Genomic DNA, 57133 nt, shown 5'->3' with positions numbered 1-57133 from the left:
GCGTGTACGGGTGCTCCGCGTTGCCGGGTTCACCCCGCCCCGGCGGGTGGGGGTCCGGTGCCCTCCTGTCTGCGGGGTCGTCCCACCGGGGTGCCGGCGCTGACGAGAGCTGGGTGGGGGCGTGCAGGGGAGTCCCCGCAGGGAATGGCGTACTACCCGGGTCCCTTCGCGTTCCCGGGTGAACACGCCATTTCTGAGGAGATGCCCCGGAGGGACCCCACCCCCACCCACCGGGCAACCGCGCACCCCACGGAGCACCCGCACCAAGCCCGTCCGGCGATTGAGGACAAAGACCCCGACCCCGGACCGGGGCAACCCTTGACGCACCCCCGCACCGCTCCATAACTTGTCCACGCATGTGAATGCTGTCCATGGACCAGGCAAGCGAAGCCGCCCCCGTACCAAGGAGATCCGCGATGCCCGCTCCCCGCACCGTCCTGCTCACCGGCGCCGCCGGCGGTCTCGGCACCCTGATGCGCGGACTGCTGCCCGCCCACGGTTACGAGCTCCGCCTGTTCGACATGTTCCCCATCGAGGGCGAGCCGGACGCGATCACCGCCGATCTCGGCGACAAGGAGGCGCTGCGCGAGGCCGTGCGGGGTGTCGACGCGATCATCCACCTTGCGGGCATCTCCCTGGAAGCCTCTTTCGACAAGATCCTGAAGGCGAACATCGAGGGCACCTACAACCTCTACGAGGCGGCCCTCGCGGAGGGCGTACGCCGGATCGTCTTCGCATCCTCCAACCACGCCGTCGGCTTCACCCCCCGGCCGCTCCCCGGCGACCCGTTGATCCCCATCGACACCCCGCGCCGCCCGGACACCTTCTACGGCCTCTCCAAGTCCTTCGGCGAGGACCTCGCCCAGCTCTACTGGGACCGGCACGGCCTGGAGACCGTCTCGGTGCGCATCGGCTCCTGCTTCCCCGAGCCGACGTCCGTACGGATGCTGTCCGTCTGGATGAGCCCCGCCGACGGCGCCCGGCTCTTCGACGCCGCGATCACCGCGGAGAACGTGGGACACACGGTCGTCAACGGCTCCTCGGACAACACCCGCCTGTGGTGGGACCTGACCACGGCCCGGTCTCTCGGCTACGAACCGCAGGACGACTCGGAGGAGTACGCGGCGAAGCTCATCGCCGAGCAGGGTGAACTCGACCCGGACAACCCGGATCACGCCCACCTCGGCGGCCACTTCTGCACCAACCCGCCGGTCTGGCCGTACTGAGCGGAGACGGGCGGCGGGGGTGCGGCGGCGGGGGTGCGACCGCCCGGACGGAACCGTACTGCCGCCGTACGGGCGAAGCCGCCCAAAGGTAAGGGAACGGCAAAGCCGGGTCGTTCGTTACCCGTGCATGACCGCTATGACCCCCGGCTCGAACATCCCCCTCTCCGCCGCCCGCGTGACGGTGGACGTCGCCGCTCCCGTGCGGCTCGACGTATCGGGCCTGCTGCTCACCGCCGACGGCAAGGTGCGCTCCGACGACGACTTCATCTTCTACAACCAGCCGGCGGGCCCGGGTGTGACCTACCGCTCCGGCGGCGGCACCGCTCCCGACGCGATCGTGGTGGACACGGCCGCGGTGCCGCCCGGCATCGAGAAGATCGTCGTCACGGCAAGCCCGGACGGAGCGGGTCAGACCTTCCAGGGCATCGAGCCCACCGCCACCGTGCGCAACGCGGACGACGGCAGCGCCCTCGCCACGTTCACCCCGCCGCAGCTCGGCTCCGAGACCGCCCTCGTGGTCATCGAGGTCTACCGTCGGGGCGGTGCCTGGAAGGCCCGCGCGGTCGGCCAGGGCTATGCCAACGGGCTGGCCGGTATCGCCACCGACTTCGGCGTCTCGGTCGAGGAGGAGCCCGCCGCCGCCCCGGTCACGCCCGCGGCCCCCGTCGCCCCGCCGGTGGACCCGCGGATCGCCGCTCCCCCGGCACCGCAGGCCGCGCCTCCGGTTCCGCCGGCCCCTCCGGCTCCCCCGAGCAACGGCAAGATCAACCTCGACAAGGGCCGGGTGAGCCTGCAGAAGAACCAGACGGTGTCGCTGGTCAAGGGGGGCCGCCCGCTGCTCTCCCAGGTCAAGATGGGTCTCGGCTGGGAGCCGGCGTTCCGCGGCAAGGACATCGACCTCGACGCCTCGGTGATCGCCTACGGCCCCAGCCGCAACCACCTGGACAGCTGCTACTTCGGCAAGCTCTCCATCCTGAACGGCGCGATCAAGCACTCGGGCGACAACCTCACGGGCGAAGGCGCCGGTGACGACGAGGTGATCGTCGTCGACCTGGGCCGGATCCCCCAGGAGGTGACCGGCCTGGTGTTCACGGTCAACTCGTTCACCGGCCAGAAGTTCACCGAGGTGGCGAAGGCCTACTGCCGGCTGGTCGACGCGGCCACCGGCGAGGAGCTGGTCCGCTTCGATCTGACCGGTGCCGAGCCGCAGACCGGCGTGATGATGGCGAAGCTGATCAAACAGTTCTCCGGCGAGTGGGAGATGACCGCGATGGGTGACTTCGTGAAGTCGCGCACCGTCCGGGGCATGGTCAAGCCCGCCGCCCAGTCCCTGTAGGCCCCTGTAGGCACGGAAACGGCTTCAGGGGCACCCGGCTGGCTGCGGGTGCCCCTGAAGGCGGTCGGCGAGAGATCTACGGCGTACGCGGCGCGTGCTTGTCGCTTCTCTCAGAGCTTGGTCAGCTTGGAGTACGGGCTCAGGATCCTCCCCTGTCGCCCCGAGAAGTCGATGAGCACTGCGTCGTTGTCGCCCTCGACAGCGAGGACTCGGCCGAGTCCGAACTGGTCGTGCGACACCCTGTCGCCCACATCGAACAATTCGACCGGTGGGGCCGCCTGGGCCGGGCGGTTGAAGGGACTGGATGGCAGGTGACGCCGGGATCCGGCTGACTGTTTCATTACCTTGAGTATGCGCCTTGAAAACGCCCGACGCCATGCCCGACCGCTTCTGAGGCCCCACTGATGCCGGATTCGTAATCAGCGGTTCCGGGACCGCGCGCTGCCCGTTCCCGCTTCCGGCACGGGCCCCGCGGGTGCCACGACGCCCGCGGGACCGTCGGCGATGTGGTGGTTGTCGCTTTCGCGCGGGGCGTGGACGGCCGGCTCCGGGCCGCCGCCGGGAGCCGGACCGGCCCGGTCCGGTCCGGTCCGGAGCGGGGGTCACCACCGCGCCGGACCGGGCCGGATCACCACCGGGGCTACTGCTCCCGGCGCGGCTGGCGCTTCCACGGGCCGGTGATGGCCAGCATGATGCCCGGCGTCTGGATGTTGGCGAAGAGCGTCTTGCCGTCGGGTGAGAAGGTCACGCCGGTGAACTCGCTGTACTCCGGCTCGGCCTCGGTACCCGCGTTGAGCTCGTTGCGCGCGATGGGGTAGGTGCGGCCGCTCTCGGTGGCCCCGAAGAGGTGCTGGATGCCCTCGCCGTCCTCGGCGATGACCAGGCCGCCGTAGGGCGAGACGGTGATGTTGTCCGGGCCGTCGAAAGCACCGTCCTTGGAGGGGTCCGCGTTGACGCCGAGGAGCACCTTCAGCGTCAGCGTGCGGCGCTTCGGGTCGTAGAACCAGACCTGCCCGTCGTGCTGGACGGGGCTCTCCGAGCGGGCGAACGAGGAGACGATGTAGGCGCCGCCGTCGCCCCACCACATGCCTTCGAGCTTGCGGGCGCGGGTGACGTCCTGGTCGCCGAACTGCTTGCGCACCGAGACCGTCCTGGCGTCACGGTCGGGAACGTCGACCCAGTCCACTCCGTACACGGTGCCGACCTTGGTCGCCCGCGAGAGGTCGTCGACGAACTTGCCGCTCTTGTCGAAGCACTTCGTGGCCTGCAGGACACCGGCGTCGTCGGCGAGCGTGCGGAGCTTGCCCCGGCCGTGCTTGAAGCCGTGCGGCGGGACCCAGCGGTAGAGCAGCCCGTTGGGGCCGGACGCGTCCTCGGTGAGGTAGGCGTGGCCCTGCTTGGGGTCGATGACGACGGCCTCGTGGGCGTAGCGGCCGAAGGCCTTGACCGGGCGGGGGTCGCGGTTGGCGCGCCGGTCGGACGGGTCGACCTCGAAGACGTAGCCGTGGTCCTTGAGCAGACCGTTCTTCCCGGCCTTGTCCTCGGTCTCCTCGCAGGTCAGCCAGGTGCCCCACGGGGTGGCGCCGCCCGCGCAGTTGGTGGAGGTGCCGGCGATGCCGACCCACTCGGCGGTGCGGCCGTCGCGGCGGGTCTCCACGACGGTACAGCCGCCGGCCGCGACCGGGTCGTAGACCAGGCCGTCGGTGAGCGGAACGGGGTGCTCCCAGCCGGCGCGGGTGCCGCTCAGCTCGTGGTTGTTCACCAGCAGGGTCACGCCGCGCGCCCCCTCGAAGGCGGCCGTGCCGTCGTGGTTGGAGGGGGTGTACTCGCCGGTCTCCAGCTTGGTGACACCGCTGTGGGTGATGATCTTGTACGAGAAGCCGGCGGGCAGCGCGAGTATGCCCTTCGGGTCGGGGAGCAGCGGACCGTAGCCGGGCTCGTGGCTGTGCCCGTGTCCGTCGTGACCGTGGCCGTGGTCGTCGTGGCCGTGGCCGCGCTTGGAGTCCCCGGCGGCGAGGGCGCCGGGTGCGGTGGCCAGCGCGGCGACGGTTCCGGTGAGGGCGATGCCGGCACCGGTGAGGGCGGACTGTCTGGTGAATTCCCTGCGCGTGAAGGCCATCACGTACTCCTGGTGCAGCTGGGGCGGGTTGTTGGTGCGATCACCGTCCCGCCCCTGCGCCAACATCAGTTGAACTGAGGACGACTTCGAGGGAATCCCTTCCGTGAACATCCTCGGTGGCGTGGGGCCGGATCCACCGGCCCGGCCCCACGCCCCGTCATCCGTCTCAGCTGCCCGAACCGCTTCGGGAACGGGCCTTGAAGGCGGCCTTGCGGGCGGCCTTCGCCTGCCTCTTGTCGCTGTGCAGCCGCCCCATCGCTTCCAGGACGTCCGCCGTCGCCGGGTGGTCCACCCGCCACGCCTCGTCGAAGAAGCCGCTGTGCTGGCCGGACAGTCCCTCGACCAGCCCCTGGAGCTCGTCCAGACCGCCGTCCGCCTCCAGTTGCGCGGCGATCGTGTCGATGGCGAGCCAGAAGATCATCGCCTCCGAGGGCGGCGGCACGTCGGCGGCACCCCGCTCGGCGAGCCAGACCCGGGCGAGTCCGCCCAGCTCGGGGTCGCCCAGCACCGCCCGCACCGCGGGTTCGGCCTCCGCGCCGACCAGGGCGAGCGCCTGCTGGCAGTGCAGCCGGCGCAGCGGCGCCTGCGGGTCCTCGCCGCGTGCGGCGTCCAGGAGTTCACCCGCCGCCCCTTCGGCGCCGTGCCGCGCCAGCCACAGCTCGATCTCGCTGCGGGCCGCCGCCTCGGGGTAGTACGCGATGCCGCCGAGCAGCACGTCGGCCCCCTTGTCCGCCAAGTCGCCGACGGCCGGGGCGTCCAGCCCCGCGTCCAGCATCCGGGCCCGGATGCCGTAGAGGCCGAGAGGGGTCAGCTTCACCATGCCGTACCGGGTGACGTCATCGTCGTCGGCGGGCGGCACGACCTCCTCGCCCTCCTCGGCCAGCAACGCCTCGTCCACCGGCTGGTACGCCACGAGCCCGATGGGTTCGAGGACCCGGAACTGGTCGTCGAGGCGCATCATCGCGTCGGACACCTGTTCAAGGATGTCGTCGGTGGGCTCGCCCATGTCGTCGGGGACGATCATCGAGGCGGCGAGCGCGGGCAGCGGCACCGCCTCGTCGCCCGCGCCCTCTCCGACCGTGAGCAGATAGAGGTTGCCGAGCACCCCGTCGAGGAATTCGGCCTCGGCCTCCGGGTCCCAGTCCAGGGCGTCGAAGTCGACCGAGCCGTCCTCACGGACGAGGTCGGCGAAGTCGTCGAAGACCGGTGCGATGGCGTCGGCGTGGACGGCCTCCAGGCCGTCCAGCCAGATCGCCAGCACGTCCTGCGGTGAACCGCCGGTCAGCAGGGCCAGGTTCTCCCCCGCGGTGGCGGTTCCCTCCGCGTCGTCCTCGTCGGAAGCCGTCTCGGGGTCCTCGACCTCGATCAGCCCGGTGTCGACCGCGAGGCGCCAGGCCTCGCTGGCCTCCGCCGCGCCGTCCTCGTCCGCGACGAGACCCAGGTGCTCGGCCGCAGCCGGCAGCTGCGCGTCGACGAGCTCCCCGCCCGCGCCGACCCGCGTGTCCGGCCCCGCCCAGCGGGCGAGCCGGACGGCGCGGGCGAGCAGCGGCGCGGCAAGCGCGTCCCGTGCCAGCTCCGCCTCGGTGTGCAGCCTTACCGGCGGCAGGGTGGGGCGCTCTGCGGACATCAGGGGGTTCTCCTCGAAAACGTGCGGGCGTACACATCGCCGGAGCTGCGGCTCCGGGCGCGTACGGGGTCAGGCGGCCCAAGCCTAGACGCATTTCACCCGGTGCCGCCCGGTGCTCGGAACAGAAGGCGCCCCCTCCCTCCGCCGGCCCGTGCGACGGATTCACGCACCCGCGTGTCTGCCGCTCCGCGCCGCGGCACCGTCCTCGTCCGGCCGCAGGCTGAGGGCGGGGGTGTAGCGGTGCACGCCGCCGCCGGTGACGCCCGGGTAGGTCCGTACCCGCTCCCACTGCGGCGTCCGTGAGCCGATGCCGTCCCCGGTGGCGGCGAGTGCGTCGGCGTGGGCCCGTGCGCTCTCCCATTCCGCGTAATCGAGCACCCGGGTCCCGTCGGTGCCGAGGTGGAAGTGCCCGGCGATCCCGCCCGGTGCCGGTGCCGGGTCCGTTCCCAGCGCCTCGATGACACCGTCCACCCAGTCCCGTTGCCGGGCCTCGTCGGCCCCGTCGAACTCGACGTCGACCACCACGACGCAGCCGGGCTCCCGCCCGCCGGGCGACGAGGAGCGGTAGAGCTCATAGGTGTGCAGTCCGAGCCGTTCGATGCCCGGCACCGCGGCGTCGATCTCGGCGTTGCGCTCGTCCCGGCCGTCCCGGACGAAGTCGCGGTAGCTCTCCTCGCCGGTCCACTGCGAGTAGTGGAAGAGCGTTCTGCCGTCCTCTCCCACGTGGACGCTGTACGACAGCAGCCCCGGGTGCGGCCAGGGCCTGTCCTGCCAGGCTGATCCGATGGCCTCCACCGCCCGCCGCGCGCGCTCCGGCGTGCCGGTGTCCCAGGTGCTCGCCTTGACGATCCCCGCATCCGCACGGGTGACATCGGGCCGTGACACGAACCGCACCGTCATGACTGCTCCCTTCACCGGCGCACCCTTGCGGTGCGCCCGTGACAGCAACCCTGATACGTCAACCACACGTGAGGTCAACTACGGCCCGCCGCCTTCGCGCAGGCGTCCGGACCGTGCGCCCGGAAGACCGGCCCGTACGGACAGTCCCCCGTGCTGTCCCGCCCTAGGCTGCCGAACCGGACAACGAATGGAGTACCGCATGACGCTGCGGGTCGAGGAGATCACGCGCGAACAGCATCTGGCGTTCGTCGCCGGCCGGGACGCCGCCAGCCATATGCAGGTCCCCTCGTGGGGCGGGGTGAAGCCCGACTGGCGCGCGGAGAGCATCGGCTGGTTCGGGGACGACGGGCGGATCGCCGGTGCCGGGCTGGTGCTGTACCGGCCGGTGCCCCGGCTGAAGCGGTATCTGGCCTATCTGCCGGAGGGCCCGGTCATCCCGTGGCACGAGGGCGAGCTGCGCCCCTGGCTGGATCCACTGGTGGCCCATGCCAAGGCGCGGGGCGCGTTCACCGTGCGGATGGGCCCGCCCGTGGTCGCACGCCGCTGGGAGGCTACGACGGTCAAGGACGCCATCGCGGACCCGGCCGCGGCCCGGCTGCGCGATGTCGAGGCGGATGTGACGGAGCCCCGGGCCGCGGAGGTCGTGGAGCAGCTGCGCCGGCTGGGCTGGCAGCAGGGCGCGGACGGCGACGCGGACGGCTTCAGCGCGGGGCAGCCCCGGTACGTGTTCCAGGTGCCGTTCGCCGGACGGTCGCTGGAGGAGATCCGGGGCGGGCTGAACCAGCAGTGGCGGCGCAACATCAAGAAGGCGGAGAAGGCGGGTGTGAAGGTCGTCGAGGGCGGCCCGGACGACCTTCCGGTCTTCTACGAGCTGTACCGCGAGACCGCCGAACGGGACCGTTTCATCCCCCGGCCGCTCGCGTACTTCGCGCGCATGTGGACCGCGCTGCGGGCCGAGGACCCGGACCGGATGCGGCTCTATCTCGCCCACCACGACGGGGAGGTGCTCTCCGCGGCGACGATGCTGACCGTCGGTACCCATGTCTGGTACTCGTACGGCGCGTCGACGAGCCGGCGGCGCGAGGTGCAGCCCAACAACGCGATCCAGTGGCGGATGATGAGCGACGCGCACGAGCGGGGCGCCGCCGTCTACGACCTGCGCGGCATCACCGACACCCTCGACGAGGGCAACCATCTGCTGGGCCTGCTGCGGTTCAAGGCGGGCACCGGGGGGCGGGCCGCCGAGTACATCGGCGAGTGGGACTACCCGGTGGGCAAGCTGCTGCACAAGGCGTTCGGCCTGTACATGGCGCGGCGCTGAGCAGTCCGGACGGCGCGCGCGGGGTGGTCGCCGCTCGCCCCTGCGCCGCCCGGGTCCGGACTGCCACCCACCCAATAGTTGAGCACTGCTTCACCTTCACCCGAAGAAGAACTAAGTGGACCTTCACGGTCAGGCGGCCGACACTTCAGGAATGACGCCGCCCGCACCCTCGCGCCCCCGCCCCTTCGGCCGTGCCCTCTGCGCCATGGTCACCCCGTTCACCGCCTCCGGCGCCCTCGATCCGGACGCCGCCGCCGCACACGCCGCGACGCTGGTGGCCGGCGGCTGCGACGGTCTGGTGCTCAGCGGCACCACCGGTGAGTCCCCGACCACCTCCGACGCCGAGAAGGCCGCCCTGGTGCGCGTGGTGCGGGAGGCGGTGGGCCCGGACGTGCCACTGGTCGCGGGCGTCGGAACGGCCGACACGCGGCACACCGCGGAGCTGGGCAGACAGGCGGAACAGGCGGGCGCCGACGGGCTGCTGGTCGTCACCCCGTACTACAGCCGGCCCCCGCAGGCCGCCGTCGAGGCGCACTTTCTTCGGGTCGCCGAGTCGACCGGGCTCCCGCTGATGCTGTACGACATCCCCGGCCGCACCGGCACCCGCATCGAGCCGGAGACGGTGCTGCGGCTGGCCGAGCATCCGCGCATCGTGGCGGTGAAGGACTGTTCGTACGACCTGCTGGGGGCGACGAAGGTGATCGCCGCCACCGCGCTCGCGTACTACTCGGGCTCCGAGGAGCTCAATCTGCCGCTGTACGCGGTGGGCGGTGCGGGTTACGTCAGCACGGTGGCCAATGTGGTGCCGCGTCCGCTGCGCGCCGTGCTGGACGCCTTCGACGCCGGGGACACGGCCGGGGCGGCCCGGCTGAACGGGCTGCTGGCCCCGCTCACGGAGCTGATGATGGCTTCCGGACTGCCGGGCACGGTGACGGTGAAGGCCCTGCTGGACGCGGGCCCGGTCCGCGAGCCGCTGCAGCCCGCCGGACGCGAGGCGTCCGACGGGCTGCGTCAGGCGTATGCGGAACTGCTCGCCGCCAGCTGAGGCGGCAGCCGCTCAGTCGTTGCTGTGCAGGACGTCGTTGAGGCCGTCCCAGACCGCGTTGTTCGGGCGGGCCTCGACGGCGCCGCTCACCGAGTTGCGGCGGAAGAGGATGTGCGAAGCTCCGGAGAGCTCACGTGCCTTGACGACCTGTCCGTCCGGCATGGTGACGCGGGTACCGGCGGTGACGTACAGACCGGCCTCGACGACGCACTCGTCGCCGAGCGCGATCCCGACGCCGGCCTCGGCACCGACCAGGCAGCGCTCGCCGATCACGATGCGCTCCTTGCCGCCGCCGGAGAGCGTGCCCATGGTGGAGGCGCCGCCGCCGATGTCGGAGCCGTCACCGACGACGACACCGGCGGAGATCCGGCCCTCGACCATGGAGATGCCGAGGGTGCCGGCGTTGAAGTTGACGAAGCCCTCGTGCATGACGGTGGTGCCGGAGGCGAGGTGCGCGCCGAGCCGCACCCGGTCGGCGTCGGCGATGCGGACGCCCTTCGGCGCGACGTAGTCGGTCATACGCGGGAACTTGTCGACCGAGGTGACCTGGAGGTGCAGCCCCTCCGCGCGGGCGTTGAGCCGCACCCGCTCCAGGTCGTCGACGGCGACCGGGCCGAGCGAGGTCCAGGCCACGTTGGTGAGCAGGCCGAAGAGTCCGTCGAGGTTCTGCCCGTGCGGCCGGACGAGACGGTGCGAGAGCAGGTGCAGGCGCAGATAGGCGTCGTGCGCGTCGAGCGGCTTGTCGTCGAGCGAGGCGATGACCGTGCGTACGGCGACGACCTCGACCCCGCGGCGCGCGTCCACGCCGATGGCCTTGGCGGCGCCCTCGCCCAGGAGGTTGACCGCGCTGTCGGGGGTGAGCCGCTCGGTTCCGGCCGGTCCGGGCTCGGCGGTGAGCTCGGGGGCGGGGAACCAGGTGTCGAGGACGGAACCGTCGCCGGCGATGGTGGCGAGGCCGGCGGCGACGGCGCCGGTGGTGCGGGTGGAAGTCGTGTCGGTCATGACCAGAAACCTAACCGGCCGGGGGCCGCCCGGGCCAACCGGTCTCATCGTCCGGGCGTCGCACGGACGGCGGCGGCCGGGGCCACGGTGCACGGCGTCTCCACCCGACGCCCGGACGAGCAGCCGGCGCTCGCCGAGGCGGAGCGGCCGCGCTTCCCGCTGCTGTCGGACGTGGATCGGGAACCCGCCGCAGCCCTGCGGCTGCCCACCTTCCGGGTGGCGGGGGTCAGCAGGCTGAAGCGGCTGACGCCGGTGGTGGACCGGGACCGGACGGTCCGCGAGGTGCTGTACCCGATCACGGACATCGAGGACAGCGCCGGCCGCGGTCCGGGGTGCGGACAGCCCCTGATCCGTCCGGGGGCCAGCCCCCGGACGGTGCCGGGGGCCCGCGCCAATGCGCGGGAGCACCCTGCCGCGAAAGGGTCAAGTGGCCCTGTCCGCACCGGAGTCGGAGAATTCCATGACCGCACTCGTCCCACCGCACCCTTCACGCGCCCCGCGCTCCCGCGCGATCGCGCGGGCCGTCGCGGCGGCCGCCTGCTGCGGCCTGCTGCTGAACGGCACGGCCGCCCTGGCCGCCCCCGCCCCGCCGCCGCGCACCGCCGTGACCGAGGGGCCGCCGGCCCGGGGCGCCCTGGTCTCCGCCGAGAGGCTGTACACGCTCGGTACCCCGCAGGCCGTGGCCGCCGACCTGGCCACCGCCGGATTCACCGCCGACACCGCCCGGTACGGCGTCACCGCCTACCGGCTGGTCTACCGGACCGTCGACGCACACGGCCTGCCCACCACGGCGAGCGGGCTGGTCGCCGTGCCCCTGCGCGGCACGGCCCGGCTGCACACCGTCTCCTTCGCCCACGGCACCGGCAGCCACAAGGACGACGCGCCGTCCGCCCGGCGTGCCGCGTTCGTGTCCGCGCCGGTGATCGCGCACGCCTCGGCCGGAGCCTTCGCGGTCGCGCCCGACTATCTCGGCCTCGGCAAGGGGCCGGGCCCGCATCCCTGGATGGACATCGGCTCCGAGACCACGGCGTCCCTGGACCTGCTGCGGGCCGCCCGCGCCTTCGCGCCCCGTACCGGGCACGTGCTGGCGCGCGAGGTCCTGGCCACCGGCTTCTCGCAGGGCGCTTCGGCGGCCCTGGGGCTGGGCCGGGCCCTGCAGGCGGGCCAGGACCGCTGGTTCCGGCTCGGCGCGCTGGCGCCGGTCAGCGGGGCGTACGACTTCGGCGGCACGGAACTGCGCGCGCTCGTCGCGGGTGAGCTGGACGCCAAGTCGAGCGTGATCTACGCCGCGTACACACTCGTCGCCTTCAACCGCCTCCACGACATCTACGACGACCCCGCCGAGGTGTTCCGGGAGGCGTACGCCGGCACCGTCGCGTCCCTCTTCGACGGCGCGCACACGGGCCAGGACCTGATGCGCGGCACCCCGGGGACGCTGGACGAACTGCTGACCGAGCACGGCCTCGCACTGCTGACGCATCCGGCCGGCGCCCTGGCCGAGGCCCTGCGGACCACCGACGCGGTCTGCACCGACTGGACGCCGCGCGCCCCCGTCCGCCTCTACATGGCGTCCGGCGACGAGCAGGCGACGACCGGGAACACCGAGCACTGCCGTGCGGCCCTGGCCGGGAAAGGGGTGCACGCCCCGGTCACCGATCTGGGCGCGGCCGACCACCAGGGCTCGCGCCACCTCGGGTCCAACGTGGCGGCCACCCCGCCGATCGTGCGCTGGTTCGCCGAACTGTCCCGGCACTGACCGGCCCCTGTCCGGCCGTCAGCCGGTGATCCGGCCCAGCATCTCCCGCGCGTACGCCTCGTCGTACTCGCCGCCGGTGAGCAGCACCTGGAGGCAGACCCCGTCCATCAGCGCGACCAGCGCCCGGGCCGTGGCCGGACCGGTGCGAGGGGCCAGGAGCGCGGCGGTGGCGTCGGTCCACTCGGCGGCGACCGGGCGCAGAGCGGGCCGGCGCAGGGCGGCGAGGTAGAGCTCGTACTCCAGCTCGGCCCGGCCCCGGCCTGCGGCGAAGAACTCCCCGAGCAACCGGGCGAGTTCGGCGGCGAGGTCGGCGTCCGGGTCGGCGAGGCCGCGGCTCTCGCGCATGAGGGCGGCGAAGTTCTCGTTCGACCTGCGCAACGCGGCGATCAGCAGTTCGTCCAGCGAGGCGAAGTGGTACGTGGTCGAGCCGAGCGGGACATCGGCCTCGGCCGCGACGGAGCGGTGGCTGAGCCCGGCGATCCCCTTGGCGGCGACGACCCCGATCGCCGCGTCGATGATCCGCTCACGCCGCTCGGGGTCGTAGCGGCGTGCCATCAGTGCGCGCCGCCCAGATTGAGGACCACCACACCGGCGATGACCAGGGCGATGCCCGCGGCCTTGACCAAGCTGCCGGACTCCCCCATGAACAGGATGCCTATGACGGCGACGGCGGCGGTGCCGATTCCGGCCCAGATCGCGTACGCCGTGCCCATCGACATCGTCTTGAGGGTCTGGGCGAGCAGCGAGAAGGCGAGCAGGTATCCGGCGACGGTGATGAGCGAGGGCCACAGCCTGGTGAACCCCTCGCTGTACTTCATGGCGGTCGTCCCGGCCACCTCCGCCGCGATGGCCGCCGCCAACAGTCCGTATCCCATGTGTACAAGTGTACGCAACGCTGTCGCGGGAGGTGCCCGGGGTCAGGAGGGCTCCGGGGGCGCTACCGTGGTCCGTTCAGTACATGCCAGTTCATGAATGACTGACCGACGGAGCAGCGGTGACGCAGGACGCGGGGTGGGGCAACGGCGCCTACGGGGGTACGCCGTACGGGAGACCCGGAGGGCCGCCGCACGGGTGGGGCGGCTGGGGCGGCGGCTGGATGCCGCCGAAGCCCGGGGTGATACCTCTGGGCCCGCTGCGGACCGGGGATGTGATGGGCGGCGCGTTCGCCACCGTGGGCCGTTACGGCAAGCAGTTGTTCGGTGTTGGGGCTGCCGCGTACGGCGGGGCGCTGGCCGTGGTGGCGACGGCCGCCGCGATCGCGTACTCCGCCGTGGCGGGCCATCTGGACCGGATGCTGTCGCTCGGCGCCGACGAGGACCCCAGCCCGGAGGACTGGGTGCCGATGGCCATCGCCTTCGGCTCGGTCGCGCTGGTGGGGCTGATCACCGTCGCGATCTCCACGGCCATGATGTACACGGCCGTGCCCGCGGTCCTCCAGGAGGCGGTCCTGGGCCGCCCCGCGACGTTCTCCGCCGTCTGGCGGCGGGCCTGGGCGCGGATGCCCGCCGTGATCGGAACCGTCCTGCTGACGTGGCTGATCGCGTTGGTCCCGCTGCTGCTCGCCTGGGCCGGCTTCCTGGCCTTCGTGATCGCCCTGCTCAGCATGGACGGTGGGAGCGGGCCGGCCGTCGCCCTCGTGATCGGCGCCCTGGGCACCCTGACGACGGCCCCGCTGGCGATCTGGCTCTGGGTGAAGTTCAGCCTGGCGCCCTCGGCCGTCGTCTTCGAGAACCAGGGCCCGATCGCCGCGATGCGCCGTTCGTCCCAGCTGGTGCGCGGGGACTGGTGGCGGATCTTCGGGATCACCCTGATGGCGGGCGCCCTCGCCGGGATCGCGAGCTATCTGATCCAGATACCGTTCACGTTCCTCGGCATGTTCTCCGGGGTGCTCGGCTCGGTGAGCCTGGGCAACGACCCGAATCCCGCCTCGGTGATCGTCGCGATGAGCGGCTATGTGCTGTCGCTCCTCCTCGGCCAGCTGGTCGGCCAGCTGGTCGTGGCCACGTTCCCGCCGCTGGTGGCCGGGCTGTTGTACGTCGACCGCCGGATCCGCACCGAGAATCTGGGCCCGGTCCTCGCCGAGGCGGCCGCGGAGCCGCCGCAGTACGCGGCCTGACGCGGCATCCGCGGGGCAGGAGCCAAAGGCCGGCCCGGCTCACACCCCGGCCGAGGGGGGAGTCCTCGGCGGCACGGACCGGGCGCCCGGTTCCGTCACCCGCTTTGCTCTGCGGCACCGGCCTGCGGATAGTTTGTGCGCAGCACAGGTACGCGGGCCCGTGGTGGCACAGACGCACGGGAGACGGGAGGTCGGAAAGAGTGTCGCTGCGCGGAGGTGATCCAGCCGAGATCGGCGGTTATCCGCTGGAGGCTCGGCTCGGCTCGGGTGGCATGGGCACGGTCTTTCTGGCCCGTACGAGCTCGGGAAGACCCATCGCGATCAAACTGATCCATCAGCAGTTCGCGGGGGACGACGAGTTCCGCATCCGCTTCCGGCAGGAAGTGGCGGCGGCGAGGCGGGTGAGCGGCGCGTTCACCGCGGCCGTGGTCGACGCCGCCCCCGAGGCCGAGCAGCCGTGGATGGCCACCACCTATATCGAGGGGCAGACGCTCGCCCAGCACATCACCACCAAGGGCCCGCTGAACGGGGCGGAGCTGCGCAGGCTCGCCATCGGGCTGGCGGAGGCACTGCGGGACATCCACCGGGCGGGGGTCGTCCACCGTGACCTGAAGCCCTCGAACGTCGTGCTCTCGCCCGAAGGCCCGCGCGTCATCGACTTCGGCATCTCGCGCGCGGCGGACCAGCAGACGCTGACGATGACAGGGCGGGTCATCGGTACGCCGCCCTTCATGTCGCCGGAACAGCTCCAGGCACCGCGTGGCGTGGGACCTCGCTCCGACGTCTTCTCGCTGGGGACGCTGCTGGTGTACACGGCGACGGGCCACGGGCCCTTCGACGCGGACAGCCCGTACATGACGGCGTATCAGGTGGTGCACGAGGAACCGTCGCTGGGTGCCGTGCCGACGGCGCTGCGCGCGGTCGTCGAGTCGTGCCTGGTCAAGGAGCCCGAGAGCCGCCCCTCGGCGGACGAACTCCTCGTGCTGCTGCGGGACCTGCCGGCCGACCTCGGCAAAACCGGCGCGGACGTGGCGGGCACGGCCGGCCCCGGCCGCACCCGCGACATGAGTACCCAGCACCACCTCCTGACGCCGGCCACCCCGCAGCCGGTGGCACGGGCCACCGGTCCGGCCGGATCCGCAACGGGGGGCGCCGGCCTCCCGATCGCCCGCCGTCTGCGCCGCCGGTGGCGTCCGGTGCTCGCGGCCGCGGTCGCCGTGGCGGCGATCGGCGGAGGGGTGGCCGCGCTGCGGACCGGCGGCCCCGAGGGAAACGGCGACGACGAGGGCACCACCATCGCGGCGCCGGGCGCGCCGCTTCCGGACGGCTTCGCGGCGTGGCACAGGACGGTGCCGGGCGGCCAGGCGGACATCCCGGACGAGCTGCGCTGCGTCACGCACGGCACGACGGTGTTCTGCGGGGGCGGCGGTGTGGTCGCGACCCGGGTCAGCGCGCTGGACGGTTCGCGGGTGTGGACGGTGAAGAGCCCTGGTGTCCCCGTCCAGGGCATGCATCTGGTGGGCGCCACCGACGACACGGTGCTCGGTTACCGCTTCGCCGACCAGGACGCCCCGCAGGGCCCTCCCAGCGAGGTGGTGGCGCTCGACGCGGACACCGGCCGGGAGCTGTGGTCCGTACCGTCGGGAGCCCAGTCGACGGCCGTCACCGGCCGCACTCAGGACGCCGTCGTGGTCGGCTCCGCCGTGGTGACGGTCGACGCCTCCAACTCCCGCTTCGAGGCCCGGGACGCCCACAGCGGCAAGGTCACCTGGACGACGCCGTTTCCCTCGGGCAGCCAGTGCGCTCCCGTGCTCGCCGGTCGGAAGCTCTACGCGATGTGTGCGACACAGGCGGAAATGGACGCCTCCGAGGTACGCCACCCCACCCTCTCCACGATCGACCGCGCCTCGGGGACATGGGGCAGCCCCATCGCCGTCAACGGCCCCGCCGTGCCGATGGGTGCCGCCGACGGCAGGCTCGTACTCCTTCAGGAGCACCAGGAGGGGACGGCGTCGACCGGCTACGACGGGGTGGTGCGGGTCGACCCGGCCTCGCGAAAGGTCACCTATTCCCGGCTGGCCAGGACGTACACAGGGACGCCCGGCCTGGTGAACGGCACGGTCTACGTGAGCGGGCAGACCGGTCTCGTCACGGCGCTCGATCCCGCGACCGGCCGGAAGAAGTGGGCGCGGCAGACGTCCGTGGAGGGCGCGTCAGGTCCGGTGGCGGGCAGCGGAGCGCTGTACTTCAGCTCGGCCACCGGCCGGGTCGTCGCGCTGTCGCCGCACGACGGCACCTCCCTGTGGTCGACGGATCCGCAGGCCGAGGGTCTGACCGGCGAGGTGGGCGCGAGCCCGCGCGTGACCGTCGTGGGGCGTGCGGTGGTCGTGGCCGCGGCCGGGAACACCCTCTTCGCCTTCGATACGCGGCAGCCGCCGAAGTCGGGCTGACCCCGGCGGCACCGGATACCGAAGGGCTCCCCCGCCGCGCGGACACCTCCGCGGGCACGGACGGCTGTCCCGGCCGGTGAGGGGCCTCACCCCCTGGCTTTCCGGGGGTGAGGCCCCTCATGTGCCGCGCGTGTGCGTCACCGCCGAGGGGTCAGCCGGTGGCGCCCTGACGCCTGCGGCGCATCCACCACATCAGCGCCGCCCCCGCGGCGACGACCGCCGCGGCGATACCGGAGATCATCCCGATCGGGAGGTCGGAGCCGGTGTCGGCGAGACCGCCGTCCGGGTCCGGCCTGTTCGCCGGCGGCCGGGTGTTCCCGCCCGCACCGCTCGGGTCGGGGGCAGGGGACGACGCATCGTCACCGGGTCCGCCGGACCCGGTACCGGGCTTCGTCGGAGTGGGGGTGGGAGTCGGAGTGGGCTTGGGGTCCTCGCCCTCGCCCGCCGTCACCTTGCCGCCGCCCAGGAAGAGGGTGTCGGTGTCCCGGTACGAGACGTCGTCGGACGTGAAGGACGTCTTGGTGGTGGTGTCCAGAGTGCGGTGTTCGGCATTGAACCGGGTGCGGGAGATGTTCTGTTTGGGCTGCTTGGAGAAGTCCACGCCGCCGACACCCTGGTTGTACACCTTGCCGCCGTACTCCAGCTCGAACCACTCGATCCCCTTCTTGATCGAGTCCATGTACCGCTTGTGGACGCTTTCGCGGGTCCAGTTCTCGTTGGGCGCGCGCAGCGGCCACGCGGAGACGTCGTTCGAGTCGATGATCTTGTGGAAGTCGGTCGGCGTCTTCGCGTCCTGCTGGCGGATGTACTCGGCCGCGACGCGCGCGGTGTAGACGGCGCGCAGATCGGCGTAGTCGGGGTCGGTGTTGACCCGTTCCTCCACCACCGGCATCACGTTCGTGCGGATGCTCGCCTCGATGGCGTGCTTCTGGGTGTCGGTGAGGCCCTTGCACTCGGTGGATCCGGGTGCCTGCCACTCGACGTCCAGCCACTGGGTGGACACCTTCAGGGGTGCGTCCAGGATGTAGATCCCGCCGTCCTGCTCACGCACCTGCGCGGGCTTGGGCTCGATCCACATGCGCACGCCGGGGAAGCAGGGCATGCCGTTCTGGCGGGGAGCGGTGTCCCAGTACCGCCTGGCGCCGGCGTGCTTGTCGGGGTTGAGCGCTTCGGAGAAGTCGTGCTTCATCTCCAGGTCGGATTCGAGCAGGACCCGGCCCGCGTCGGTCCTGCCGAACGTGGCCTCCATGACCCGGTCGGGCTCGTCCGGGTTGAGGTTGACCCAGAACTTCTCCGGGGTCAGGGCGAGCCAGGTGAACAGGGCGTCCGAGGAGAGCTGCATGCGCGCCTCGCCACCGAAGCCGGGGTTCTCGTCGGGGTCGGGCATCTGGTCGGCGCGCATGGAGTACTGCATGCCCTTGCCCTTGCCCAGTCCGCCGACGTAGCGCAGCTCCAGGGTGGTGAAGTCGACGCCACCCGGGCCTCCGCGCGGGAGCGTGCCCCGGGTGTCGAGCCGGCGTGCGTCGGCCTGGATCCGCCGGGCCTCGTTCAGGGTCTTCCCGGAACCGTTGATGCGGTCGTTCAGCGAACCGCGGGTTCCGCACGTGGAGGCGGCGGCGAGCCGCACCCTGCCCTGCCCGCCCTGGCAGCCCGGGGCGAACCACCTCTGGTAGTCGGAGTAGCCCTTGATGGGCTTGGTCCTCGGGACGGGGTTGTAGATCCGCTGGTTGCCGCGGACCTGGTTGGTCCGGCCCGGCCGAAGCCGGTTCACGTACCGGTTGAAGTTGTCGATCTTCTTGCGCTGGGTCGCGTTGAACGCCTTCGCACCGGTGAAACGGAACTTGTGGTCCGGCATGAGCCGGGCCACCTTCCGGTCCTTCGCGAGCTGCTTGTTCGTCAGCTCCGAGTTCGACTTGAACTCGTTGAACTCCTTGGAGCGCTGGTTGTACGCGTCATACCTGCGGGTATCGACGACGTTGCCCTGGGCGTCGATGAGCTCGACGGTCACCTCGCACAGCCAGTCGGGCCCGACCAGGCGGAAGTCGCGGACAAGCTGACGCTCGAACGACGATCCCTTGTGGTTGTTGACCTGGTTGCGGATGTACCGGTGCTCGAACCAGTGCTCGAAGCTCAGGTTCTCGTTGTTGTTGAAGAACCGGGCGTAGATCTCGAACCTGCGGTCCTCCGGGTCACCGGACTTGTCCGCGGCCTTCTGCCACGCCTTGTAGTTCTTCTCCGTGTCGCCCGGGACCTTGGACAGGGCCTTGGTCCTGTCGGCGGCCGTCGGCGCCTTCACCCCGTCGTACGCCTTGCCGGGCAGGTCGTAGTTGAAGTTCTTCGGCTTTCCCTGCCAGGCGGAGAAGTTCGATCCCGTGGGGTCGTTGGGGAACCCGGAGTTCGTCGGTGTGCTCGCTTCGGTGCGTCCCAGGTTCTTCTTGTCGCAGCGCTGGGCGCCGGGCTTGATCCTGGCCGAGACGGCGCGTGGCGCCGCGGTGGCGGTGTCGGTCTCGATGCCGGGCAGACCGGTCACGGTGACCGCCGAGGCGATCCCCAGTGCTGCCAGGACACGGCCGGCCACGCGCCACCGCTCGGGTATACGCAGTGTTCTGTTCAAGAGTGACCATCCCTCATGTGGGGCCTTGAGGGGAAAGGGGGCGGCGCGTGAGGCCCCCGTGACGTGTACGCGCCGCCCATTCACCCTAGACCGGTCCCGTCATCGCCCAAGAGCCGTTCCGGGGCGCGTCACCGATCCATCCAAGGTGCACACAAAGGGAATTGACGTGTGTTCAGCTGGTGAAGTACAGACTCTCCATATGGCTGGTCGCGTGTTCGCTGTGCCGCACCCTCAGCGAGGAGGCGTCCAGATCCGACCTTCCCCACGGGTCCGCGTCCCCGAGGCACGCCGTGGCGAGAGCGCCCCAGTCGTTCTGATTCGGGTCGTCGTCCAGGTCGACGTATACCTCCAGGTCTTCGAGATCATCCGCCGTGATCCCGAGGGCCGACATCACCGCCCGCGGATCGCCGGTCAGGACGAACGGTTCGTCACCGGGCCAGCCGCAGGCGTGGAACATGGTGCCGTCCGGCAGCCACACAAGGTCCTCGGTGTGCTCGGCGCCGAAGTGCACCTCCACCCTGCCCACGATCCGCGCATCGGGGAAGCGCTCACGCAGCCGGGTGGCCCCCGCGAGCAGTGGCATGTCGTTGCCGTCGTCGGCGAACGCCGGATCGGAGATCGACATGACATGTCCCCACACCCCCACTTGGACGATGTCCAGATCGGCCCGCGTGGCGACCGTGACCGGGTCGCTGCGCCTGCGGGGGCCGAGGTCTTCGATCACCTCGTCGACCGTCTCCAGGGAACGCGCGAACTCCGCCGCCCGGTCTGCGGCGTTGGGCGGGAGTGCTCCGGCCGGCCCCATGAACGGCGGTTGGAGCACGGTCAGTTCGTATCGGTTGCCGCTCCCCCTGGTTTCACGGTCGGCCGGCAAGGTCCAGAAGTCGGTGTCAGACATGCCCGCCACCGTAACGGGTCCCCGCGGCCGCTCCCGTGATGGCCGGGCGGACCGGCCGTACCCGCCGGTCCGCCCGGCAGGCACGGCCGCTCGCGGTCGGCGAGTCTCCCAACCCGCCTGTCCGGATCAGCCGTTGAGGGCGAACCAGGTGGCGCGGGACTTCTTCCACTCGTCGTGGTCGAGGTCCTTGGCCTCCGTGCCGTCCCCGTACAGATCGGCCGAGCCGGCGTCGGTGATCAGCTGCGCCCGCGCACCGGAGGCGTTCGGATCCGGCACGTCCACGACGGCCTCCCAGCCGCCCGCGTCGGCGGTCGGCAGGTCGAGCCGCTTGACCGGCGCGTGTCCCGCGACGCCGTCCCAGGAGTAGAGGGCGTACGGGTCGGAGTTGTCGTCCGCGGCCCAGGATCCGGCCACGATCAGATACTGGTCGGCGGAGTTCTTCCGGATGTCACGGATGCTGAGTCCGCCGAGGTCCAGCTCGACCGGCGTACCGATCACCGCCTTCGCTCCGGAACCCGCCGCCTTGTCGAAGTTGGTGACGGGCACGATCAGCGCCTTGCCGCCGGACTTCGGCGGGGCGAGCGGCGCCCGGAACCCGAGGTAGGCGGTGGTCGTCGAGCCGGGCGCGAACTCCAGCCCCTCGATGTTGAACCCGTCGATCTGCTTGGGCGCCTCACCGTCCGCGGTGCCCGCGGCGAAGCCGTAGCGGTTGCCGTTGCCCTTGTCCCAGGCGACCAGGTCGTCCCGCAGCTTCTTGTACGAGCCGCCGACGGTCAGCTGGGTCGCGGCGCCGGAGCCGCTCACCTTCGTCGTGAAGACGGTGTTGCGGTCGGCCTTGTACGCGCCGTCCTTGTTGTTGCCCAGCGAGCCCGTCCAGTAGATGGTGTTCCCGGCTCGGGCCGCACCCTCGATGTCGATCTCCTTGGAGACGCCGAGCTTCGAGGCCACGTCCCAGGTGCGCACGGGCCCGCCGGAGGAGGAGCGGTCGTAGAGGCGCAGGGTGTTGGACTCGTCGTCGGCGACCACCGCATAGCCGTCCCCGACGTCGACGGCGGCCGAGGCGTCGGAGGAACCGGTGAGATAGCGGGTGTCGGAGGCGTTCTGCACGGCGGCGGAGGCCGCGTAGTGCAGCGACTTGGTGGCGGTCTTGCCGCCGAGGCCGGTGACCTTGATGGTGAGGTCGGTGTAGCCCTGGGCGTGCGCGGCGACGCGGAGCTGCCGGGTGGCGCCGGTGCCCGTCACCGTGACGTCCCCGGTACCGGCGACGGACGCCTTGGAGCTGGCGGATGCGGCGACGCCGAGCGCACCGGCGTCGGCACCGCTCTGCGCGACGGTGACCGTCACCACGGGGTCGGCGGTGGCCCCGACCGCACCGGAGAGATACCCGGCGGAGAGGGTGATCGTCGGGGTTCCGTAGCTCGCGGCGTGCGCGGGCACACCGAGACCCAGGGCGGCCAGCGCCAGAGCGCCTCCTGCGGCAGCGACGGCCCGGCGGTGAGGGAGGACAAGCTGATGCAGCACGGTGTGCCTCTCGTCGGCGTGATGTCGAGCAGTAGGTTCCGATTCTTGCGCCACCGGCGGGCGGACGGCGGAGATACGGCGTGGGTACGGCGGACGAACAACGGCCAACGGCAACCGGCTCCGACGGCCTCCTCGGCCGACGCGGTTCACACGGTTCTGAGCGCCTGCGCGCTCTCCTTCCCGTCCCGCCTGCACACATAGGGAAGCTGTTCCACAGGAAGCGCCCCCACACTTCGGGAAAATCCTCAAGGATCACGCCATGAACGGCGGACGGGGCGCCGGCCCGAATGGCGCAAACCAGCACACGTGTTTGGACACGTCCGTCGATCCGTGAATGATGACGCGCGTGGGGCCCACGGGTATCCCGGAATCGGGACCGTACCAACGGGGTGAGGGGCCACGGCGACACGGGGAGAACGCGGTGACGACACGGGAAGAGTGGGAGCAGCTCAAGGCCGGCGCGGCAACATCGTCGACGCACATGCAGTTGAACCACTATCAGGCCAATGACTTCGGGGGCGGGACACCGGGGGCCAGTGCGTCGGCGGACCTGAAGTCCGACAAGAGGGCCTGGGTCCAGGCGGGCGATGGCACCAAGGGCCTCGCTGTGCCGATCGGTTCCGCGCTGACAAAGCTGGCGGACGGGCAGGAGGGGCTGGGGGACACAGCCGGCTGCCGGAGCGCGGCGGCACAGCGGGAGCTGTACACCTCTTGGAGCACGTACGTGGGGAACGTGCGCAAGCGCTGCACGTCCCTGGGCGGGCTTCTCGCATCTTCAGGACATGACCTGTCGAAGACCGATGAGTCGCTGAAATCCGAGCTGGACGCGCTCAGGAGCACGTACAAGGACACCCCGGCCATCGGCGGCCAGTCGAAGGGGGAGTGATCCGGGCGCATGGATCTTGCGACGCTGAAAGCGCTCAAGCCTTCGGAGTTCGAGAACGCCGCTGACGCGTACCGGGCGACGGACGACATGGCCGGCGCGGCCAAGGACACCGTCGACAACCGGATCGCCGCGGGGATACGTAACCGGCTCGCGGGCGCGACGGCGAATGCCGCCCTCCGGGAGTTGGCCGAGCTGTCGAAGAACTTCTCGTACATCCAGACCGAGTGCGGGCTGGTCAGCACCGCGCTGAACGGTTTCGCGTTCGAAATGGCTTTGGCCAAACGGAAGCTGGACGCGGCAATCGAGGACGCACAGGCGGACCACTGCACCGTGCACGCGGACGGTTCGGTCGGCTTCCCGGCAGGCAGAAAGCCGGGCGAGGAGAAGGACGCCCCGGGCGGCACCGTGACCGGCAGCGCCGGGGGCAGCCCGACGTCCGACGCCCTGGAACGCCAGGCGGCGAACATCCACCCGAACCCGCACTACGGCGCGGCCATCTCCTATGCCGACCGGATAGCGGACGCCTTACGGGAAGCCACCGAAGCGGACGAGAAGTGGGCACCGAAGCTCCGCGCCCTGGGAGCCGACGACGATCTCGTGGTCTCGGACCGGGACCGGGTGGACGTGACGTCCGACCGGGGCGGGGTACTCAAGGCCGCCGACCCCTACCTGGACACCATCAAGGCCCCGCCGAAGGAGGCCACTCCCGAGGAGAGCGCGGAGTGGTGGAAGAACCTGACCCCGGAGCAGCGGGCCGACTACCTGGCCGTCCACCCGAACGCCATCGGGTCGATGAACGGGCTCCCGTCCGACATCCGCGACGACGCGAACAGAATGGTCCTGGACGAGACGAGGGCGAGATACCAGCTGGATCTGGACGCCATTCCGAAGGAGCCGGCCAAGTACGTCCCCAATACCAGTGGCAACTACCCCGCTGTCGTCGTCAGCCGGCAGTGGCAGCAGTGGCACGACAAGTACGCGGACAGGAAGAGCAGGATCGAGGGGGTGCTGAAGGGAGCGGAGGCCATCCAGGACCGCTTCGACCGTACGGGGCAGAACGGACTTCCCGAGGCGTATCTGCTCGGCTTCGATCCCACCGGCCTCGGTGACGGAAAGGTCATCCTCGCCAACGGGAATCCGGACACGGCCGATCACGTGGGCGTCTGGGTCCCTGGCACCAAAGCGAGTCTGGAATCCGTCCGTGGGGACCTCGGTCGTGCCGAAGGACTCTGGAGCGCAAGTCATCGCCTTGTCCCCGGCCAGCACGTCTCCACCATCATGTGGCTCGACTACAACGCGCCGGACAACATCCTTCCACAGGCGATACGCGGGGAGTACGCGGAAGAGGGCGGCCCGCGACTCCACGACTTCCTGGAGGGAAACAGAGTCACGCAGCAGGCCGACGACGGCACGCGCGCGCACACGACCGTCCTCGGGCACAGCTACGGCAGCACGGTCGTCGGTGTATCGGCGCAGTCGGGAAGCTGGAGCGACCCTCAGGCCGCCGACGACTACGTCTTCGCGGGCAGTCCCGGTGTCCAGGCCGATCACGCGGTGGACCTTGGTGTGAGAGGTGACCACGTATGGGCCATGGGCGCCGACTCCTGGGACGACCAGCTGGTGCGGGAGGGGGGCCGGGCGGCGGGACTCGGCGACAACCGAGTCATTCCCACCGACGAATCCTTCGGCGGGAAGATCATGGAAAGTGACGCCGGCGGACACACCGGATTTTATAACGAGGGCTCTCTCAGTCTGCGCAATCAGGCAGCCGTGATCGCCGGCACATACGACAAGGTGAAACTTGAATAGGCGACTTTCCGCTCTGGTCTTCAGTATCGCGATATGCGCGTTGGCCGTGGCGTGCTCAGGAAAGGAGGCGGAAGTGGAGACACGGGACAGGGATGCCGCGAAGGCAGATGTCGAGCAGGTTTCCAGCCGGATTCTGGAGATGATCGACATCAAGGGGACAGCCACGGAGCCGGGGGCGATGACGATGCCCTGCTCGGATGACGACCACCAGGAAGAGCCCTACTACGCATATCACCCCTGGAGCCTCTACAAGACACCCTTCGCCGAGCTGCAGAAAGGCATGAACCGCCTGCGGACCGAACTCCCGAAGGACGGCTGGACGATCACGAAGGATGGCAGAGACGGCACTATCGGCAACAGTCCGCAAATCGTCGCGGAGTCCGAGGGGCGTGACGTCATGGTCGATGTGAGACTACACAAAGAGGTCAAAGCCGAAAACTCCCCGGCGATGCTGGAGGTCACCGTCCAATCGCGTTGCTACCGGTCACCGGCCACCCCGACGGCATCGGAGCGATAGCCCGTCGGCAGCGTCGCCGTCACGCGGAACGGCCCCCGGCTTACGCCGGGGGCCGTTCACACACGCACGAAGGTGCTCAGACGTTGAAGCCCAGCGCGCGCAGCTGCTCACGCCCGTCGTCCGTGATCTTGTCCGGGCCCCACGGCGGCATCCAGACCCAGTTGATCCGGAGCTCGTTGACGATGCCGTCGGTGGCGGACTTCGCCTGGTCCTCGATGACGTCGGTCAGCGGGCAGGCCGCGGACGTCAGGGTCATGTCGAGGGTCGCGATGTTGGCGTCGTCGATGTGGATGCCGTAGATCAGGCCCAGATTGACGACGTCGATGCCCAGCTCGGGGTCGACGACGTCGTACAGCGCCTCGCGGACCTCCTCCTCGGAGGCCGGCTTGGTGGTCAGAGTCTCGTTCTCGCTCATGCCGTCTTCCCTTCGGACAGCGCCTTCGCCGTCGCGTCCTTCCACGCCATCCAGCTCAGCAGCGCGCACTTCACCCGGGCCGGGTACTTGGAGACGCCGGCGAACGCGACCGCGTCCTCCAGCACCTCCTCCATCGCGTCGTCCGGCTCCAGCTGTCCCTTGGACTGCATCAGCTCCAGGAAGGCCTCCTGGATCCTCTGGGCCTCGCCCAGCTCCTTGCCGACCAGCAGCTCGTTCAGCACGGAGGCACTGGCCTGGCTGATGGAGCAGCCCTGGCCCTCGTAGCTCACATCTGCGATGGTCTCGCCGTCGTACCGCACCCGCAACGTGATCTCGTCGCCGCACGTCGGATTGACGTGGTGCACCTCGGCGTCGCCGTCCCGCAGGCCGCGCCCGTGGGGGTGCTTGTAGTGGTCCAGGATCACTTCCTGGTACATGGAATCAAGCTTCACCAGTCAACCCTCAGCCGCTGTCTAACCGAAAAAGTTCCGGACGTGGTTCAGACCGTCCACCAGGGCGTCGACCTCGGCGGGCGTGGAGTACAGATAGAACGACGCTCGCGTCGTCGCAGGAATTCCGTACCGCAGGCAGACAGGCCGTGCGCAGTGGTGTCCGACCCGGACCGCGATGCCTTCCTCGTCGAGCACCTGACCCACGTCGTGGGGGTGGATGTCGCCGAGCGTGAAGGAGATCGTGGCGCCTCGGTCCTCCGCGGTGGCCGGACCGATGATCCTGAGGTCCGGGACCTCCAGCAGACGCTTCACCGCGTACGCGGTGATGGCCTGCTCGTGACGGTGGATGTTCTCCATGCCGATGGCCGAGAGGTAGTCCACGGCCGCGCCGAGGCCGACGGCCTGCGCGATCGGGGGCGTACCGGCCTCGAACTTGTGCGGCGCCGGGGCGTAGGTGGACGAGTGCATCGACACGGTCTCGATCATCTCGCCGCCGCCGAGGAAGGGCGGCAGGTCCTCCAGGAGCTCCTGCCGTCCCCAGAGCACGCCGATGCCGGTCGGACCGACCATCTTGTGGCCGGTGAAGGCCACGAAGTCGGCCTGCAGCGCCTGCACGTCGAGCACCATGTGCGGGGCCGCCTGCGAGGCGTCGATGCAGACCAGCGCGCCGACTTCCTGCGCGCGCCGGACGATCTGCTCGACCGGGTTGATCGTGCCCATGATGTTCGAGACCAGCGTGAAGGAGACGATCTTCGTCTTCTCGGTGATGATCTCGTTGATGTTGGACAGGTCGAGCCGGCCGTCGTCGGTGATGCCGAACCACTTCAGCTTCGCACCGGTGCGCTGCGAGAGCAGCTGCCACGGCACGATGTTGGAGTGGTGCTCCATCTCCGTGGTGACGATCTCGGTCTCGTGGTCGACCCGATAGGGCTCGTCGGCCCAGCCGAGCATGTTGGCCACGAGGTTGAGCGACTCCGAGGCGTTCTTGGTGAAGATCACCTCGTTGCGGCTGGGCGCGTTGATGAACGCGGCGACCTTGTCACGGGCGCCCTCGTACAGCGCCGTGGCCTCCTCCGCGATCGTGTACACGCCGCGATGCACATTGGCGTTGTGCCGCTCGTAGTACTCGGCGAGGGCATCGAGCACCTGGCGCGGCTTCTGCGAGGTCGCCGCGCTGTCCAGGTACACGATCTTCTTGCCGTCGTGGACCGTGCGGTCCAGGATCGGGAAGTCCTTGCGGATCGCCTCGGTGTCGAGGAGGCCGGAGAGCCCCTGTCGGGCATCAGTCACGCGGAAGCGCCACCCTTCGTGTAGGCCTCGTAGCCCTCGTCCTCCAGCTTGTCGGCGAGCTCGGCGCCACCGGACTCGGCGATCCGGCCGTTGGCGAAGACGTGCACGAAGTCGGGCTTGATGTAGCGGAGGATCCGCGTGTAGTGCGTGATCAGCAGGGTGCCGACCTCGCCGGACTCACGGACCCGGTTGACGCCCTCGGAGACGGTCTTCAGCGCGTCGACGTCCAGGCCGGAGTCGGTCTCGTCGAGGATCGCGATCTTCGGCTTGAGAAGCTCCAGCTGAAGGATCTCGTGGCGCTTCTTCTCACCGCCGGAGAAGCCCTCGTTGACGTTGCGCTCGGCGAACGCCGGGTCCATCTGGAGACCGGCCATCGTCTCCTTGACCTCCTTCACCCAGGTACGCAGCTTGGGCGCCTCGCCGCGGACGGCGGTGGCGGAGGTACGCAGGAAGTTGGAGACCGAGACACCGGGGATCTCGACCGGGTACTGCATGGCGAGGAACAGGCCGGCGCGGGCGCGCTCGTCGACGGTCATGTCCAGGACGTTCTCGCCGTCCAGGGTCACCGTGCCGCCGGTGACCGTGTACTTGGGGTGACCCGCCAGCGAGTAAGCGAGGGTGGACTTGCCGGACCCGTTGGGGCCCATGATGGCGTGGGTCTCGCCCTGCTTCACGGTCAGGTCGACGCCCTTGAGGATCTCCTTCGTGGCGTTGTCGGCCTCGACGGTGACGTGCAGGTCGCGGATTTCAAGCGTTGCCATGGGTGACTCAGGACTCCTGGGTGACGGAGACGAGCACATCGTCCCCTTCGATCTTGACGGGGTATACGGGGACGGGGCGCGTCGCGGGAAGGCCGGACGGCTTGCCGGTGCGCAGGTCGAAGCTCGATCCGTGCAGCCAGCACTCGATCATGCAGTCCTCGACCTCGCCCTCGGACAGGGAGACGTTCGCGTGCGAGCAGATGTCGTTGATCGCGAACACCTCGCCCTCGGTGCGGACGACGGACACCGGCGTGCCGTCGAGCTCCACCCTCTTGGGGGTGTCGTCCTCCAGCTCGCTCAGCGCGCACGCCTTGACGAAGGTCATCAGACCGACGCCTTCAGCTCGGTCTCGATCTTGTCGAGGAGACGGGCTTCGACGTCCGGCAGGCCGATCTGCTGGACCAGCTCGGCGAAGAAGCCACGCACGACGAGGCGGCGGGCCTCCTCGGCCGGGATGCCGCGGGACTGGAGGTAGAAGAGCTGCTCGTCGTCGAACCGGCCGGTCGCGGAGGCGTGGCCGGCACCGACGATCTCACCGGTCTCGATCTCCAGGTTCGGCACCGAGTCGACCCGCGCGCCGTCCGTGAGGACCAGGTTGCGGTTCATCTCGTAGGTGTCGGTGCCCTCGGCGGCGGCCTGGATCAGGACGTCGCCGATCCACACGGCGTGGGCGCCGTCGCCCTGCAGCGCGCCCTTGTAGGCCACGTTGGACGTGCAGTGCGGAGTGTTGTGGTCGACCAGGAGGCGGTGCTCCTGGTGCTGGCCCTTGTCGGTGAAGTAGAGGCCGAAGAGCTCGGCCTCGCCGCCGGTGCCCGCGTAGGCGATCCGGGGGTGCAGCCGGACGAGGTCGCCGCCGAAGGTGACGACGATCGACTTGAAGGAGGCGTCGCGGCCGACCAGCGCGTTGTGCTGACCGACGTGGACGGCGCGCTCGTCCCAGTCCTGGACGGAGACGACGGTCAGCTTCGCACCGTCACCCAGGACGTAGTCGACGTTGGCGGCGAGCACCGCGTCGCCGGTGTGGTCGATGACGACGACTGCCTCGGCGAAGGCTCCCAGCTCGATGACCTGGTGGCCGTAAGCCACACCGCCCTCGCCGTGCACGGCGATACGGATCGGCTCGGTGAGCACGGCTTCCTTGCCGACGGTGACGACGGAGGCCTGCTCGAAGGACGAGTACGCCTGCGCGGCGACCCGGTCCACCGGTGTGCCGGCCTTGCCCAGGCGGACGTCGTCGCGGCCGACGGTCTCGACCGTGACACCCGCGGGAGCCTCGATGGCGACCTTCACACCGCTGCCGGTGGCGACGGCCGTGCCGTCGTGCAGCCCGCGCAGCCGCTCCAGCGGCGTGAACCGCCACTCCTCCTCGCGGCCGTGCGGGACCGGGAAGTCCGCGACGTCGAAGGACGGGGGCGCGCTCATGCGCGTGGCGACGGTCGACTCCGCGGCCACCGCGATGGAACCGGCGGTGGTGGATCCCGCAGGAATGTTCTGAGCCTCAGCCATGGCTGTCGTAGTGCTCGCTTTCTCAGTCGGACAATGTCAGGAGGGGGTCGGTCGTCGGCCTGCTAGCCGACCGAACCCTCCATCTGCAGCTCGATCAGCCGGTTGAGCTCAAGGGCGTACTCCATCGGGAGCTCCTTCGCGATCGGCTCGACGAAGCCGCGCACGATCATCGCCATCGCCTCGAACTCGGTCATGCCGCGGCTCATCAGATAGAAGAGCTGGTCCTCGGAGACCTTGGAGACGGTCGCCTCGTGACCCATCGACACGTCGTCCTCGCGGACGTCGACGTACGGGTAGGTGTCGGAACGCGAGATGGTGTCGACCAGCAGCGCGTCACAGAGCACGTTGGACTTCGCGCCGGGCGCGCCCTCGCCGATCTCGATGAGGCCTCGGTAGGAGGTACGGCCGCCGCCTCGCGCCACCGACTTGGAGACGATGTTGGACGAGGTGTTCGGAGCCATGTGGACCATCTTGGCGCCGGCGTCCTGGTGCTGGCCCTCGCCCGCGAAGGCGATGGACAGGGTCTCGCCCTTGGCGTGCTCGCCCATCAGGTAGACGGCCGGGTACTTCATGGTGACCTTGGAGCCGATGTTGCCGTCGACCCACTCCATGGTCGCGCCCTCGTAGGCGACGGCGCGCTTGGTCACCAGGTTGTAGACGTTGTTCGACCAGTTCTGGATCGTCGTGTAGCGGCAGCGGCCGCCCTTCTTCACGATGATCTCGACGACCGCGGAGTGCAGCGAGTCCGAGGAGTAGATCGGCGCGGTGCAGCCCTCGACGTAGTGGACGTAGGCGTCCTCGTCGACGATGATCAGCGTCCGCTCGAACTGGCCCATGTTCTCCGTGTTGATACGGAAGTAGGCCTGGAGCGGGATCTCCACGTGCACGCCCTTCGGCACGTAGATGAACGAGCCGCCGGACCACACTGCCGAGTTCAGCGAGGCGAACTTGTTGTCACCGACGGGGATGACGGTGCCGAAGTACTCCTTGAAGAGCTCCGGGTGCTCCTTCAGCGCGGTGTCGGTGTCCATGAAGATGACACCCTGCGCCTCCAGCTCCTCGTTGATCTGGTGGTAGACGACCTCGGACTCGTACTGCGCGGCGACACCGGCGACGAGGCGCTGCTTCTCCGCCTCCGGGATGCCGAGCTTGTCGTAGGTGTTCTTGATGTCCTCGGGCAGGTCCTCCCAGGACTCCGCCTGCTTCTCCGTGGAACGCACGAAGTACTTGATGTTGTCGAAGTCGATACCCGACAGGTCCGAGCCCCAGTTCGGCATGGGCTTCTTGCCGAAGAGCTTGAGGCCCTTGAGCCGCAGCTTCAGCATCCACTCGGGCTCGTTCTTCTTCTCCGAGATGTCGCGGACGACGGCCTCGGAGAGGCCTCGCTTGGCCGCTGCGCCTGCCGCGTCGGAGTCGGCCCAGCCGAATTCGTACGTACCCAGGCCCTCGAGCTCGGGGTGGGCAGTCTCCGTAGGGAGCGTCATGCGGGGTTCCTCCCGGACGTGCTTGCAGATGCTGAATCGGTGGTCTGTGTGGTGGTGGGGTGGCCGCTGCGCGGAATGTACGTCGTACACACCCCGTCGCCGTGGGCGATGGTGGCCAGACGCTGCACATGGGTCCCCAGGAGGCTGGAGAAGAACTCCGTCTCCGCCTCGCACAGCTGCGGGTACTGCTCGGCGACATGTGCGACCGGGCAGTGGTGCTGGCACAGCTGCTCGCCCTGTTGCGGGCCCGGCGCGCTGCGCGCCGTAGCAGCGTACCCGTCGGCGGACAAGGCCTTGGCCAACGCCTCCGTACGGGATTCGGGGGCCGCGGCCTCGACGGCCGCGCGGTAGGCCGCCGACTGGCCGGCGACCCTGGCACGGGCGAAGGCCACGACCGCTTCGTCGCCCGAGGTCTCGGCGATCCAGCGCAGGGCATCCGCGGCGAGCTGGTCGTACGACTGGTCGAAGGCGTCCCGGCCGCAGTCGGTCAGGGCGAACACCTTGGCCGGACGGCCGCGGGTCCGCGCCCCGTACACCCGCTGCTCGCGGGCCTCGACGACATCGTCGGACACGAGGGCGTCGAGGTGACGGCGGACGGCCGCCTGGGTGAGCCCCAGGCGCTTCGCCAGGTCGGCGACGGTGGACGGGCCGTGGTCCAGGATGGAGCGCGCGACCCGGTTGCGCGTCGAGCGCTCTCCGGTCGCGAGTTCCTCCTGCGGAGCCTCGCCCACGTATTTCACAACGCCATTGTTGCGTAATTCCTCCGGCTCTGACAACCACGGTCCGGAACGATCAAGGGTGTAATCCATCACTTAGGGTTACCTAATCGAGCCCCCGGACCGGACCCCCGCGGACGGCTGCCTAGACTCACTGCTTATGAATAGCCCCCCCGTTTCGCCCTCCTCCGGCCCGGCTGTCCAGGTCTGCGGCCTGGTGAAGCGGTACGGCAGCAAAGCCGCGGTGGACGGCCTCGACCTGGACGTCCGGGCCGGCGCGGTCACCGCGGTCCTCGGCCCCAACGGCGCGGGCAAGACCACCACGATCGAGACCTGCGAGGGGTACCGCCGCCCCGACGAGGGGACGGTCCGGGTCCTCGGCCTCGACCCGGTCGCCGACGCCGCGCGCCTGCGCCCCCGGATCGGCGTGATGCTCCAGTCGGGCGGCGTCTACTCCGGCGCGCGCGCCGACGAGATGCTGCGCCACATGGCGAAACTGCACGCCCACCCCCTGGACGTGGACGCCCTCGTCGAACGGCTGGGCCTGGGCGGCTGCGGCCGCACCACCTACCGCAGGCTCTCCGGCGGCCAGCAGCAGCGGCTCGCCCTGGCCATGGCCGTCGTCGGGCGCCCGGAACTCGTCTTCCTCGACGAGCCGACCGCCGGCCTCGACCCTCAGGCCCGCCGCTCCACCTGGGACCTCGTGCGCGAACTGCGCGCCGACGGGGTCTCCGTGATCCTCACCACCCACTTCATGGACGAGGCCGAGGAACTCGCCGACGACGTCGCCATCATCGACGCCGGCCGGCTCCTCGCCCAGGGCAGCCCCGAGACCCTGTGCCGCGGCGGCGCCGAGAACACCCTGCGCTTCACCGGCCGTCCCGGCCTCGACCTCGGCTCCCTGCTGAAGGCGCTGCCCGACGGCACGGAGGCCGCCGAGCTCGCCACCGGCGCGTACCGCATCACCGGCGGCGTCGACCCGCAGCTGCTGGCCACCGTCACCTCCTGGTGCGCCCAGCACGGTGTGATGCCCTCCGGCATCTCCGTCGAGCGCCACACCCTGGAGGACGTCTTCCTCGAACTGACCGGCAAGGAGCTGCGCGCATGAGCGCCGGTACGTACGCCCCCCGGCCCGGCGCCGCCCCGCTGCCACGCATGATCGCCTCGCAGACGGCGCTGGAGACCCGGATGCTGCTGCGCAACGGCGAGCAGCTGCTGCTGACGGTGATCATCCCGGCGCTGCTGCTCGTACTGTTCAGCGCGGTCGACATCGTGGATACCGGCTCGGGCGAGTCGGTCGACTTCCTGACCCCCGGCATCCTCGCCCTCGCCGTGATGTCCACGGCCTTCACGGGCCAGGCCATCGCCACCGGTTTCGAGCGGCGCTACGGCGTACTCAAGCGGCTCGCCGCCTCACCGCTCCCCCGCTGGGCGCTGATGACCGCCAAGACGCTCGCGGTCCTGGTCACCGAGGTGCTCCAGGTCGTGCTGCTGACGGTGATCGCGTTCGCGCTCGGCTGGTCGCCGCACGGCAACCCGTTCGCCGTGCTGCTGCTCCTGGTGCTGGGCACCGCCGCGTTCTCCGGCCTCGGCCTGCTGATGGCCGGGACGCTGAAGGCGGAGGCGACGCTGGCCGCCGCCAATCTGGTCTTCCTGCTGCTGCTGGTCGGCGGCGGGGTCATCGTGCCGCTGGACAAGTTCCCGGACGCGGTGCAGTCCGTGCTGGGGCTGCTGCCGATCGCGGCCCTGTCGGACGGGTTGCGGGACGTCCTGCAGCACGGTGCGGCGATGCCGTGGGGCGACCTGGGGATCCTCGCGGTGTGGACCGTGCTCGGGCTGGGCGCGGCGGCACGGTTCTTCCGCTGGGAGTGAGCCGGCGGACGCGCTCCGTAGGCGGTTCGGGGTAAGTCGTCCCCCTCGTGAAAGCTTGCACAAGCGGCCGCCTACGATGGTGCGCGTGCCCAAGCTGACCCGAGCCGAAGTCGCTCAAGCCGTGCGGAACCCGCTCCAGTACATCGCCGACCGCTGGACCCCGGCCCCCCGGACGGTCCGCCGTGCGGCCATGTCGGCCGTCGTCATGTCCGTCGCCATCGTCGTCACCGGTGGTGCCGTGCGGCTGACCGGTTCCGGCCTCGGCTGCCCGACCTGGCCCAAGTGCACCGACGAGAGCCTGACGGCCACCAGCGCGATGGGCTTCCACGGCGCCATCGAGTTCGGCAACCGGATGCTCACCTACGTCCTGTGCGCGGCGGTCGGCTGGGCGATCATCGCCGCCCGGTCCGCGAAGCCCTGGCGGCGCAGCCTCACCCGGCTGGGCTGGGCGCAGTTCTGGGTGGTCATGGGCAACGCCGTGCTCGGCGGCATCGTGGTGCTGGTCGGCCTGAACCCGTACACCGTCGCGGCGCACTTCCTGCTCTCCACCGCGCTGCTCGCGATCGCTCTGGTGACGTGGCAGCGGGTCCGTGAGGGCGACGAGGCGCCGCGCCCGCTGGTGGGCAAGTCGGTCGCCCAGCTCACCTGGCTGCTGGCGGTCGCCGCCGGACTGCTGATCGCGGTCGGCACGGTGGTCACGGGGGCCGGGCGGCACGCCGGTGACTCCAGCGACGTCCACCGGATCCCGATCGACTGGAAGATGATCGCCCAGCTGCACGCCGATCTGGCCTGGGTCGTGGTGGCGCTGACCGTCGCGCTCTGGTTCGTCCTGAAGGCCGTCGACGCGCCGGTCGGCCCGCTGCACCGGGCCCGGGACCTGTTCCTGATCCTGATGGCGCAGGGCGTGATCGGGTATGTGCAGTACTTCACCGACACGCCGGAGATCCTGGTCGGGCTGCACATGTTCGGCTCGTGTCTGGTCTGGATCGGCGTCGTTCGCGTCCTGCTGTCGCTGCGCGAGCGGCCGGTGAAGGCCCCCGCGGTGCCCGGCCCGGCGGCCGAACGGCCTCAGCCCGCCGCTGCGGGCTGAGCCCGCACTCCCGCTCCGCACCACACATCAGGGGCTCCCCCGCACGGCATGTACGCCGGCTGCGGGGGAGCCCCTGATGTGTGGTGCGTGCCGTTCCTCAGGCCTTGTTCGCCGGGCCGCCGATCTGGATGCCGGCCATGCGAGTCCACTCGTACGGCCCCGTGTGCACCTTCGCCGCGAACTCGCCGTCGAAGGACTCGTGCATCGTGATCCCGGACTTCTGCGCGGCGCTCTCCGCGACCTCGTACGAGGGGGCGACGAGATCGCCCCAGCCGCCGTCCTCGCCGACGAGGACGATGCGGGTGCCCATCTGCCCGATGTAGGCGAGCTGCCCCTCGGCACCGCCGTGCGCCTTCGCGAAGGCGCCGATCTGCTTGGCCAGCCTGGCCGCCCTGCGCTCCGCGCGTGCCGCCTGCTTGCCGTCCACCTGCTGGGTCTCAGCCGTCTCTGCCATGCACAGGATGCTACCGATGGGTAGATGAACGTGCGACGGGCGGGGAGCGTGGCCTGTGCCACGGTCCCCGCCCGTCGGCAGGTCGTACGGAGGAAGCGCTACCTCAGGAAGGGGTCCACCGCCACGGCGACGAACAGCAGCGACACATAGGTGATCGACCAGTGGAACAGCCGCATCTCCTTGAGCTTCGCGCCGGTCACCCCGGACTTGGCCCGGTTCAGCAGGGCGTGCGCCTCCCAGAGCCAGAAGCCACCGGTCAGCACGGCCACCGCCGTGTAGAACCAGCCGGTGTAGCCCAGCGGGGTCAGCAGCAGCGAGACGGCCACCATCACCCAGCTGTAGAGGACGATCTGGCGGGCCACCACCCGATTGGACGCGATGACCGGCAGCATCGGCACGCCGACGCGCGCGTAGTCGTCCTTCACCTTCATGGAGAGCGGCCAGTAGTGCGGCGGCGTCCAGAAGAAGATGACGGCGAAGAGGATCACCGCCGCCCAGGACATCGAGTTGGTCACGGCCGACCAGCCGATGAGCACCGGCATGCAGCCCGCGATGCCGCCCCAGACGATGTTCTGCGCGGTGCGGCGCTTCAGGATCATCGTGTACACGACGACGTAGAAGAGCAGGGCGCCGAGCGACAGAGCCGCCGACAGCCAGTTCACCAGCAGGCCGAACCAGACCGTCGAGATCACCGCGAGCGCGATACCGAAGGCCAGGCACTCGCGCGGGCTGACCATTCCGGTGACCAGCGGACGCTGCGACGTACGGTCCATCAACGCGTCGATGTCGCGGTCGATGTACATGTTCAGTGCATTGGCACCACCGGCGGACAGATATCCGCCGATCGTGGTTGTGAGCACGAGCCACAGGTCGGGTACACCCTGAGCGGCCAGGAACATCACCGGAACAGTGGTGATCAGCAACAGCTCGATGATCCGAGGCTTGGTCAGTGCCACGAATGCCTTGACACGGGCCCCGAATGGGCGATGGCCCCCTGGGCTCGGAGTCAAGGCGACCCCTGCGGGTCGGGACTCGACGGCCGTCACGCACACCCCTGACAGAGAAATCCCAGCAAGCTCCGGGCATGAAGGCCCAGTAAAGACTTGCGCGAACCAGACCACTGTAGACGTTGGGGACAGGGCGTCCTTCTCGGGGGTGGGGTCGTGTTGATGTGGCGTGACGGGTTGCCGCGGCACATCGGTACGGCACCGCCCCCGCCGGCCGGGGCACAGGCGGCCACGCCTTCGCACATCTCCGGGGAACGTCTGGCGCGGACCACTCGCACAGATGTACTCCGGCGCACTCAGGAGAGGACTCAGTAGTGACTCAGCGCGCTCACCGGAGGTCTCAGCAGTGGCCCAGGACGCTCATCGGAGGCCTCAGGAGTGAGCCCGCACGCTCATCGGAGTGAGCCCATCGGTGAGCCCGCGCGCTCATACGGGAGGCGGATTCGGCAGGCCGCCCGCACCCTGGAAGGAGCCGGAAAACACGGGTGCCGACGGGGGTAGGCTCGACGACGCCCGGTGCGGTAACAGTCACCGGCTTACGACAGTGGAGAGGAGCCCTGACTCAGGGTGAGCACCAAGCCGACCACCACAGACCTCCAGTGGACCGAATTGGACCAGCGGGCCGTGGACACCGTCCGTGTCCTGGCCGCGGACGCCGTACAGAAGGTCGGAAACGGCCACCCGGGTACGGCGATGAGCCTGGCTCCCGCCGCGTACACCATCTTCCAGAAGGTGATGCGGCACGACCCCGCCGACGCGGAGTGGACCGGCCGTGACCGGTTCGTGCTCTCGGCGGGCCACAGCAGCCTGACCCTCTACATCCAGCTCTACCTGGCCGGGTACGGCCTGGAGCTCGATGACCTGAAGGCGTTCCGTACCTGGGGCTCGAAGACCCCGGGGCACCCGGAGTACGGCCACACCACCGGTGTGGAGACGACCACCGGTCCGCTGGGCCAGGGTGTCGCCAACGCGGTGGGCATGGCCATGGCCGCCCGCTACGAGCGCGGTCTGTTCGACCCGGAGGCGGCCCCCGGCACCTCCCCGTTCGATCACATGGTGTGGGCCGTCGCCGGTGACGGCTGCCTCCAGGAGGGCATCTCCGCGGAGGCGTCGTCGCTGGCCGGGCACCAGAAGCTGGGCAACCTGGTCCTGCTGTGGGACGACAACCACATCTCGATCGAGGGCGACACGGAGACCGCGGTCTCCGAGGACACCCTCAAGCGCTACGAGGCGTACGGCTGGCACGTCCAGCGTGTCGAGCAGCTGCCCAGCGGTGACCTGGACCCGGCGGGCCTGTACAAGGCGCTGCTGGCCGCCAAGGCCGAGACCGGGCGCCCCTCGTTCATCGCGGCCCGCTCGATCATCGCCTGGCCCGCCCCCGGTGCGCAGAACACCGAGGCCGCGCACGGCTCGGCGCTCGGCGACGACGAGGTCGCCGCGACCAAGCGCGTGCTGGGCTTCGACCCGGAGAAGACCTTCGAGGTCGCCGACGAGGTCATCGCGCACACCCGCCGGGCACTGGACCGCGGCCGCGAGGCCAGGGCCGAGTGGGAGAAGACCTTCGCCGCCTGGCGCACCGCCAGCCCGGAGCGCGCCGCCGAGTTCGACCGGATCTCCGCGGGCGAGCTGCCCGAGGGCTGGGAGGACAAGCTCCCCGTCTTCGAGCCCGGCAAGGGTGTCGCCACCCGTGCCGCCTCCGGCAAGGTCCTCCAGGCGCTGGGTGACATCGTGCCCGAGCTGTGGGGCGGCTCCGCCGACCTCGCGGGCTCGAACAACACCACGATCGACAAGACGTCGTCGTTCCTCCCGGCCGGCAACCCGCTGCCGGGCGCGGACCCGTACGGCCGCACGATCCACTTCGGTATCCGCGAGCACGCCATGGCCGCGGCCATGAACGGCATCGCGCTGCACGGCAACACCCGTATCTACGGCGGCACCTTCCTGGTGTTCTCCGACTACATGCGCAACGCCGTGCGCCTGTCCGCGCTGATGCACCTGCCGGTCACCTACGTGTGGACGCACGACTCGATCGGCCTGGGCGAGGACGGCCCGACCCACCAGCCCGTGGAGCACCTGGCCTCGCTGCGCGCCATCCCGGGCCTGAACGTGGTCCGCCCGGCCGACGCCAACGAGACCTCCCTCGCCTGGCGCGAGATCCTGCGCCGCTACACCAAGGTGTTCGGCAAGGGCGCCCCGCACGGGCTCGCGCTGACCCGTCAGGGCGTGCCGACGTACGAGGCGAACGAGAACGCGGTCAAGGGCGGCTACGTGCTCTTCGAGGCCGAGGGCGGCGCGCCCGAGGTCGTCCTGATCGGCACCGGTTCCGAGGTCCACCTCGCCGTCGAGGCACGCGAGGAACTCCAGGCCGCCGGCATCCCGGCCCGTGTCGTGTCGATGCCGTGTGTCGAGTGGTTCGAGGAACAGGACCAGGCATACAAGGACAGCGTCCTGCCGCCGTCGGTGAAGGCCCGCGTCGCGGTCGAGGCCGGCATCGGCCTGACCTGGTACCGGTACGTCGGCGACGCCGGCCGGATCGTCTCCCTGGAGCACTTCGGCGCCTCCGCCGACGCCAAGGTCCTCTTCCGCGAGTTCGGCTTCACCGGCGAGGCCGTCGCGGCCGCCGCCCGGGAATCTCTCGCCGCCGTCACGCGCTGACGCCGTTATACGACTAGTAGGAGATGCAATTCTCATGACAGACGCACTCAAGCGCCTCTCCGACGAGGGCGTGGCGATCTGGCTCGACGACCTCTCGCGCAAGCGGATCACCTCGGGCAACCTCGCCGAGCTGATCGACCAGAGCCACGTCGTGGGTGTCACGACCAACCCCTCGATCTTCCAGAAGGCGATCTCGCACGGCGACGGTTACGAGCAGCAGCTCACCGACCTCGCCACCCGCAAGGTCACCGTGGACGAGGCCATCCGCATGATCACCACGGCGGACGTCCGTGACGCCGCCGACATCCTGCGTCCGGTGTTCGACACCACGGACGGCCAGGACGGCCGGGTCTCCATCGAGGTCGACCCGCGTCTGGCCCACCACACGGCCGCCACGGTCGCCGAGGCCAAGCAGCTGGCCTGGCTGGTGGACCGGCCGAACACGCTCATCAAGATCCCGGCGACGAAGGCCGGTCTGCCGGCGATCACCGAGGTCATCGGCAAGGGCATCAGCGTCAACGTCACGCTGATCTTCTCGCTGGAGCGCTACCGCGAGGTCATGGACGCCTACCTGGCGGGCCTGGAGAAGGCGAAGGCCGCGGGCCTGGACCTCTCCAAGATCCACTCGGTGGCCTCCTTCTTCGTGTCCCGTGTGGACACCGAGATCGACAAGCGGCTCGACGCCGTCGGCACCGACGAGGCCAAGGCCCTCAAGGGCAAGGCCGCTCTCGCCAACGCCCGGCTCGCCTACCAGGCGTTCGAGGAGGTCTTCTCCTCGGACCGCTGGGCCGCGCTGGACAAGGCGCACGCCAACAAGCAGCGTCCGCTGTGGGCCTCCACCGGTGTGAAGGACCCCGCGTACAAGGACACGCTGTACGTGGACGACCTGGTCGCCCCCGGCACGGTGAACACCATGCCCGAGGCCACCCTGGACGCCACCGCGGACCACGGGCAGATCACGGGCAACACCATCGCCGGCACCTACGGGCAGGCCCGCGCCGAGCTCGACGCCGTCGGGAAGCTGGGTGTCTCGTACGACGACGTCGTCCAGCTGCTGGAGGACGAGGGCGTCGAGAAGTTCGAGGCCGCCTGGATCGACCTGCTCAACTCGACCGAGGCAGAGCTCAAGCGCCTCGCCCCTTCGGAGGGCTGACCACTTTGTCTGGTGTTCCCGGAGCCAACCCGCTCCGTGACGCCCAGGACCGACGGCTCCCGCGCATCGCGGGGCCGTCGGGCCTGGTCATCTTTGGCGTCACGGGCGATTTGTCCCGTAAGAAGCTGATGCCCGCCGTCTACGACCTGGCCAACCGCGGCCTGCTGCCGCCGGGCTTCTCGCTCATCGGTTTCGCGCGCCGCGAGTGGCAGGACGAGGACTTCGCGCAGGAGGTTCACGACGCCGTCAAGCAGCACGCCCGTACCGAGTTCCGCGAAGAGGTCTGGCAGCAGCTCATCCAGGGGATGCGCTTCGTCCAGGGCAACTTCGACGACGACGAGGCCTTCGAGACCCTGAAGGCGACGATCCAGGAGCTCGACCAGGCGCAGGGGACGGGCGGCAACTTCGCCTTCTACCTCTCCGTGCCGCCGAAGTTCTTCCCCAAGGTCGTCCAGCAGCTCAAGAAGCACGGGCTCGCGGACCAGAAGGAGGGCTCCTGGCGGCGTGCCGTCATCGAGAAGCCCTTCGGTCACGACCTGAAGAGCGCGCAGGAGCTCAACCAGCTCGTGCACGACGTCTTCCCGCCCAACGAGGTCTTCAGGATCGACCACTACCTGGGCAAGGAGACGGTCCAGAACATCCTGGCGCTGCGCTTCGCCAACACGATGTTCGAGCCGATCTGGAACCGGTCCTACGTCGACCACGTCCAGATCACGATGGCCGAGGACATCGGCATCGGCGGCCGGGCCGGCTACTACGACGGTATCGGCGCCGCCCGTGACGTCATCCAGAACCACCTGCTCCAGCTGCTGGCGCTGACCGCGATGGAGGAGCCCGGCTCCTTCCACCCGAAGGCCCTGGTCGCCGAGAAGCTCAAGGTCCTCACGGCCGTCGAGCTGCCCGACGACCTCGGCAAGCACACCGTGCGCGGTCAGTACGCGCACGCGTGGCAGGGCGGCGAGGAAGTCCTCGGGTATCTGGAGGAGGACGGTATCGACCCCAAGTCGAAGACCGACACCTTCGCCGCGATCAAGCTCACGGTCAACAACCGCCGCTGGGCGGGCGTGCCGTTCTACCTCCGCACCGGAAAGCGGCTCGGCCGCCGGGTCACGGAGATCGCGGTCGTCTTCAAGCGCGCCCCGTACCTCCCGTTCGAGTCCGGGGCGACGGAGGAGCTGGGCGGCAACGCCCTGGTCATCCGGGTCCAGCCGGACGAGGGTGTGACCGTGCGCTTCGGCTCCAAGGTGCCCGGCACCTCCATGGAGGTCCGGGACGTGACGATGGACTTCGCCTACGGCGAGTCCTTCACCGAGTCCAGCCCGGAGGCCTACGAGCGGCTCATCCTCGATGTGCTGCTCGGCGACGCCAACCTCTTCCCCCGCCACCAGGAGGTCGAACTCTCCTGGAACATCCTCGACCCGATCGAGGAGTACTGGGACAAGCACGGCAAGCCCGCGCAGTACCCGGCGGGCACCTGGGGCCCGGCCGAGGCGGACGAGATGCTCGCACGAGACGGACGGAGCTGGCGCCGGCCATGAAGATCGATCTCACGGAAACCACTTCCAGCAAGATCAACCAGGCGCTGGTGTCGGCCCGTCGTGCCATCGGCACCCCGGCGATCGGCATGGTGCTCACGCTGGTCATCGTCACCGACGAGGAGAACGCCTACGACGCGCTCAAGTCGGCGGGCGACGCCTCGCGCGAGCACCCCTCGCGGATCATCGCGGTGATCAAGCGGGTCAGCCGTTCGCCGCGCAGCCGTCGCGACGCCCGGCTGGACGCCGAGGTCCGGGTCGGCTCCGACGCGGGCACCGGTGAGACCGTGGTGCTGCGGCTCCACGGCGAACTCGCCAACCACGCCCAGTCGGTGGTCCTGCCGCTGCTGCTGCCCGACGCACCCGTCGTGGTGTGGTGGCCCGAGGCCGCGCCCGCCGATCCGGCGAAGGACCCGCTGGGCGCGCTCGCCCAGCGCCGGATCACGGACGCCTACTCGGCGGAGCACCCGGGCGACGAGCTGGCGGTACGCGCCAAGTCGTACACCCCCGGTGACACCGATCTGTCCTGGACCCGGATCACGCCCTGGCGCTCGATGCTGGCGGCCGCGCTCGACCAGCAGTCCGTGCAGGTCGTCTCGGCGACGGTCGAGGGCGAGTCCGAGAACCCGAGCTGCGAGCTGCTGGCCATGTGGCTCGCGGACCGGCTCCAGATCCCGGTCGAGCGGACCATGTCCGGCGGCCCGGGTCTGACGGCTGTCCGGATGGAGACCAAGGAGGGCACGATCGTGCTCGACCGGGCCGACGGCTCGCTGGCCACGCTCTCCATGGTGGGACAGCCGGACCGCGCGGTGGCGCTCAAGCGCCGGGAGACCGCGGAGCTGCTCGCCGAGGAGCTGCGCCGGCTCGACCCGGACAACACCTACGCGTCCTCGGTGAAGTTCGGCGTGGACCGGCTCGGGGAGGCGGCGAAGCCGAAGGCGGCGGCGTCCGCGTCGTCGGCCGCTCCCGCCACGAAGAAGACGGCCGCGCCCGCGAAGAAGGCGGCGTCGAAGTGAGTGTCGTCCCGCAGCTCGTCGTGCACCGCGACAAGGAGCTGATGGCGCAGGCCGCGGCGGCCCGGCTGATCACGAAGATCGTGGACGCCCAGGCCGCGCGCGGTCACGCCTCGGTGGTGCTCACCGGCGGTCGCAACGGCAACGGCCTGCTGGCCGCACTCGCCGGTGCGCCCGCCCGGGACGCGGTCGACTGGTCGCGGCTCGACCTGTGGTGGGGCGACGAGCGGTTCCTGCCGGAAGGCGATCCGGAACGCAATGTCACGCAGGCCCGCGAGGCCCTGCTGGACTCGGTGCCGCTGGACCCGTCCCGGGTGCACGCGATGCCCGCGTCGGACGGTCCGTACGGCCAGGACGTGGACGCGGCAGCGGCCGCGTACGCCGCCGAACTGGCCGCCGCGGCCGGTCCGGAGGACCACGGACCGGTGCCGGTGTTCGATGTGCTGATGCTGGGCGTCGGTCCCGACACCCATGTCGCCTCGCTCTTCCCGGAGCTGCCGGCGGTACGGGAGACCGAGCGCACCGTCGTCGGTGTGCACGGGGCTCCCAAGCCGCCGCCCGTCCGTGTCTCGCTCACGCTGCCCGCGATCCGGGCGGCGCGTGAGGTGTGGCTGCTCGCCGCGGGCGAGGACAAGGCGGAGGCGGCGGAGATCGCGCTGTCGGGGGCCGGGGAGGTCCAGGCCCCGGCGGCGGGCGCGTACGGCCGCAGCCGCACACTGTGGCTGCTGGACGCGGCGGCGGCCTCGCGGCTGCCGCGTGCCCTGTACCCGCCTGCGTCCGCCTGACCGTACGCCGTCGGTGCTCCTCCCGGGCCCGGTCCGCTCCTCGGAACGGACCGGGCCCGGGACGTGAAAGGCTCGGCCCATGCGGATCGGCAGCGTGGTGATGGGTGCGTCGGACGTCCGGCGAGCGGCGGCCTTCTGGAAGGCCGCGCTCGGGTACGTCGAGCGGGAGCCGTCGACCGACGACTGGGTGGTGCTGGTCCCGGCCGAGGGGCCCGGGGCGGGCGTCTCGCTGGGCCGCAGCGACGTCCCGGTGCAGGAGGTCCCCCGGGTCCACCTCGACCTGTACACCGAGGAGCAGGACGCCGAGGTGGCGCGGCTGCTCGCCCTCGGGGCGGTGGAGACCGACTGGAAGCTCTACCCGGACGACCCCGACTTCGTGGTCCTCGCGGACCCCAACACTCCTGACTACCGGTTCTGACGATACGCGCACGTCAGCGCCAACGACAGAGCCCCGCACGGCACTTGGCCGCGCGGGGCGTTTTGCTGTCTGTGTGCCCGTCTACGGAGTGCGTAGCTCGCCCTCGGGGGTCGGGTCCGCGCCGAGCTTCACGGCATGTTCGGGGCAGGCGTAGAGGGTCGTTCCAGGGCCGCTGGTGCTCTGAATCCAGCGGACCGGAACCGGGGCGCGCGTGACGGCCTTGCACGCGATACACAGCGCCACGTGACCCGCGAGGGTTACCGGGAACAGTTCGTCGGCGGTCACGCCGCTACCCCCCTGACGCGTGTCCCGGACGCGTGTGATGTTGATGGTGGGGAAGTCGTAGTCCACGCCGATTTCGGAGAACGCGGCGGCCCACCACCGTTCGCGCTGTTCCGGGGTGAGCGAGCGAGTTTCCTTGACTACGACGCCCCGAAACCGCCGTATCAGCAGATCGCGGCGGAGATCATCCGGGATATCGAGTCGGGCAGGCTCGCCGTAGACCGCCCGATCCCCTCGGAGTCGTCATTGATCCAGCGGTGGGGTGTGGCACGGGACACCGCCCGCCGCGCGGTGCGGCACTTGCGGGAACTCGGGTACGTCTACACCGTGCCGCAGCGGGGCACGTACGTGCGCGACCGCAGCGAGGATGAGCACCAGGACGCGCAGTAGCCCCGTCCGCGCGCCACGGGGGCAGCACACGGACGGGGCTTAACTCGGGGAGCCGGCGCGTCACGTGCCGCACCGGTCCCCCTCATCCCTCGCGGCTACTTGCGCGGTCTCCGCGAGGGGCCTTGCACCCGTTCCGGTCTCGACCTGCCCAAGGGTGACCCGGACCGAAACGGGCGTCTCCACCTGCCCCCGCAGGGCTAGGGTCGATCTATGGACGCGCCTTACGTGAACGCCGATGACATCGACCATCCGGCGTGCGGTATCTGTCCCTCAAAGCGACTTCCCCGGTCCGGGTTCGTGGTCTACGACCGGCCGAACCGGGAATGCCCCTTTAACCCAGACGACGGATACCGCTACGCCCCGGATGGGGTGCCCGCCTGCGTCCACCCCCACAAGGTGGGGCTAGAGCCCGAGAAGTTCGCGCCCGCGCCGGAACCGCCGGCACTGGACGAGCCCGAACCGGTTCCGGCTAAGCGGCGGTGGTGGCGTCGGAGCTGAGCGGGATGGACACCTTCTGACCCCGATCGGTGACGCCGATACCGGCGTACACCCTGTCCAGCACCGTGCGGCGGCGCTCGGCCTCGTCGGCGGGAATCCAGTACCGCTCATCGACGGACCCAAACGCCGCCTTGTACGCCTGGTGCGTCCAGTCGCCGGAGTCCCACGGGGTGTCGTTCACGTGCTCGTTGACCGTTGAGTGAACGAACAGGTGGCCCGTGCGCCGCTGGATGCGGGACAAGGCCGTGAACTGCGCACACAGCGCATGGCATGTCACATCCACCGGGACCAGGACGGGGATCTCGGCGGCCAGCTCGTCGCCGGTCATCTCGTAGACGGCCGACTTGAGCGCCATCACCCGCAGGGCGTCAGCGAGCAGCGGCCGCGCGTCGCGGGACACGTCGAACTCGATCACGAGCGGCCCGCCGTAGAAGTCGTCCCAGTCGGACGAGTAGGCGGCGCATCCCTCCATGACCGTCTTCATCTCGCTGTCGGCGTGCCACGCCGTGTGGATTTCCCGTGCACGCTCGGCCACTTTCTCGGGGGCCGGACGGGTCAGCGTTGAGGTTGCCACTTGCACTCTCCTTGTCGGTCGTGCACTACGGGAACCCGATCCAAGTGCCCTATGTCTTCACGCTGTTGGCAATTGGGGCGGGGGACTGCACCGCCCCACCGGACCGCTCGGGCAGGGCAGCCAGAAAGGAAGTGTCCAGCGGGGCGGAGATCAAAGGCGGCCGGTAGCAGCCAGCGCGGGGATCGCCGTGGCGAGCACGGCGACCGTGAACACGAACACGGACCATCCGAACCGGCGTACGTTCCTCACTCGGCTCCCCGGAGCGGCACACAGTGGGGGCAGTGGTCGTGACGCTGGTTCGGCGGATGCGCCGGGCCAGGCAGATGGATCACGCCGGAAGCGCTGACCGCTCCGCCGTACTGCGACCACCAGCCGGCCGGAGAGTCCGCGTACGGCCCGTTGGGGTCGCCTACGAGGCTGACTGGCTCCGGAGCCGGGAGAAGCCGCGCACGACTCTGCGGCTTTACGGGGGCACTCACGCGTGCTCGTCCGCGAGGTGGCGGCGCAACCGCACGTTGCAGTCGCTCACGCGGCTGCCGTCACCGTTTACCTTGGCGTGGCCCCGGTCCATGGCGACCTTGTCGCAGTGCGCGCATCCCGGTACCGGCTGCGGGTCTGCCTCCAGCCTCAACGGGAGGTTCACGGGGTTCCCCATGACCGTCTGCGCGTGCTTCTCCATGCTCGGACCCTCCTTGCGGCGCCATCCCTTGCGGTGGCTGTGCTCGCACTAGGCAACCGCCCGACCACGCACAGCGGTACCGTTGGGAAGAGGGCGGGAGTTAAGAGCGTTAAGCGGTGACAGCACGGGAGTTGGGGCCAGTGATGACACGACAGCCGAACGCCGGACTTGAGCGGCTGTACCGCGAGAGCGGGTGGACCCTGCGGCAGTTCGCCCAAGAGGTCAACCGCATCGGAACCGAGCGCGGCACCCCTCTCAAGTACCAACAGCCGTCAGTGCACCAGTGGTTGAGCGGCCACCTGCCGAAGGAAACTGTCCGACCGCTGATTCTGGAAGCGCTCGCCCGGAGACTGCTCCGTCCCATCACGCACGCCGATGCAGGATTCCCGGTACTCCCGGAAGAGTCCAACAGCCACCTGACTACCGTTGAAGGGCTGGTAGACCTCGGGAGGCAAGACATGGAACCCTCACGTCGTAGCGTCCTGAGTGCGGGACTGTTCTCCGTGGCCCTTACCGTCCCTGGATGGCCGGATGTTGTGGGGCGTATGGAAGCGGTTCGGTCTGGAAAGACCCAACGCATAGGGATGGCCGATGTAAACATGGTCATCGCTATGACGGAGCGTGTATCTGATTTGGACGACCAATTCGGAGGTCGGCACGCTCGCCCAATGGCTGCGGCATTCCTCGTAAACACGGTTGCCCCCTACCTTCGAGCCAACGCAACAGAGGAAGTCCGCAAGGCGATGCTATCGGCGGCTTCCGATCTCTGCTATCTCACCGGATACATGGCCGTGGACGAAGGCGTCCACGGCCTGGCGCAACAGTATTACCTGAAAGCGCTAGAACTGGCGGGTACTTCGGAAGATCACCTCACGTATTGCACAACCCTGCGAGGAATGAGCGTTCAGGCCGTTGATCTGCGCCACGGAAAGACCGCGATGCGTCTTGCTGACGCTGCCGCGTCTGCATCTCCGCAGGCTGGTCCTAGAATGCGTGCCTTTCTGGCGGGGCAGCAAGCGCACGCCTCCGCACAGCTTGGCGAGCGCACGAGGGCGCTCATGTATCTGCGAGAGGCCGAAGTAGCGATGGAAAAGGCCGAATCCCAGACTAAGACGTTCGGCTCTTACAACCCGTCCTCTCTGACCTATCACGCAGGGCAGGTTCGTTACGAACTAGGCGATATCAAGGGGTCAGTAAAAGACTTGGAGGAATCCGATAAGCTGCGGCACAGCTCGTTCAAGAGGAATCGGATTCGCTATCTTTCCATGCTTGCCGAACGTCAGCTAGAGATCGGCCATCTCGAAAGCGCGTGTGCCACCTGGGTCAAAGTCGTGGAAATTTACCCCGACGTCCAATCGGGGCAGTGCGATAAAGCCATGTCCGCGATGCAGGCTCGAATTCGCCCCTATCTCAAGAACCAGACTGCTCGCAGCCTTTACGAGCGCGCACGCCTCGTTTCCCCGCCATCGGTTATTGCCTAAGCTTCAAAGAGAAAGCCCCCGCGCCCATCATTCAATATCGAACGATGCACACGGGGCGGGTGTTGCTGTTAAATCAGACGGAGGTCACCCCCGCAAGAATGCCTCAATGAGCCACGTGAGTTCTTTGCCTCCCTGCCGCTCAGGGTCGGAAGGAGAGGGGGAGTACCCCCCTGGTCAGAACGGCGGGCGTTCGTTCGCCTCGCGCCGTGACCGTGCTTCTGCGGCGAACCCGCCCGGGCTGGTTGCGCGCAGTCTCGCGGTTGTGACACGCGACGCACAGCGGACGCAGATGCTTCGCAGCATCAGGACTCGGTTCGCCCCGAGCAATCAACTCGCGGCGCGACAAGGGGAAATGGTCCGCAACGTTCGCCGCCCGACCGCACAGCACGCACCACGGGTTCGCGTACAGGTACGCCCGCCGGACGCGCTGCCAACGGATTGTGTACACCGCACCACCACGCGACGCACGGTCCTGGTTCGCTTCCCTGCTGTGCTGCGGGCAGCGGCCACCACGGGGGGGGTCAGCTCGGGGCACCCGGGGACAGAGCACGGGGGGCGGGGTCGTCGGGGCATGGGGCACCTTCACGGGGGGACATCCAAGAATCTTTTCTCTGAAATCGCTATATCGATAATGTGGCGAGCATTCCGGGGTGTCCTTGCGGTTCGCTTGGTGCATGACGAAGCAGAGCGACGCTCCCGCCTTTGAACTCCGCTGCGGCGGACTACACCTGACCATTCAGCGCATCCCCGGATGGCTGGTGGCAGCCCTCGCCACCGCCACGGGAAGCGGACTCGCCGCATGGTTTACGTCACAGTAGGGCGCGCTACATGCCCGGTAGCCCCGCTGTCAGCTCGGTGTACTCATCACACCTTTGTGGGGATTGCAGGGAACTGAGATTCCATCACCCCCAGCAACGGGCGCAAACAGGACAGTACTGTCCGAGGGCGGGACGGTCGAACGGGGCTATCTTGCTCGCCGACACGTCAAGGTCTACGGCCTCGCGGAGCGCGTCACCGGACCCAGAGTCGATGTTGAGTTCTGCCGCAACCTTGTCGTCGGCCGCGCGCTGCCGCTCGGGGCTGGTGGTCTCGTCGGTCAGGACGGACAGGCGCACGCACCGCACACCCCGCAGGGTCCGCGTTTCGTAGACCGTGCCCGTGAGGGGGTTCCGGTGGTTGTGATTGGCCTCCATACTTTTTGTGGGGAGCGGGGGTTGCTTGCGCTCTCTGTTCTCCATGGAACTGGTAGGGACCGAGGGGGTTCCGCTACCCGGCTTGACCAGCGTCGATGGCACCATGTCCGCACTCCAGAACGTCTAGTTCTGAGTGTTGGGAGACACCGAGGGCAACCGGTTCTGCGTCATCGACACCACACACGGCTGACCCGGCCCCTCACTCCCCGGGCCGGACCCGCTCCAGGAAGGGCTCCAGCAGCCCCGGGACGGCCTCGGACGCGAAGGTGAGCCCTTCGGAGGCGTCGGCGTCGTGCACCGTGTACGCGCCAGCTCCCGCGGCCGTCGTCGCGGTGACGTTCAGCACCCCGGCCCGTCGCTGGAAGTACGACTGCCGGACCGTCCAGCCGATCACCCCGGCCCGCTCCAGCGCGGCCGTGGAGCGGCGCAGGGAACCCGAGCGGGTCACCAGGTAGCCGCCGCTGAGGGCGTGGCCGAGGCCGCGGTAGGCGTCACGCGCCACGAGTACGCCGGCGGGCAGCCCGACGAGCGCGCAGCCGAACGCGGTCCACAGCAGGACGGGAGTCAGCAGGGCGCCGAGCAGGGCCTGGACCAGAACGGGTACCAGGACCGCCCAGTACACCCGGCGCAGGCGCCGGGTGCGCGCGGCGGGCGGATGCGCGGTCAGTGCCGCACCGGTCGGGGACACCTCCTCGCGCAGCACCGCGGCGGCGGCCTCGTCGGCGACCTGCCGGGGCGCGGCGGGCAGCAGGGTGTTGTGGTCGCCGCGCTCCTCCTCGTCGTCCTTGGCCAGTCCGGTGGTGATGGCGTCGACCCGGGCGGCGCCCAGCAGCCGGACGCCCAGCGGCTCGACGAGATCGACACCGCGCAGCCGCCGTTCCTCGATGGAGACGGACCGGGAGGTGAGCAGTCCGCGCCGGATGCGCAGCGTGCCGCCCGGTTCGCGTTCGAGGCGGTAGTTCCACCACATCTCGACCCAGAGGCCCAGCGCGCCGACGACTCCGGCGAGCGTGGCGGCGAGGGCGAGGAGCACGATCACGGAGAGCAGGGAGAAGTCCCGGAGCCGGTCGCCGGCCCATTCGATGACCTGGCCCTGTGCGCCGAACCAGTCGCTGACCTGGAGTACCGCTCCGGCCGCCGCGCCGCCGAGTGCGGGTGCGACGAACGAGACCGGTGCGTAACGGATCCAGCGCGGGTCGAGCGTGGCCAGCTCGCCCTCGCGGTGGCCTCCGGACGCTTCGGTGCGGCCGCGTTCCAGGAGCGCGCGGCGCAGCCGTTCGCCCTCGGCGCGCAGGACCGGGTCGAGTTCGAGGGTGGAGTCCTCGCCGCTGTGCTCACCGGTGCCGATCCGGACGGTGACCAGGCCGAGGACGCGCTGGAGCGGGTGAGCGGTGAGGTCGACGCTGCGGATGCGTTCCCGGGCCAGGGAGCGCTTCCTGACGATCAGCAGACCGGTATGGAGCTCGACCCGGTCGGCGCCGACGCGGTAGCGGGTGCGGCGACGGCGTACGTAGTCGGCACCGGCGCTGCCCGCGACCAGCAGGACGGCGCCCGCCAGGACCCAGACGACGGCGGTGGCGAACCCGAACCGTCCCGAGAGCCCGAGCGTGGTCGGCACGGCAGCCCCGGCCGCCACGCCGGCCGTGACGAGGGCGGTGGCCAGGACCGTACGCCGGTCGAGGCGGCGCCATTCGACGACGGACGACCCGCTGCCGGCCACACCGTCGGGGGCATCCAGGGAGTCCGGGACGCCCGGGGTTTCCGGGTCGTCCCGGGCGCCCGGGGTCTCCGGTGCGGGGTGCGCCGTGCTCATGTGGCGTCGCCGGGGGTGTCCTGGGTGATCCGGGTCAGCCGCTCGGCGAGCTCGGCCGCCAGTTCGTGGTCGAGGCCCTCGATCCGGACGGCCCCCTTGGCCGAGGCGGTGGTGACGGTGACCGTGGCGAGCCGGCAGAGCTGTTCGAGGGGGCCGCGCACGGTGTCCACGGTCTGGATCCGGGACATCGGCGCGATCCGCCACTCCTGCCACAGCACCCCCGTCCGCACGTACACCGCCGCGTCGGTGACCTCCCAGCGATGGGTGCGGAACCACCAGAGGGGGACGAGGACGGCGCAGCCGATGCCGATGACCGCGAGAACCGCGGCGGGCAGCAGCAGCCAGAACCGGGCGGACTCGATGAACGCGCCCAGCACCGCCAGAACCACCACCGGCACCGCGGTCAGCAGCAGCCACTGCGCCCGCCACCAGCCGACGGCCCGCGGGTCCGGTGTGTGCGCCGGAGACCGCAGCCGTACCGCCCCCTCCCCCGTGGCCACGGACTCAGCGCCCCCGCAGCTCGCGGTAGGCGGCGACGAGCGCGGCGGTCGAACTGTCCAGCTGTTCGGCGCCCTTGCCCTCGGTCAGCACCGGCTCGATCCGCTTGGCGAGGACCTTGCCGAGCTCGACACCCCACTGGTCGAAGGAGTCGATGTTCCAGATGGCGCCCTGGACGAACACCTTGTGCTCGTACAGCGCGATCAGCTGGCCGAGCACGGACGGAGTCAGCCGGTCGGCGAGGATCGTCGTCGTCGGGTGGTTGCCCCGGAACGTCTTGTGCGGCACCAGCTCTTCGGGAACGCCCTCGGCGCGCACCTCGTCGGGTGTCTTGCCGAAGGCCAGCGCCTGGGTCTGGGCGAAGAAGTTGGCCATCAGCAGGTCGTGCTGGGCGACCAGGCCGGGCAGCAGGGCCTCGACCGGCTCGGCGAAGCCGATGAAGTCGGCCGGGATGACCTTGGTGCCCTGGTGGATCAACTGGTAGTAGGCGTGCTGCCCGTTGGTGCCGGGGGTACCCCAGACGACCGGACCGGTCTGCCAGTCGACCGGATTGCCGTCCCGGTCCACGGACTTGCCGTTGGACTCCATGTCGAGCTGCTGCAAGTACGCCGTGAACTTGGACAGATAGTGGCTGTAGGGCAGCACCGCGTGCGACTGCGCGTCGAAGAACGCGCCGTACCAGACACCGAGCAGGCCCAGCAGCAGCGGGGCGTTCTCCTCGGCGGGGGCGGTGCGGAAGTGCTCGTCGACGAGGTGGAAGCCGTCGAGCATCTCGCGGAACCGGTCCGGCCCGATGGCGATCATCAGCGAGAGGCCGATGGCGGAGTCGTACGAGTAGCGGCCGCCGACCCAGTCCCAGAACTCGAACATGTTGGCGGTGTCGATGCCGAAGTCGGAGACCTTCTCGGCGTTCGTCGACAGGGCCACGAAGTGCTTGGCCACCGCGTCCTGACCCGCCCTCAGCCCGGTCAGCAGCCAGTCGCGTGCCGAGGTGGCGTTGGTGATCGTCTCGATCGTGGTGAAGGTCTTCGACGCGATGACGAAGAGCGTCTCGGCCGGGTCGAGGTCGTGCACGGCCTCGTGCAGGTCGGCACCGTCGACGTTGGAGACGAAGCGGACGGTGAGCGAGCGGTCCGTGAAGGAGCGCAGCACCTCGTAGGCCATGGCGGGGCCGAGGTCGGAGCCGCCGATGCCGATGTTGACGATGTTCTTGATCGGCCTGCCGGTGTGGCCGGTCCACTCGCCGGACCTGACGCGGTCGGAGAAGGCGGCCATCCTGTCGAGCACCGCGTGCACGGCGGGCACCACGTTCTCGCCGTCGACCTCGATCACGGCGTCGCGCGGGGCGCGGAGCGCGGTGTGCAGGACGGCCCGGTCCTCGGTGGTGTTGATCTTGTCGCCGCGGAACATCGCGTCCCGCAGTTCGGCGACACCGGTGGCCCCGGCGAGCTCACGGAGGAGCCCGAGCGTCTCGTCGGTGACCAGGTGCTTGGAGTAGTCGACGTACAGATCGCCGACCTTCAGGGTGTATCCGGTGCCGCGCTCCGGATCGTCCGCGAACAGCTCGCGCAGCTGGGTCGCCCCGAGCTGCTCACGGTGCTTGCCCAGCGCGGTCCATTCCGGCGTCTGGTTGAGCCTGGTACGGCTTTGTGCGTTCATCCCGGACATCAGCCCACTTCTTCTCGTAACCGCAGTTCCCCGCTGCCCCTCCAACTTAATTGATCAGCGCGGCGGACGGGACGAGGGCGGGCTGTGGCACGACGGAAGCGTTCCGGCCGGACACCCTGGGGGTGTCCGGCCGGTGAACAACTTCTGCGGAGCCACGCGAGGTTTCAGATCTCGCCGCGGAGTTTGGCGAGGGCTTCGGCGAGGATGGCCTCGCCGTCCGCGTCACTGCGACGCTCCCGCACGTACGCCAGATGCGTCTTGTACGGCTCGGTGCGCGGCGGGTCCGGCGGGCTGTCCCGGTCCTGGCCGGCCGGGAATCCACAGCGCGGGCAGTCCCAGGTCTCCGGTACCTGCGCGTCATGGGCGAAGCTCGGCTGCGTCTCGTGCCCGTTCGAGCACCAGAAGGAGATGCGGGCCCGTGGCGCGGACTCGCCGCGCTCGGCCTCCCCCATCGGCCCCGCTCCGACCCGGCTTCCCCGGATCGCGTTGCCACTTGCCACGGTCGTAACTCCCTGCGTGATGGTGCTCGAAGATGCCCCAGTCTACGTAAGGCCCAACGCGCGTCCAGTGGTTGGAGTTACACCCTCACCGGAATCGCGTACGACGGGTCAGTTGTCCAGCTTGATGAGCAGACCAAGCACCACGATGCACGCGAACCAGGCCAGACCGACCACGACGGTGATCCGGTCGAGGTTGCGCTCGGCGACCGAGGAGCCGCCGACGGACGACTGCATGCCACCACCGAACATGTCGGAGAGACCGCCGCCCTTTCCCTTGTGCATCAGCACCAGCAGCATCAGCAGCAGGCTGAAGACGATCAGGGCGATCTCGAACGCCAAAACCACGGCTGGTCCCTACTTTCCGGAATTCCTGGACTGCTTATGCGAACAACGGGGGCCGGGAGGCTGTGCCTCCTGGCCCCCGCAAGGGTACGACGGATCCGCGCTAGCGCATACTCACTGGTCGCGGAAGCGGACGATCTTGACGAACTCGTCGGCGTCCAGTGCGGCGCCGCCGATCAGCGCGCCGTCCACATCGGGCTGCGCCATGATCGCGGCCACGTTGCCGGACTTCACCGAGCCGCCGTACTGGATACGGACCGCGTCGGCCAGCTCCTGCGAGTACAGCTCGGCGAGGCGGCCGCGGATCGCACCGCAGACCTCCTGCGCGTCCTCGGGGGTGGCGACCTCGCCGGTGCCGATGGCCCAGACCGGCTCGTACGCGATCACGATGGTCTCGGCCTGCTCGGCCGGGATGTCCTTCAGCCCGCCGTCGAGCTGCGCGAGCGTGTAGGAGACCTGGTCACCGGCCTTGCGGATGTCCAGGCCCTCACCGACGCAGAGGATCGGGGTCAGGCCGTGCTCGTACGCGGCCTTCACCTTGGCGTTGCAGACCTCGTCGGTCTCCGCGTGGTACTGGCGGCGCTCGCTGTGACCGACGGCGACGTAGGTGCACTTCAGCTTGGCGAGCATCGGGCCGGAGATCTCACCGGTGTACGCGCCGGATGCGTGCGCCGAGATGTCCTGGGCACCGTACTTGATCTTCAGCTTGTCGCCGTCGACCAGCGTCTGGACGGAGCGCAGGTCGGTGAAGGGCGGCAGGACGGCGACCTCTACGGCGTCGTAGTCCTTGTCGGCCAGGGCGAAGGCGAGCTTCTGGACGTGGGCGATGGCCTCGAGGTGGTTGAGGTTCATCTTCCAGTTGCCCGCCATCAGCGGGGTACGGGTGGTCATGAAAGGTCAGTCCTCCAGTGCGGCGAGGCCGGGAAGCGTCTTGCCCTCGAGGTATTCGAGGCTGGCGCCGCCACCGGTCGAGATGTGTCCGAACGCGTTCTCGTCGAAGCCCAGGATGCGGACAGCGGCGGCGGAGTCGCCACCGCCGACCACGCTGAAGCCCGAGGAGTCGACGAGGGCCTGGGCGACCGCCCGGGTGCCCTCGGCGAAATCGGGGTGCTCGAAGACGCCCATCGGGCCGTTCCAGAAGACGGTGGCCGCGTCGGCGAGCTTCGATGCGTAGAGCTTGTTGGTCTCCGGACCGTTGTCCAGCCCCATCTGGCCGGCCGGCATGGCGTCGGCGGCGACGGTGGCGGGGTGGGCCGGAGCCTTGGTCTTGAGGTCCGGGAACGCCGGCGCGACGACGACGTCGACGGGGAGCACGAACTCCACGCCCTTCTCCTCGGCGCGCTTGAGGTACTCCCGCACGGCCGGGATCTGGTCCTCCTGCAACAGCGAGCTGCCGACCTCGTGGCCCTGGGCCTTGAGGAAGGTGTACGCCATGCCGCCGCCGATGAGGATGCGGTCGGCGCGCTCCAGCAGGTGGTCGATGACGCCGAGCTTGTCGGAGACCTTGGCACCGCCGAGCACGACGGCGTAGGGCCGCCGCACGTCGTCGGTGAGCTTCTTCAGCACGCCGACCTCGGTGGCGATCAGGTCGCCCGCGGCGTGCGGAAGCCGGGCCGGGAGGTCGAAGACCGAGGCGTGCTTGCGGTGGACGGCCCCGAAGCCGTCGCCCACGTACAGGTCGGCGAGCTCGGCCAGCTGGTCGGCGAAGGCGCCGCGCTCGGCGTCGTCCTTCGAGGTCTCGCCGGCGTTGAAGCGGAGGTTCTCGATGACGGCGACCTTGCCGTCGGCGAGTGCGGCGACCGCGGCGCGGGCGGACTCGCCCACCGTGTCGGTCGCGAACGCCACGTCGGTCCCGAGCAGCTCACCGAGGCGGGCCGCCGCGGGGGCCAGCGAGAACGCCGGGTCCGGGGCGCCCTTCGGACGGCCCAGGTGCGAGGCGACGACGACCCGGGCGCCCGCCTCGGCGAGCTTGCGCACGGTCGGCTCGACGGCGCGGATACGGCCGTCGTCGGTGATGGTGGTCCCGCTGAGCGGCACGTTGAGGTCGGCGCGGACGAATACGCGCTTGCCGGTGACCCCTTCGGCGAGAAGTTCGTCGATCGTCTTCATCTGTCTGGACTCCTTGGAGGACGAGGGAGCATGCGACGGGGCCCGAACGGCGCTGCGTTGCGCTGTTCGAGCCCCGTGCTCACATCGAGGTGCCTGCCGATCCGAGGATCAGAGCTGGCCGCCGACGAAGACGGTCAGGTCGACGAGGCGGTTGGAGTAGCCCCACTCGTTGTCGTACCAGCCGAGGATCTTCACCGTGTTGCCCTCCTGGACCATGGTCAGGGAGGAGTCGAAGGTGCAGGACGACGGGTCGCTGACGATGTCCGAGGACACGATCGGGTCCTCGGTGTACGTCAGGAAGCCCTTGAGGTCGCCGTCGTCGGACGCCTTCTTGAACGCGGCGTTGACCTCGTCCTTGGTGACCTCGCGCTGCAGGGTCACGACGAGGTCGGTGGCGGAACCGGTCGGGACCGGGACACGCATCGCGATGCCGTCGAGCTTGCCCTTGAGCTGGGGCAGGACCAGGGCGGTGGCCTTGGCGGCACCCGTCGTGGTCGGAATGATGTTCTCCGCGGCGGCGCGGGCGCGACGCAGGTCGGAGTGCGGGAAGTCCAGGATCCGCTGGTCGTTCGTGTACGCGTGGACCGTCGTCATCAGACCCTTGACGATGCCGAAGTTCTCGTCGAGAACCTTGGCCATCGGCGCCACACAGTTGGTGGTGCAGGAGGCGTTGGAGATGACGTGGTGGTTGGCCGCGTCGTACTTGTCCTGGTTGACGCCCATCACGATGGTGATGTCCTCGTCCTTGGCCGGAGCCGAGATGAGGACCTTCTTCGCGCCGCCCGCGAGGTGCTTGGCGGCGTCGGCCTTCTTGGTGAAGATGCCGGTCGACTCGATGACGATGTCGACGCCCAGCTCGCCCCACGGGATGTCCGCCGGGTTGCGCTCGGAGAGCACCTTGATGGTGTGGCCGTCGACGGTGATGGTGTCGGCGGTGTGGCTCACCTCTGCCTTGAGACGACCCAGAATGGTGTCGTACTTCAGCAGGTGGGCCGTGGTCGCAGTGTCACCCAGGTCGTTGACAGCCACGATCTCGATGTCCGCACCCTGCTCCAGCAGCGCGCGGAAGTAGTTACGACCGATGCGGCCAAAGCCGTTGATGCCTACGCGGATCGTCACGAACCGATCTCCTCGTTAGGTACGCCGGTTTTCGACGCCGGCGAGTTGTATGGGATGTCCCCGACCGCCTCCGACCCTACCTCTCCGAAGCCGTCGGGGTGACATCGAGCAGGGCCGTACGAACGCCGGAGGCCCGTACTCCCCAGTAGGAGTACGGGCCTCCGGTTGCCCTCCCCCGCCCGCCGCGACGATTACGCAGCGTCAACACCCGCGGGTGCGCGGGGTGTTCCCGCGGCGG

Annotated in this window: 51 protein-coding genes and 2 pseudogenes; 22 read left to right on the top strand and 31 right to left on the bottom strand. The window is 69.8% G+C overall.

All coding sequences use genetic code 11. The features are described from left to right. Positions 1 to 416: 416 nt before the first annotated feature. The gene (locus ACZ4LX_RS04450; RefSeq protein ID WP_467635568.1) at positions 417 to 1226 is read left to right on the top strand and encodes an NAD-dependent epimerase/dehydratase family protein; all 810 of its coding nucleotides are present in this window, start codon (positions 417 to 419) and stop codon (positions 1224 to 1226) included. Between the two features lie 127 nt (positions 1227 to 1353). Beyond that, entirely contained in the window at positions 1354 to 2562 is a 1209-nt protein-coding gene (locus ACZ4LX_RS04445) for a TerD family protein (RefSeq protein WP_467635562.1), read from the top strand. Between the two features lie 110 nt (positions 2563 to 2672). Here ACZ4LX_RS04445 and ACZ4LX_RS04440 read toward each other — a convergent pair whose 3' ends face one another. The 4 genes from ACZ4LX_RS04440 to ACZ4LX_RS04425 form a co-directional block, all read right to left on the bottom strand. Continuing rightward, complete coding sequence (locus tag ACZ4LX_RS04440) at positions 2673 to 2903, bottom strand: hypothetical protein (protein WP_037711258.1); 231 nt, start codon at positions 2901 to 2903, stop codon at positions 2673 to 2675. Between the two features lie 299 nt (positions 2904 to 3202). Then, on the bottom strand, positions 3203 to 4681 hold the full coding sequence (locus tag ACZ4LX_RS04435; protein WP_467635775.1) for an alkaline phosphatase PhoX: 1479 nt from the start codon (positions 4679 to 4681) through the stop codon (positions 3203 to 3205). A 166-nt stretch (positions 4682 to 4847) separates the two neighbouring features. Next, complete coding sequence (locus tag ACZ4LX_RS04430) at positions 4848 to 6308, bottom strand: hypothetical protein (protein WP_467635553.1); 1461 nt, start codon at positions 6306 to 6308, stop codon at positions 4848 to 4850. Positions 6309 to 6470: 162 nt separating this feature from the next. After that, entirely contained in the window at positions 6471 to 7208 is a 738-nt protein-coding gene (locus ACZ4LX_RS04425; RefSeq protein WP_467635549.1) for an antibiotic biosynthesis monooxygenase, read from the bottom strand. A gap of 199 nt (positions 7209 to 7407) precedes the next feature. Here ACZ4LX_RS04425 and ACZ4LX_RS04420 point away from each other — a divergent pair, with 199 nt between their 5' ends. Together ACZ4LX_RS04420 and dapA are read left to right on the top strand one after the other, a co-directional pair. After that, the gene (locus ACZ4LX_RS04420) at positions 7408 to 8529 is read left to right on the top strand and encodes a lipid II:glycine glycyltransferase FemX (RefSeq protein ID WP_467635546.1); all 1122 of its coding nucleotides are present in this window, start codon (positions 7408 to 7410) and stop codon (positions 8527 to 8529) included. A gap of 151 nt (positions 8530 to 8680) precedes the next feature. Then, complete coding sequence (gene dapA, locus ACZ4LX_RS04415; RefSeq protein ID WP_467635543.1) at positions 8681 to 9574, top strand: 4-hydroxy-tetrahydrodipicolinate synthase; 894 nt, start codon at positions 8681 to 8683, stop codon at positions 9572 to 9574. 12 nt (positions 9575 to 9586) lie between these two features. Here dapA and dapD read toward each other — a convergent pair whose 3' ends face one another. Then, on the bottom strand, positions 9587 to 10576 hold the full coding sequence (dapD, locus tag ACZ4LX_RS04410) for a 2,3,4,5-tetrahydropyridine-2,6-dicarboxylate N-succinyltransferase (protein ID WP_467635539.1): 990 nt from the start codon (positions 10574 to 10576) through the stop codon (positions 9587 to 9589). Positions 10577 to 10642: 66 nt separating this feature from the next. Between dapD and ACZ4LX_RS04405 the strand changes: the two are divergent. Together ACZ4LX_RS04405 and ACZ4LX_RS04400 are read left to right on the top strand one after the other, a co-directional pair. Continuing rightward, positions 10643 to 10891, top strand: a pseudogene (locus ACZ4LX_RS04405) (redoxin domain-containing protein); the annotation flags it as partial. Between the two features lie 145 nt (positions 10892 to 11036). Then, positions 11037 to 12332: a lipase gene (locus ACZ4LX_RS04400; RefSeq protein WP_467635536.1), complete on the top strand. Its 1296-nt coding sequence runs from the start codon at positions 11037 to 11039 to the stop codon at positions 12330 to 12332. Positions 12333 to 12350: 18 nt separating this feature from the next. Here the strand turns inward: ACZ4LX_RS04400 and ACZ4LX_RS04395 are convergent, their stop codons facing one another. Then, the gene (locus ACZ4LX_RS04395) at positions 12351 to 12887 is read right to left on the bottom strand and encodes a TetR/AcrR family transcriptional regulator (protein ID WP_467635533.1); all 537 of its coding nucleotides are present in this window, start codon (positions 12885 to 12887) and stop codon (positions 12351 to 12353) included. Next, entirely contained in the window at positions 12887 to 13207 is a 321-nt protein-coding gene (locus tag ACZ4LX_RS04390) for a DMT family transporter (RefSeq protein ID WP_467635528.1), read from the bottom strand. The genes ACZ4LX_RS04395 and ACZ4LX_RS04390 overlap by 1 nt, the downstream gene beginning before the upstream one ends. A 119-nt stretch (positions 13208 to 13326) precedes the next feature. Between ACZ4LX_RS04390 and ACZ4LX_RS04385 the strand changes: the two genes are divergently transcribed. Then, a complete protein-coding gene (locus ACZ4LX_RS04385) occupies positions 13327 to 14448 on the top strand; it encodes a DUF7847 domain-containing protein (RefSeq protein ID WP_467635522.1) in 1122 nt (373 codons plus the stop codon). Positions 14449 to 14648: 200 nt separating this feature from the next. After that, positions 14649 to 16898, top strand: coding sequence for a serine/threonine-protein kinase (locus ACZ4LX_RS04380; protein ID WP_467635519.1), 2250 nt, complete (start codon positions 14649 to 14651; stop codon positions 16896 to 16898). A gap of 151 nt (positions 16899 to 17049) precedes the next feature. Here the strand turns inward: ACZ4LX_RS04380 and ACZ4LX_RS04375 are convergent, their stop codons facing one another. From ACZ4LX_RS04375 to ACZ4LX_RS04365, 3 genes are all read right to left on the bottom strand, one after another. Then, on the bottom strand, positions 17050 to 19512 hold the full coding sequence (locus ACZ4LX_RS04375; protein WP_467635515.1) for a hypothetical protein: 2463 nt from the start codon (positions 19510 to 19512) through the stop codon (positions 17050 to 17052). 172 nt (positions 19513 to 19684) lie between these two features. After that, complete coding sequence (locus ACZ4LX_RS04370) at positions 19685 to 20410, bottom strand: DUF6333 family protein (RefSeq protein ID WP_467635512.1); 726 nt, start codon at positions 20408 to 20410, stop codon at positions 19685 to 19687. A 126-nt stretch (positions 20411 to 20536) separates the two neighbouring features. After that, complete coding sequence (locus ACZ4LX_RS04365) at positions 20537 to 21931, bottom strand: hypothetical protein (RefSeq protein ID WP_467635507.1); 1395 nt, start codon at positions 21929 to 21931, stop codon at positions 20537 to 20539. Between the two features lie 421 nt (positions 21932 to 22352). On the opposite strand from ACZ4LX_RS04365, the gene ACZ4LX_RS04360 reads away from it, so the two are divergent. The 3 genes from ACZ4LX_RS04360 (at position 22353) to ACZ4LX_RS04350 (ending at position 25143) form a co-directional block, all read left to right on the top strand. Next, positions 22353 to 22817, top strand: a complete 465-nt coding sequence (locus ACZ4LX_RS04360) for a hypothetical protein (protein WP_467635503.1) — start codon at positions 22353 to 22355, stop codon at positions 22815 to 22817. A 9-nt stretch (positions 22818 to 22826) separates the two neighbouring features. Next, a complete protein-coding gene (locus tag ACZ4LX_RS04355; protein WP_467635498.1) occupies positions 22827 to 24626 on the top strand; it encodes an alpha/beta hydrolase in 1800 nt (599 codons plus the stop codon). 73 nt (positions 24627 to 24699) lie between these two features. After that, positions 24700 to 25143, top strand: a complete 444-nt coding sequence (locus ACZ4LX_RS04350; RefSeq protein ID WP_467635495.1) for a hypothetical protein — start codon at positions 24700 to 24702, stop codon at positions 25141 to 25143. Positions 25144 to 25219: 76 nt separating this feature from the next. Here the strand turns inward: ACZ4LX_RS04350 and ACZ4LX_RS04345 are convergent, their stop codons facing one another. From ACZ4LX_RS04345 to ACZ4LX_RS04310, 8 genes are all read right to left on the bottom strand, one after another. Further along, a complete protein-coding gene (locus tag ACZ4LX_RS04345; protein WP_014156915.1) occupies positions 25220 to 25558 on the bottom strand; it encodes a metal-sulfur cluster assembly factor in 339 nt (112 codons plus the stop codon). Beyond that, the gene (gene sufU / locus ACZ4LX_RS04340; protein WP_467635492.1) at positions 25555 to 26010 is read right to left on the bottom strand and encodes a Fe-S cluster assembly sulfur transfer protein SufU; all 456 of its coding nucleotides are present in this window, start codon (positions 26008 to 26010) and stop codon (positions 25555 to 25557) included. Before sufU ends, ACZ4LX_RS04345 begins: the two co-directional genes overlap by 4 nt. A 21-nt stretch (positions 26011 to 26031) precedes the next feature. After that, positions 26032 to 27300 (bottom strand): cysteine desulfurase, encoded by a 1269-nt coding sequence (locus ACZ4LX_RS04335; protein WP_467635489.1) that lies wholly within the window; start codon positions 27298 to 27300, stop codon positions 26032 to 26034. After that, complete coding sequence (sufC, locus tag ACZ4LX_RS04330) at positions 27297 to 28061, bottom strand: Fe-S cluster assembly ATPase SufC (protein ID WP_350988839.1); 765 nt, start codon at positions 28059 to 28061, stop codon at positions 27297 to 27299. Before sufC ends, ACZ4LX_RS04335 begins: the two co-directional genes overlap by 4 nt. Positions 28062 to 28068: 7 nt before the next feature. After that, complete coding sequence (locus tag ACZ4LX_RS04325; protein WP_136328637.1) at positions 28069 to 28386, bottom strand: bifunctional 3-phenylpropionate/cinnamic acid dioxygenase ferredoxin subunit; 318 nt, start codon at positions 28384 to 28386, stop codon at positions 28069 to 28071. Then, on the bottom strand, positions 28386 to 29567 hold the full coding sequence (gene sufD / locus ACZ4LX_RS04320; RefSeq protein WP_467635482.1) for a Fe-S cluster assembly protein SufD: 1182 nt from the start codon (positions 29565 to 29567) through the stop codon (positions 28386 to 28388). Before sufD ends, ACZ4LX_RS04325 begins: the two co-directional genes overlap by 1 nt. Before the next feature lie 62 nt (positions 29568 to 29629). Further along, complete coding sequence (gene sufB, locus ACZ4LX_RS04315; RefSeq protein ID WP_033303094.1) at positions 29630 to 31051, bottom strand: Fe-S cluster assembly protein SufB; 1422 nt, start codon at positions 31049 to 31051, stop codon at positions 29630 to 29632. Then, positions 31048 to 31791 (bottom strand): helix-turn-helix transcriptional regulator, encoded by a 744-nt coding sequence (locus ACZ4LX_RS04310; protein WP_467635476.1) that lies wholly within the window; start codon positions 31789 to 31791, stop codon positions 31048 to 31050. Before ACZ4LX_RS04310 ends, sufB begins: the two co-directional genes overlap by 4 nt. A 136-nt stretch (positions 31792 to 31927) precedes the next feature. On the opposite strand from ACZ4LX_RS04310, the gene ACZ4LX_RS04305 reads away from it, so the two are divergent. The 3 genes from ACZ4LX_RS04305 (at position 31928) to ACZ4LX_RS04295 (ending at position 34729) form a co-directional block, all read left to right on the top strand. Beyond that, the gene (locus ACZ4LX_RS04305) at positions 31928 to 32875 is read left to right on the top strand and encodes an ABC transporter ATP-binding protein (RefSeq protein WP_467635474.1); all 948 of its coding nucleotides are present in this window, start codon (positions 31928 to 31930) and stop codon (positions 32873 to 32875) included. Continuing rightward, complete coding sequence (locus tag ACZ4LX_RS04300; protein ID WP_467635469.1) at positions 32872 to 33639, top strand: ABC transporter permease; 768 nt, start codon at positions 32872 to 32874, stop codon at positions 33637 to 33639. Before ACZ4LX_RS04305 ends, ACZ4LX_RS04300 begins: the two co-directional genes overlap by 4 nt. Before the next feature lie 76 nt (positions 33640 to 33715). Further along, positions 33716 to 34729 (top strand): COX15/CtaA family protein, encoded by a 1014-nt coding sequence (locus ACZ4LX_RS04295; protein WP_467635465.1) that lies wholly within the window; start codon positions 33716 to 33718, stop codon positions 34727 to 34729. A gap of 97 nt (positions 34730 to 34826) precedes the next feature. Here the strand turns inward: ACZ4LX_RS04295 and ACZ4LX_RS04290 are convergent, their stop codons facing one another. Together ACZ4LX_RS04290 and ACZ4LX_RS04285 are read right to left on the bottom strand one after the other, a co-directional pair. After that, positions 34827 to 35183 (bottom strand): hypothetical protein, encoded by a 357-nt coding sequence (locus ACZ4LX_RS04290; protein ID WP_467635462.1) that lies wholly within the window; start codon positions 35181 to 35183, stop codon positions 34827 to 34829. 98 nt (positions 35184 to 35281) lie between these two features. Next, complete coding sequence (locus ACZ4LX_RS04285) at positions 35282 to 36235, bottom strand: heme o synthase (protein ID WP_467635457.1); 954 nt, start codon at positions 36233 to 36235, stop codon at positions 35282 to 35284. A gap of 522 nt (positions 36236 to 36757) precedes the next feature. Here ACZ4LX_RS04285 and tkt point away from each other — a divergent pair. The 7 genes from tkt to ACZ4LX_RS04250 all read left to right on the top strand — a co-directional run bounded on the left by tkt (position 36758) and on the right by ACZ4LX_RS04250 (position 44421). Beyond that, positions 36758 to 38845, top strand: coding sequence for a transketolase (gene tkt, locus ACZ4LX_RS04280; protein WP_467635454.1), 2088 nt, complete (start codon positions 36758 to 36760; stop codon positions 38843 to 38845). A gap of 34 nt (positions 38846 to 38879) precedes the next feature. Then, positions 38880 to 39998 carry a transaldolase gene (gene tal / locus ACZ4LX_RS04275; protein ID WP_467635449.1) on the top strand — a complete coding sequence of 373 codons (1119 nt, stop codon included), beginning with the start codon at positions 38880 to 38882 and terminating at the stop codon, positions 39996 to 39998. A gap of 5 nt (positions 39999 to 40003) precedes the next feature. After that, positions 40004 to 41536, top strand: a complete 1533-nt coding sequence (zwf, locus tag ACZ4LX_RS04270; RefSeq protein WP_350988818.1) for a glucose-6-phosphate dehydrogenase — start codon at positions 40004 to 40006, stop codon at positions 41534 to 41536. After that, positions 41533 to 42549, top strand: coding sequence for a glucose-6-phosphate dehydrogenase assembly protein OpcA (gene opcA / locus ACZ4LX_RS04265; protein ID WP_467635444.1), 1017 nt, complete (start codon positions 41533 to 41535; stop codon positions 42547 to 42549). Before zwf ends, opcA begins: the two co-directional genes overlap by 4 nt. Beyond that, complete coding sequence (gene pgl / locus ACZ4LX_RS04260; protein ID WP_467635439.1) at positions 42546 to 43331, top strand: 6-phosphogluconolactonase; 786 nt, start codon at positions 42546 to 42548, stop codon at positions 43329 to 43331. Before opcA ends, pgl begins: the two co-directional genes overlap by 4 nt. A 79-nt stretch (positions 43332 to 43410) precedes the next feature. Continuing rightward, positions 43411 to 43749: a VOC family protein gene (locus ACZ4LX_RS04255; protein ID WP_467635436.1), complete on the top strand. Its 339-nt coding sequence runs from the start codon at positions 43411 to 43413 to the stop codon at positions 43747 to 43749. Between the two features lie 243 nt (positions 43750 to 43992). Next, a complete protein-coding gene (locus tag ACZ4LX_RS04250) occupies positions 43993 to 44421 on the top strand; it encodes a winged helix-turn-helix domain-containing protein (protein ID WP_467635432.1) in 429 nt (142 codons plus the stop codon). Between the two features lie 469 nt (positions 44422 to 44890). On the opposite strand, the gene ACZ4LX_RS04245 is transcribed toward ACZ4LX_RS04250, so the two are convergent. Further along, positions 44891 to 45493, bottom strand: coding sequence for a hypothetical protein (locus tag ACZ4LX_RS04245; protein WP_467635427.1), 603 nt, complete (start codon positions 45491 to 45493; stop codon positions 44891 to 44893). 475 nt (positions 45494 to 45968) lie between these two features. After that, positions 45969 to 46172 (bottom strand): hypothetical protein, encoded by a 204-nt coding sequence (locus tag ACZ4LX_RS04240; protein WP_467635424.1) that lies wholly within the window; start codon positions 46170 to 46172, stop codon positions 45969 to 45971. A 143-nt stretch (positions 46173 to 46315) separates the two neighbouring features. Between ACZ4LX_RS04240 and ACZ4LX_RS04235 the strand changes: the two genes are divergently transcribed. Continuing rightward, positions 46316 to 47653 carry a tetratricopeptide repeat protein gene (locus ACZ4LX_RS04235; RefSeq protein ID WP_467635772.1) on the top strand — a complete coding sequence of 446 codons (1338 nt, stop codon included), beginning with the start codon at positions 46316 to 46318 and terminating at the stop codon, positions 47651 to 47653. A 932-nt stretch (positions 47654 to 48585) separates the two neighbouring features. Here the strand turns inward: ACZ4LX_RS04235 and ACZ4LX_RS04230 are convergent. The 9 genes and pseudogenes from ACZ4LX_RS04230 to gap all read right to left on the bottom strand — a co-directional run. Next, positions 48586 to 48846 (bottom strand): annotated as a pseudogene (locus tag ACZ4LX_RS04230) (recombinase family protein); the annotation flags it as partial. Positions 48847 to 49045: 199 nt separating this feature from the next. Then, on the bottom strand, positions 49046 to 50659 hold the full coding sequence (locus ACZ4LX_RS04225; protein ID WP_467635417.1) for a PH domain-containing protein: 1614 nt from the start codon (positions 50657 to 50659) through the stop codon (positions 49046 to 49048). Next, a complete protein-coding gene (locus ACZ4LX_RS04220) occupies positions 50656 to 51159 on the bottom strand; it encodes a PH domain-containing protein (protein WP_467635414.1) in 504 nt (167 codons plus the stop codon). The genes ACZ4LX_RS04225 and ACZ4LX_RS04220 overlap by 4 nt, the downstream gene beginning before the upstream one ends. A 4-nt stretch (positions 51160 to 51163) precedes the next feature. Next, a complete protein-coding gene (pgi, locus tag ACZ4LX_RS04215) occupies positions 51164 to 52816 on the bottom strand; it encodes a glucose-6-phosphate isomerase (RefSeq protein WP_467635770.1) in 1653 nt (550 codons plus the stop codon). Between the two features lie 173 nt (positions 52817 to 52989). After that, positions 52990 to 53325, bottom strand: a complete 336-nt coding sequence (locus ACZ4LX_RS04210; RefSeq protein WP_078622699.1) for an RNA polymerase-binding protein RbpA — start codon at positions 53323 to 53325, stop codon at positions 52990 to 52992. Between the two features lie 108 nt (positions 53326 to 53433). After that, positions 53434 to 53670 carry a preprotein translocase subunit SecG gene (gene secG, locus ACZ4LX_RS04205; RefSeq protein ID WP_383643920.1) on the bottom strand — a complete coding sequence of 79 codons (237 nt, stop codon included), beginning with the start codon at positions 53668 to 53670 and terminating at the stop codon, positions 53434 to 53436. A 111-nt stretch (positions 53671 to 53781) separates the two neighbouring features. Continuing rightward, positions 53782 to 54558, bottom strand: a complete 777-nt coding sequence (tpiA, locus tag ACZ4LX_RS04200; RefSeq protein ID WP_467635411.1) for a triose-phosphate isomerase — start codon at positions 54556 to 54558, stop codon at positions 53782 to 53784. Between the two features lie 6 nt (positions 54559 to 54564). Next, entirely contained in the window at positions 54565 to 55776 is a 1212-nt protein-coding gene (locus tag ACZ4LX_RS04195) for a phosphoglycerate kinase (protein WP_467635408.1), read from the bottom strand. A gap of 108 nt (positions 55777 to 55884) precedes the next feature. Beyond that, on the bottom strand, positions 55885 to 56895 hold the full coding sequence (gene gap, locus ACZ4LX_RS04190; protein WP_467635406.1) for a type I glyceraldehyde-3-phosphate dehydrogenase: 1011 nt from the start codon (positions 56893 to 56895) through the stop codon (positions 55885 to 55887). Between the last annotated feature and the right edge of the window lie 238 nt (positions 56896 to 57133).

This window comes from Streptomyces sp. NPDC026062, assembly GCF_055568375.1.
This window is presented reverse-complemented; position numbering and strand designations above follow the sequence as displayed.

What these genes read in the sequence shown, in the direction of transcription:
- ACZ4LX_RS04450 (WP_467635568.1), top strand. Translation starts at nt 417, where the DNA reads ATGCCCGCTCCCCGCACCGTCCTGCTCACCGGCGCCGCCGGCGGTCTC.
- ACZ4LX_RS04445 (WP_467635562.1), top strand. Translation starts at nt 1,354, where the DNA reads ATGACCGCTATGACCCCCGGCTCGAACATCCCCCTCTCCGCCGCCCGC.
- ACZ4LX_RS04440 (WP_037711258.1), bottom strand. Translation starts at nt 2,903, where the DNA reads ATGAAACAGTCAGCCGGATCCCGGCGTCACCTGCCATCCAGTCCCTTC.
- ACZ4LX_RS04435 (WP_467635775.1), bottom strand. Translation starts at nt 4,681, where the DNA reads ATGGCCTTCACGCGCAGGGAATTCACCAGACAGTCCGCCCTCACCGGT.
- ACZ4LX_RS04430 (WP_467635553.1), bottom strand. Translation starts at nt 6,308, where the DNA reads ATGTCCGCAGAGCGCCCCACCCTGCCGCCGGTAAGGCTGCACACCGAG.
- ACZ4LX_RS04425 (WP_467635549.1), bottom strand. Translation starts at nt 7,208, where the DNA reads ATGACGGTGCGGTTCGTGTCACGGCCCGATGTCACCCGTGCGGATGCG.
- ACZ4LX_RS04420 (WP_467635546.1), top strand. Translation starts at nt 7,408, where the DNA reads ATGACGCTGCGGGTCGAGGAGATCACGCGCGAACAGCATCTGGCGTTC.
- dapA (WP_467635543.1), top strand. Translation starts at nt 8,681, where the DNA reads ATGACGCCGCCCGCACCCTCGCGCCCCCGCCCCTTCGGCCGTGCCCTC.
- dapD (WP_467635539.1), bottom strand. Translation starts at nt 10,576, where the DNA reads ATGACCGACACGACTTCCACCCGCACCACCGGCGCCGTCGCCGCCGGC.
- ACZ4LX_RS04400 (WP_467635536.1), top strand. Translation starts at nt 11,037, where the DNA reads ATGACCGCACTCGTCCCACCGCACCCTTCACGCGCCCCGCGCTCCCGC.
- ACZ4LX_RS04395 (WP_467635533.1), bottom strand. Translation starts at nt 12,887, where the DNA reads ATGGCACGCCGCTACGACCCCGAGCGGCGTGAGCGGATCATCGACGCG.
- ACZ4LX_RS04390 (WP_467635528.1), bottom strand. Translation starts at nt 13,207, where the DNA reads ATGGGATACGGACTGTTGGCGGCGGCCATCGCGGCGGAGGTGGCCGGG.
- ACZ4LX_RS04370 (WP_467635512.1), bottom strand. Translation starts at nt 20,410, where the DNA reads ATGTCTGACACCGACTTCTGGACCTTGCCGGCCGACCGTGAAACCAGG.
- ACZ4LX_RS04355 (WP_467635498.1), top strand. Translation starts at nt 22,827, where the DNA reads ATGGATCTTGCGACGCTGAAAGCGCTCAAGCCTTCGGAGTTCGAGAAC.
- ACZ4LX_RS04345 (WP_014156915.1), bottom strand. Translation starts at nt 25,558, where the DNA reads ATGAGCGAGAACGAGACTCTGACCACCAAGCCGGCCTCCGAGGAGGAG.
- sufC (WP_350988839.1), bottom strand. Translation starts at nt 28,061, where the DNA reads ATGGCAACGCTTGAAATCCGCGACCTGCACGTCACCGTCGAGGCCGAC.
- ACZ4LX_RS04325 (WP_136328637.1), bottom strand. Translation starts at nt 28,386, where the DNA reads ATGACCTTCGTCAAGGCGTGCGCGCTGAGCGAGCTGGAGGACGACACC.
- sufD (WP_467635482.1), bottom strand. Translation starts at nt 29,567, where the DNA reads ATGGCTGAGGCTCAGAACATTCCTGCGGGATCCACCACCGCCGGTTCC.
- sufB (WP_033303094.1), bottom strand. Translation starts at nt 31,051, where the DNA reads ATGACGCTCCCTACGGAGACTGCCCACCCCGAGCTCGAGGGCCTGGGT.
- ACZ4LX_RS04305 (WP_467635474.1), top strand. Translation starts at nt 31,928, where the DNA reads ATGAATAGCCCCCCCGTTTCGCCCTCCTCCGGCCCGGCTGTCCAGGTC.
- ACZ4LX_RS04300 (WP_467635469.1), top strand. Translation starts at nt 32,872, where the DNA reads ATGAGCGCCGGTACGTACGCCCCCCGGCCCGGCGCCGCCCCGCTGCCA.
- ACZ4LX_RS04295 (WP_467635465.1), top strand. Translation starts at nt 33,716, where the DNA reads ATGGTGCGCGTGCCCAAGCTGACCCGAGCCGAAGTCGCTCAAGCCGTG.
- ACZ4LX_RS04290 (WP_467635462.1), bottom strand. Translation starts at nt 35,183, where the DNA reads ATGGCAGAGACGGCTGAGACCCAGCAGGTGGACGGCAAGCAGGCGGCA.
- tal (WP_467635449.1), top strand. Translation starts at nt 38,880, where the DNA reads ATGACAGACGCACTCAAGCGCCTCTCCGACGAGGGCGTGGCGATCTGG.
- opcA (WP_467635444.1), top strand. Translation starts at nt 41,533, where the DNA reads ATGAAGATCGATCTCACGGAAACCACTTCCAGCAAGATCAACCAGGCG.
- ACZ4LX_RS04255 (WP_467635436.1), top strand. Translation starts at nt 43,411, where the DNA reads ATGCGGATCGGCAGCGTGGTGATGGGTGCGTCGGACGTCCGGCGAGCG.
- ACZ4LX_RS04240 (WP_467635424.1), bottom strand. Translation starts at nt 46,172, where the DNA reads ATGGAGAAGCACGCGCAGACGGTCATGGGGAACCCCGTGAACCTCCCG.
- ACZ4LX_RS04235 (WP_467635772.1), top strand. Translation starts at nt 46,316, where the DNA reads ATGACACGACAGCCGAACGCCGGACTTGAGCGGCTGTACCGCGAGAGC.
- ACZ4LX_RS04225 (WP_467635417.1), bottom strand. Translation starts at nt 50,659, where the DNA reads ATGAGCACGGCGCACCCCGCACCGGAGACCCCGGGCGCCCGGGACGAC.
- pgi (WP_467635770.1), bottom strand. Translation starts at nt 52,816, where the DNA reads ATGAACGCACAAAGCCGTACCAGGCTCAACCAGACGCCGGAATGGACC.
- tpiA (WP_467635411.1), bottom strand. Translation starts at nt 54,558, where the DNA reads ATGACCACCCGTACCCCGCTGATGGCGGGCAACTGGAAGATGAACCTC.
- ACZ4LX_RS04195 (WP_467635408.1), bottom strand. Translation starts at nt 55,776, where the DNA reads ATGAAGACGATCGACGAACTTCTCGCCGAAGGGGTCACCGGCAAGCGC.